The organism is Streptomyces sodiiphilus, assembly GCF_039529215.1.
Lineage (GTDB): Bacteria > Actinomycetota > Actinomycetes > Streptomycetales > Streptomycetaceae > Streptomyces > Streptomyces sodiiphilus.
Genome location: NZ_BAAAMJ010000052.1, coordinates 1 through 56,662, shown reverse-complemented (window position 1 = coordinate 56,662; position 56,662 = coordinate 1). Strand labels below are relative to the sequence as shown.

Genomic DNA, 56,662 nt, shown 5'->3' with positions numbered 1-56,662 from the left:
GTCCCACGTGTGCGGTCGTGCCGGTAGCCGCGAAGGGATGAAGACGGCGGGAAAATTCCGGCGTGTCGGGGGAAGCCTTCCGCACCGCTCCCGGAGGTGTGCTACGGTAGTTTTAGTTGCAGTTTTGGTACCCATGAAACTTTGTGTGCGCCTGACGGTTTGTGACCAGCAGGCGCATTTTTGTTGTTCCGGTCTCTCCGGATCAGGGTCAATGCGGCGACTCGGATTCCGCAAAGTGCGGTTTCCGTCCTGCCCCCTTATGTGGAGGAGATCATTATGGCTACTGGCACCGTGAAGTGGTTCAACGCGGAAAAGGGCTTCGGCTTCATCGAGCAGGACGGCGGCGGCGCCGACGTCTTCGCCCACTACTCGAACATCGCCGCCCAGGGCTTCCGCGAGCTGCACGAGGGTCAGAAGGTGAACTTCGACGTGACCCAGGGCCAGAAGGGCCCGCAGGCCGAGAACATCGTTCCCGCCTGATCACGCAGCAGCACAGCCGGGGCCCGCACCTGTTGGGTGCGGGCCCCGGCCCGTGCCACGGACCGCCACGTCCGTCCAGGCCGCCGGGCCCGACGCCCCCGGCCGGCGCCGCCCCGCGCGGCGCACTCCGTGCAATCGGTTCGTTCTTGCGATTCCTCGCCGCCCGCTGCGCGAGGTCTTCCCGGGCACGTGCCGCCCCGAGGAAGGAAAGCCGGCATGAACCGCCGCACCCGCACACCCGGTAATCGTCACCGCTCCGGCCGTCCGGCCGGATCCGGATCCGCCCGGGGCCGTGCCCCGTCCCGCCCCTCCGGCGAATTCGCACTGCCGGTCTCCACCACCCCCGCGCTTCCCCCGGTCGAGTCGTTCTCCGACCTGGATCTGCCGCCCGTGGTGCTGGAGACCCTCACCCACGAGGGAGTGAGCGTGCCGTTCCCGATCCAGGGAGCCACGCTGCCCAACTCGCTGGCCGGACGGGACGTCCTGGGCCGCGGCCGCACCGGGTCGGGCAAGACCCTCGCCTTCGGCCTGGCCCTGCTGGCCCGCACTGCCGGACAGCGCGCCGAACCGCACCGGCCGCTGGCGCTGGTGCTCGTCCCCACCCGGGAACTCGCCCAGCAGGTCACCGACGCCCTCACCCCCTACGCCCGCGCCCTGCGGCTGCGGACGGCCACCGTGGTCGGCGGCATGTCCATCGGCCGCCAGGCGAGCGCGCTGCGCGGCGGCGCCGAACTGCTGGTGGCCACCCCCGGACGGCTCAAGGACCTCATCCAGCGCGGCGACTGCCGGCTCGACGACGTGCGGATCACCGTCCTGGACGAGGCCGACCAGATGGCCGACATGGGCTTCCTTCCGCAGGTCACCGCGCTCCTGCAGCAGGTGCGCGCGGACGGCCAGCGGATGCTGTTCTCCGCCACCCTGGACCGCAATGTCGACCAGCTGGTGCGCCGCTTCCTGACCGACCCCGTCGTGCACTCCGTGGACCCCTCGGCGGGCGCGGTCACCACGATGGAGCACCATGTGCTGCACATCGGCCAGGACGACAAGCGCCTCACCACCCGGCGCATCGCCGCCCGCGACGAGCGGGTCATCATGTTCCTGGACACCAAGCACGCGGTGGACCGGCTGACCAAGGACCTGCTGGCCAACGGCGTGCGGGCCGCGGCCCTGCACGGCGGGAAGTCGCAGCCCCAGCGCAACCGCACCCTCGGCCACTTCAAGACCGGGCACGTCACCGTCCTGGTCGCCACCAATGTCGCGGCCCGCGGCATCCACATCGACGACCTGGACCTGGTCGTCAACGTGGACCCGCCCACCGACCACAAGGACTACCTGCACCGCAGCGGACGCACCGCGCGCGCCGGGGCGTCCGGCAAGGTCGTCACCCTGGTGCTGCCCGAGCAGCGCCGCGAGATGAGCCGGCTGATGAACCACGCGGGCATCACCGCGCAGACCGTGCGGCTTCAGCCCGGCGACGAGGAACTGCACCGGATCACCGGCGCCAAGGACCCCTCCGGCGTGCCCGTCACGGTGACCGTGCCGGCCGTCCAGGCGTCCGCCAGGAGCGGCTCCACCGGGCGCGGACGGCGCCGCCGTCCGGCCGCGGCCACCTCCGGCCGGGCGGGCACCGCGCGCTCCGGCGGTGGCCGGGCCGCGTTCTCCGAGCGGTCCGGCGGACGCCGCCGGGCGGCCTGAACCGTCCGGCACCACACCTCGCGGCACTCGCCGCACCCCGCCGGCCCCGGAGCGCCTCCGCTCCGGGGCCGGCTCGCGCCGCCGGGGGTTCACGCGCCGTAGGCGCGTTTCCAGCGGGCCCGGTGCCTGCGGTCGCCCTGCCCGGCGCCGCCGAGGGCGATCAGCATCTCCAGCGGCGTGCCGTCGTTCCACAGCTCCAGCAGGTCCCGGTTCACGGCCACGATGCCGTGCGCCGCGGCCAGATCCTGGGCCGGCTTGCCGAACCGGCAGGTCGTCACGAACAGCGCGACGTCCGCCCGGTGGTGGAGCCGTGCGGTACCGACGAGCTTCTGCATGTCGTCGCGGGGCACGCTGCCGCCCGGCGCGTCGTGCGCGCACTGCACGACCAGCAGCCGCCCGTCCGGCAGCCGCCCGGTGACGTCCGCCACCAGGTCTCCCGGCCTGCCGCTGACCTGTACGCGCGTGCAGCCGTCCCGGCGGCACAACCACGCGACGCAGCGCGCGAAGTCCTGCCGGGACATCGCGTCCATCTCGGGCAGCGACCGCTGCCCCGCCGCGAGGTGGTCCTCCTCCCGCCCCTGCCGGTCCGCCCGGCGGCGCCGGCGGCCGGCCCGCCACAGCCACCACCCCGCCGCGCCCGCGGCGGACAGTGCCACCGCCCCCAGCAGGAGCGGCCACCGGCCCGCGCGGTCCACCCAGATCAGCAGGGCGACCAGCACGCCCGCGCCCCCCAGGGTCTCCCGCCGCCCGACCCGACCGGCCATCGTGCCCTCCCCGCTCCCGCCCGGCCCGCCCTGCCCCCGCGCCGCCTGCTGACAAGTGTGGTCATTCACGGGCGGGTTGGGAAGAATGCCCCGGGTGCGCGCTCGGGGTGCGCGGCCCCGGCCGTACGCCCGGGCTCAGGCGCCCCGGCCGGCGGTCTCCGCAGCCGGCAGCGCCAGCAGCCCGGCGGCGGCCACCGGAGCGGCGAGCACCAGCCCCCAGGCGCTCTCGGCCAGCACCGCGTTGAGGGCGCCCGCCAGCGGTCCGGCGGTGAGACTGAAGGGGACGCGGTGCTTGCGCAGCCACCGCCCCACCGGCCTCGCGGCCGCCCGCCGGGCCTGTCTGCGGGCCACCATCAGCACGGCTGTCCACACCAGCACGAGCAGGAAGAGCACGGCATTCTCCGTCCGGCCGCGCGGGGGCGGCCCGCAGGGGGAACGACCCGGGACGGCCCCCCGGGTCCACGGCACGATGCTCCCACGCGGCTCACGCCGGGCGCTGCGGGTACGACGAGGTGACGGCCGCGACGGCGCGGGCCCGCTGGAGCACCTCGTCCTCGGCCCGCACCGGCCGGTAGACGGCCAGCACTCCCTGCCGCTTGTCCAGCACCAGGGAGTCCGGGACCGGTGCCGACTCGCCGTCGTAGGCCAGGGTCCTGATCCCCCGCAGACCGGACAGCCGCAGCCGGGGCAGCCGGGTGGCCGTGTACACCCGGGACCTGCCCAGGGTCCCGGTCAGGGCGGAGAGCACCACCCGGGTGCGGGCCAGCGGCTTGTCGCCGTCGATGGTCCGGATGTCGAGCAGCCCGTCGTCCAGATGGGTGCGGTGCGCCGGGGCGAACCCCTCCGGGGAGTACAGCCCGTTGCCCGCGAAGAGCAGCCACAGCCGGTGCGGACGCCCGTTGATCTCCAGCTCCACCGGCCGGGCCGTGCTCAGCAGCCGGGCCAGGGACACCGCCGCCGAGGGCCACTTGCCCAGTCGGCCCTCCAGCGCCTCCCGCATTCGCACCAGCTCCGGATACAGGCCGATGCTGAAGGTGTTGACGAAGTGCACCGTCTCCCCGGAGGCCCCGCCGGCCGGGCGGGCGCGGGCCAGGTCCGAGGCGATCGCCTCGCCGGCGGTGACGGCCCGGGTGGCGTCCTCGAAGCTCTGCACACCGAGGTCGAGGGCGAAGTGGTTCAGCGTGCCGCAGGGAAAGACGGCCAGCGCCAGACCGTGGGCGGCGGCCCGCTGCGCGGCGGCGTTGACGCTGCCGTCCCCGCCGCAGATGCCCAGGGCCCCGCCGGCCGCGGCGGCCCTCAGCGCGGCCCGGTCGAGCGTCGCGGCCAGGTCCTCGCCGGGGCCGCACTCCATGATCTCGGCGGACGGCAGCAGCATCCGCAGCCGCTCGCCGGCGGTGAGAAGCTGCGCGGTGGTGCCGGAGCCCGACCCGGAGTTGATCACCACGACCAGGCCGGCGCCCTCCGGCAGCGCGGGGGCCGCGGCCCGGTGGTGCACGGACAGGTCGCGCTCGGGGCGCGGGGGCCACCAGCGGCAGGTCAGTACGGCGGCCGTGATGCCCAGCGCGCAGCCGGCCAGCACGTCGCCGGGGTAGTGCACGCCCACGTAGACGCGGGAGGCGGCCACCGCCGCGGCCACCGGGATGACCAGTGCCCCGTACCGCGTGGACTCCAGGGCCACGCCGGTGGCGAACGCCGCCGCGGAGGCGGCGTGCCCGGAGGGAAAGGAACTGGTCGCCGGCTGCCGGGTGAGCTGCCGGACGGCCGGGACGATGTCGAGCAGCGGCCGCTTGCGGCGGGTGGCGTACTTCATGATCGTGTTGGTGGTGAGGGAGGCCACCGCCAGTGCGCCGAGCCCGCGCCGGGCGGCGCGCCGGGCGGTCGGGCCGCCCACCGCGGACAGCGCCGCCGCGGTACCCAGCCACAGGCGTCCCTGATCGGCCGCCCGGCTCAGGCGGGGCAGCGCGGCCTCGACGCCGCGCAGCCGGGAGGTGGCGACCCGCTCGAACAGCCGTCGGTCCAGATGGTGCGTGCGCCCCATGCCGTCGTCTCCCTCGCCTCTCGGCCCGCCGGTGCGTGCGGTCCTGTGTCACGTTCCCGGGCCGGGTGCGCCGGGACGGGAGGCTCCTACCCAGCGCGGCGGAACGGACCCCCGGCAGCCGCATCCGGCGCCGGCGGCCCGCACGAGTGGTGCGCGAGGGGCGCGGGGCACGAAGCGGGGCCGGAGAGGTGGCCGAGTTGCGGGGGACCGCCGAGGCGCCCGGTCGGGCATGATGTTGCTGCCCATCGCCCGCGCACGGAAGGCAGTACCGTGATCCGCTCATCTCGACGTCTGGCAGCCGTCCTGCTCTGTCTCGGGCTGGCGACCGCCGCCTGCGGCAGTGACTCCGAACCGGACGAGTCCGCCCGGGACACCGCCGGACAGGAACAGCAGGACCAGCAGGACCAGGGGGAGGACGAGGCCGCGGAGGGGGCGGAGGCCCCCGAGTTCCCGGACGCCTCGGACGCCACCGGCGCGACCCTGCACACCAGCGAGGGCGACATCGTCCTCACGCTCTTCCCGGAGCAGGCCCCGGACACCGTGGCCAACTTCGTGGGCCTCGCCGAGGGCACCATCGCATGGGAGGGTCAGGAGGACGGCGAGCCGCTGTACGACGGCACGATCTTCCACCGGGTGATCGGCGGTTTCATGATCCAGGGCGGCGACCCGGAGGGCACGGGGCGGGGCGGCCCCGGGTACCGGTTCGGGGACGAGTTCGACGAGGAGCTGACGTTCGACGAGCCCTACCTGCTGGCCATGGCCAACGCCGGCCCGGGGACCAACGGCTCGCAGTTCTTCATCACCGTCGCGCCCACCCCGCACCTGGACCAGCGGCACACCATCTTCGGTGAGGTCGCCGACGAGGAGAGCAAGAAGGTGGTGGACGCCATCGCGACCACCGCCACCGGCCCCGACGACCGGCCCGAGCAGGACGTCGTCATCGAGTCGGTGACGGTGGACCGGGCCTGACCGCCCGGTCCGCACGCCGGACACAGCGGGCCTCCGCGGTGCTCACCGCGGGGGCCCGCTGCCGTGCGAGTTCCTCGCCGGTTCAGCAGGTGTTGCGAGGGCTGTTGTGGAAGGTGAGGTTGCGGTAGGTGATGTTCTGGCCGCAGGGGTTCTCGTTGAGTGCGGAGTTGGTGAGGGTGAGGTTCTGGAGGGTGATGTCGCGGGTGACGGGGAATTCGCTGCGGGCGGCCAGGCGGATGTCGCCGGGGCCGGAGACGGTGCCGCCCTGGGCGGCGAGGTTCACGTTGTAGCAGTTCTCGATGAGGATGGCGTTGCTGCCGGTGTTCGCGATATCGATCCGGTCGATGGTCACCCCGCCGCTCTCGGAGACGCAGAAGATGCCGCGTCCGCCGCCGCGGGCGATGACCTCGCCGACCCGGATGTTGGTGGGGTAGGAGTTGCCGACGCGGCCGTTGCGGTTGGCCATCCGGAACGCGGCGTAGCCGGTGCCGGTGCCCGCGCCCTGGGCGTCGACGCGGGCGACGGTGGCGTTGACGGTGTCGTTGAGCAGCAGTCCGGAGTAGCCGGTGTTGCGGGCGGTGACGGTGCCGATGGTCAGCCCGTCCAGACCGTAGGTCTCCACTCCGTGGTTGTTGGTACCCGACACGTACACCGAGTCGATGCGCACGTTGGTGGTGCGCCGGGAGCGGTCGGCGTGGTTGTCGATGCGCACGCCCAGACCGGTGGACAGCCGCAGGTCGATGGCGCCCAGGTGGATGTCGCTGCCGTTGCGGAAGAACACCCCGAACCAGGGGCTGCCGGTCACCGTCAGGTGCGGCACCGAGACGTCGGTGACGTTCCGGCCGCGGACCACCGCGTGGTCACCGCCGGGGGTCCCGGTCACATGGATCGTGCCGCACACCTCCAGCGAGGTGTGACTGGGCAGATCCAGCGACTGGTTCGCCGGCACCGAACCCGACCCGCGCACCACCACCCGCTCCTGGCTGCCACGGCCCGGCGTCAGCGCACCCACCGCTGCCCGCATCGCCTCCAGCATGCTCGACCCGCTGTAGACCGTGCCACCGCCACGACGCGCGGTCCAGGTGCTCCCGCTCTGCGTCACCTCCGCGTGGAACGACCCCGACCCGCACTGGCCGTTCCCACCGTCCCCGCCGCCGTCGGCGCGGACGAGGCGCCACTGCTGGTTCCAGCCGCCCAGGTCGGTGTACTGGGAGATGCGGGCGCCGTCGGCCCCGGACCACTCCCACACGTCCAGGGCCTTGCCGCTGAGACGGTTGACCAAGCGGTGGTAGCCCTCACCGGAGTCCTCGATGCGGAAGTGCTGGTTGGGGCTGTTCATGTCTGTCCACTGGACGATCCGGGCGCCGTTCTCGGTGCTGTGCTCGAAGACGTCCAGCACCTTGCCCGAGTGCCGGGCCTGGATGCGGTAGTAGCCGCCGCCGGCGTCCAGGAAGCGGAACTGCTGGTTGGTGGCGTCGCTCCGGGCGTACTGGACCAGGTCCGCGCCGTCGTTCTGCGAACGGCCCTGGATGTCCATGACCTTGCCCGAGTGCCGGGACTGAAGGACGTAGTAGGCGCCGGTCTCCACCGGCTGCGCGTGACCGGGGGCGGCCACCAGCAGGCTGAACAGCACAGCGGTGACGGTCGCGGCGGCGACGGTGATCCAGCCGCGTCGTCTGCGCGGGGAAGGGGGCATGCCGGACTTCCTTTCCGGGCGGGGTCGGCGGCCGCCCGGCCGGGCCCGGCCGCCACTGGGAGGACACCAGGCGTCGGGCGGCTCGACCGGGTGGGAAGGAAGGGGAGAGCGTGGGAGCGCTCCCGTGTGCGTGTTGAAACGTAACAATAGGTCATGCTCGCGTCAATCGGGTGAATGGCCGGTCCTGTGTCCCGGGGCCGGCGCGGAAGCTCGGCTCACCCGCCCGGCGGCCCTGCGGTGGTGGCCTCCCGTTCCGGGTGGTGGGGTGGAAACCCAGCACCGGACCCGAAAGGCCCCGACATGAACCGTGTTCCCCGCCCGGCTGCCGCGGCGCTGGCCGCCGGCGTGCTGTGGCTGACCACGGCGTGCGGCGAGGACAGGAGCGACCCGAAGTACGGGAGTCCCGCCGAACCGACGGCCGCGGAACCGACCGGTGCCGACGACCGCGCGGTGACCGAGGCCCAGGCCCGTGCGGCACTGATCACCGACGAGGACCTGCCCGGCCAGTGGTCACCGGCCGACGACGGAGGGACCCCGGCGGGCCGCATGCTGCGGGGCAAGGCCGGAGCGGCGGCCTGCCACGACCTGATCAGCGGCCTGCGGGACAACGACGTCGTCGGTCCCGGCTCGGGGGCGACCGCGGACCGCACCTTCCGCGGCGGCGACAGCACCCTGTCCTACCAGGTGGCCGCCTACCAGGAGGAGGCCGCCGTCCAGGGCCTGGAGCGGATCAAGCGGCTCCCCGCCAAGTGCGACGACTTCACGCTGACCGACGCGCACGGCCACCGGGCGACCGCGCAGGTCACCGGGGTCTCCCTGCCGGACACCGGAGACGATTCGGCAGGGGTGCGGATGGTCCTGGACACCGAGGTGGAAGGGCTGGCGGCCACCCTCACCCTGGAGGTGGCCGCGGTCCGTGTCGGCCCCAACGTCCTCACCGTCGTCAACGGAGGGCTGGACGGCGCCGACGAGGAGGCCACCCGGACCGCCGTGGACACCGGTACCGACCGGTTGCGCGAGGTCATGGACGGCGGCACCCCCAGGAGCACACCGGGCGAGTTCGACTGACGGGCCCGGCCCGCCGTGCCCCTCCGGGCCCCGGGGCGCGGCGGGCCGGGCGGCGCCTCAGCCGGTCTCGGGGACCATCAGCCGGCCCAGCAGATCGTCCAGCGAGATCAGACCCGTCAGACGTCCGTCCGCGTCCCGCACCACCGCCAGCGAGGCCCGGCGGTGCCGCAACTGCTCCACCGCGTGGGCGACGGTGTCCTGAGCCGTCAGCTCCGGCACCGGGCGGGCCAGCCGCCCGGCGCTGACCGTCTGCCGGCCGGCGCTCGCGACCAGAGCGTCCCGCGCGTGCACCGAGCCCAGGACCGTGTCCCCGTCCCGGACCAGCAGCCGGGTGTGGTTGCTCGACGCTGCGGCCGCCAGGATCTCGTCGGGCCCGGCCGCGGCGGACACGTGCGCGATGTCCTCGGCCGGCACCTGTATGTCCCCGACCGGGCTCTGCGGCTCGGTCAGTGACCGGGTGATCAGGCCCGAGTCGGCCTCGCTGATCAGTCCGAGCCGCCGGGACTCGTCCACCAGATGGGTCAGCTGCTCCCGGTTGTGCACCGACGTCAGCTCCTCCCTGGGCGTGACCCGGCACATCTTCACCAGGACATTGCTGATCCGGTTGAGCACCCAGATCAGCGGCCTGACCAGCTTGATGATCGCCCGGAACGGCGGTGCCAGCAGCATCGCCGAACGCTCCGGGTGCGAGATCGCCCACGATTTGGGGGCCATCTCCCCGATCACCATGTGCAGCAGCACCACCAGGGTCATCGCGAACACGAACGCGATCACATAGCTCAGCCCGGCCGGCAGCCCGAGCGCCCGCAGGAGCGGGTCCACCTGGTGGGAGACCGCCGGCTTGGAGATGCTGCCGAGACCCAGGGTGCACACGGTGATGCCGAGCTGGGCCCCCGCGAGCATCAAGGACAGCTCCCGCATGCCGTCCAGCGCGGCGCGGGCGCCACGCCTGCCCTGCTCGGCGGCCTGCTCCATGCGGTGGTGCTTCGCGGCGACCAGCGCGAACTCGGCGGCCACGAAGAATCCGCTGCCGACCAGGAGCAGCACGGTCCACAGCGCGGCCATGCCCGGGCTCATGACAGCTGCTCCGCGTGCTCGGACTCCGCGACCTTGGCCACCCGGATGCGTCCGGGCACGTGCCGGTCCAGGCTCAGCACCTCGACCGAGGCCAGGCCCCCGCCGGGCAGCTCCAGCATCAGCCGGTCACCGACCTGCGGAAACCCTCCGAACCGGTCGACGACCAGGCCGGCCACCGTCTCGACATGGTCTTCCTCCGGCAGCTCGAAGCCCAGCGCCTCGGAGACCTCGTCGACCCGCCGGCCGGCGTCCACCGACCAGCCGCCCCGGCCGTCGGCGACCGCCAGCTCGACCACCCGGTCGCACTCGTCGGCGATCTCGCCCACCAGTTCCTCGGCGATGTCCTCCAGCGTCACGATGCCGGTCATCCCGCCGTACTCGTCCAGGACCACCGCGAATTCCTCCCGGCGGGCCTGCATCTGCTCGACGGCCCCGGGCAGCGGCAGGGTGTCCGGCAGCAGCAGCGCCTCCCGGGCCAGCGCGCGGGCGGTGGTCCGCTCCAGGCGCTCGGCGGGCAGCCGCATCAGTTCACGGACCCCGACGACTCCGGTGACGTCGTCGATGCGGTCCCCGACCACCGGGTAGTGCGAGTGGCCCAGCTCGCCGATGAGACGGACCACGTCCGCGGCCGTCGCGCCCGCCCGCACATGGGCGACGTCCACGCGCGGGACCATCACCTCCCCCAGGGTGCGCTCGGAGAACTCCAGGGCGTGATCCAGCAGGTCCGCGGTGGCGCGCGGGAGCTGGCCGTGCTCGCGCGAGGCCCCGATCAGATGACCCAGCTCTTCCAGGGTCGCGCCGTGGTGCAGCTCCTCGATCGGCTCGATGCCGACCCGCCGCAGCAGCCTGTTGGCGGCCGAGTCGAAGATCCGGATCAGCGGTCCGGTGAGCTTCAGATAGACGAGGGTGGAGGAGGCCAGCGACTTGGCCAGCGTCTCCGGCACGGCCAGCGCGAGGTTCTTCGGGGCGAGCTCCCCCAGCACCATCTGGACGGCGGTGGCCGCGGTGAACGCCAGCAGCAGTGCGATGCCGCCGACCGCCTGACCGGGAACGCCGACGGCGGTGAGCAACGGGCTGATGAGCTGTGCCAGGGCCGGTTCGGCGAGGAAGCCGACGATCAGGCCGGTGACGGTGATGCCCAGCTGGGCCCCGGAGAGCATGAACGACAGACGGCCCAGGACCTTCAGCGCGCGGGCCGCGCGCTTGTCGCCGGCCTTCGCCTCACGGGCGAGGGTGATCCGGTCGGCAGCGACGTAGGCGAACTCCTGCGCGACGAAATAGCCGGTCCCGGCCGTGAGAACGACGACGGCCAGCAGACCGAGTGCGGCACTCATCGGACACCACCCCGCCGTGTGCCGCGGTCAGCCCTGAGAGGGCGGGGTGGTCGGGGACTGTGATCCGGAGGGTCCGACGAAGGGACGGACAAGGGGGCTCCTTTCGGCCACGGAAGGGCACCGGGACGGTGCCGAGTGGGTCAACGTGCCGGTGGCCGAAAATGTTCCTGAGCCACCGACTGCAGACACGCCCGTCCATCATGGCGTATCGGGCGCCGCCGCGGCAGTGCTCTTCGCGTATCGCCCGCCCGGCGGGCGTGTCCCCACCGTGGCGCGCCCGGCGCGCGCCCCGACACTCATGACGGGGTGCGCGTCGGCGGGAACCGGCGCGCACCCGTGTGCGGTGCGGGTCGTGGTCAGCCCTGGAGCTCGGCCATCCAGGCCTCGACCTCCTCGGAGCGGCGGGGGAGGGCGGCCGACAGGTTCCGGTTGCCGTCCTCGGTCACCAGGATGTCGTCCTCGATCCGTACCCCGATGCCGCGGTACTCCTCCGGTACCGTCAGGTCGTCCGCCTGGAAGTACAGGCCCGGCTCGACCGTCAGGCACATGCCCGGCTCCAGGGTGCCGTCCGCGTACGCCTCACGGCGGGCGGTGGCGCAGTCGTGCACGTCCATGCCCAGCATGTGGCCGGTGCCGTGCAGCGTCCAGCGGCGCTGCAGGCCGAGCTCCAGCACCCGCTCGACCGGGCCCTCCAGCAGCCCCCAGGCCACCAGCTTCTCGGTCAGGACACGCTGCGCCGCGTCGTGGAAGTCCCGGTACTTCGCGCCCGGGCGGACGGCCGCGATCCCGGCCTCCTGCGCCTCGTAGACGGCGTCGTAGATCTTCCGCTGCAGATCGGTGAACCGCCCGCTGACCGGCAGGGTGCGGGTGATGTCCGCGGTGTACAGGTTCCTGGTCTCCACCCCGGCGTCCATCAGCAGCAGATCGCCGGCGCGCACCGGGCCGTCGTTGCGGACCCAGTGCAAGGTGGTGGCATGCGGCCCGGCGGCGCAGATCGAGCCGTAGCCCACGTCGTTGCCCTCCACCCGGGCGCGCAGGAAGAAGGTGCCCTCCAGATAGCGCTCGGAGGTGGCCTGCGCCTTGTCCAGAGTGCGCACCACGTCCTCGAAGCCGCGCGCGGTGGCCTCGCAGGCGTGGGTCAGCTCGGCGATCTCGAAGTCGTCCTTGACCAGCCGCATCTCGGACAGGAAGGTCTGCAGTTCGGCGTCCCGCTCGGCGGTCACCTTGTCGGTCAGCGCGGCCTCGATGCCCGCGTCGTGGGAGCGGACCACCCGCACCGGCCCGGTGGCCTCCCTCAGACGGTCGGTGAGTGTGCGGACGTCCTTGCAGGGCAGGCCGTAGAGCTGCTCGGCCTCGGTGAGGCTGTGCCGGCGGCCCACCCACAGCTCGCCCTGGCCGCTCAGCCAGAACTCGCCGTTCTCCCGGTCGGAGCGGGGCAGCCGGTAGAGGGTGGCCTCGTGGCCGGAATCGCCGGTGGGCTCCAGCACCAGCACGCTGTCCTCGGTCTGGTCGCCGGTCAGGTAGGCGTACTCCACGGCCGCGCGGAACGGGTAGTCGGTGTCGTTGGAGCGGGTCTTGAGCTTCCCGGCCGGGATGACGAGCCGTTCACCGGGAAAGCGGCGGGACAGCTCGGCGCGGCGGCGCGCGGTGTGCGCGGCCTGCTCGACGGGCTCCAGGCCGCGCAGCTCGGTGTCCGCCCAGCCGCTCTTCATGTTCTCGGCCAGTTCGTCGGAGACGCCGGGGCTCAGACCGTTCTTGCGCGGCGTGGTCGTCCCTTCGGGCTCCACCTCCGGGATCTCCGGGGTCTGCTCCTCGGACACGTCGGTGCCTCCTCGCATGGTGACTGGATGGGTCCGGTCGGGACCGGCTTCCATCGTAGGCGCCGGGCGGCGGCGCGGGACAGGCCGCGGCGGCGGGCGGCGGCCGGGGTCAGAGCCGGACGGCGAGCAGGATGGCGTCCTCGGTCTCCCCCGGGGCCGGGCGGCCGTCCCGGCGCCCGGGCGGCACCGCTTCCAGTACGTGGTCGGCCAGTGCCCCGGGATCCTCGCGGACGCGGGCCGGCGCGCGCTCCGCGGCGTCCTGCAGCCGGGCGAAGGCCCGGTCCATCGGCTCGCCGGTGCGGTGCAGCAGGCCGTCGGTGTAGAAGAGGGCGGTCCGGCCGTCACTGAGGTCGAGCTCGACGCTGGGGGACTCCCAGCAGGCGAGCATGCCCAGCGGTGCGGAGAGCGTGGTCTCGACGAACTCGGCGCCGCCGGGGCCGACGAGCAGCGGCGGGGGCTGTCCGGCGGTGGCCACCACGATGCTGCGGGCGGCCGGCTCCGCGTAGCCGAACAGCGCGGTCGCGGTGCGGCCCGGCTCGGTCACCCGCAGCAGCAGCTCCAGGTCGGACAGCACCGCCACCGGGTCCTCGCCCTCCATCACGGCATAGGCCCGCAGCCCGGCCAGCAGCCGGCCCATCGACGCGACGGCGGCCGGGCCCTCGCCCGGGACGCCGCCCACCGCCAGCCCGAGCGCGTCCTCCGGCAGTGCCATGGCCTCGTAGAAGGCGTTGCCGCCGGCGCTGCCGGGACAGTGCCGGGCCGCCAGCGAGACACCCGGGAGATCGGGGAGCCGGGCGGGGAGCAGGCCGCGGTGCACGGTGCGCAGGTCCGAGCGGGCCCGGGAGAGTTCGAGCTGGTGGGCGATGTGCCGGCCGGCGTGCCGCAGGTAGAGGGCCAGCAGGTTGCGGCGGCGGGCGTCGGGGCGGGCGGGCTCGTCGTACAGCCACACCGCCGCACCGAGACGGCCGGTGCCGTCGCAGGCCAGGGGCAGGGCGTAGCTGGCGGCGAACCCCAGCCGGGCGGCGACCTCCCGGTGCCGCGGGTCCAGGGCGTGGTCGGCGGCGATGTCGAAGTGGCCGGTCTCGGCGGCTTCGCCGAGCGGGGGCTGCCCCGCGTCGGCCGGCCGGGCGCGGGACGCGGAACAGCACGGCACGGTCTCCAGGTCGCCCAGGTCGGACCGGTCCAGGCCGAGGCCGGTGAGGCGTTCCGGGCCCGGCACATCGGAGGAATGCAGGGAGATGAGGCCGCGCCGGGCGCCCGCGATGTGCGCACCGGCGCGCAGCGTCTCGCGCAGGGCCGCGCCGAGGGTGCGGGTGCGCCCCAGACGCTCCGTCAGTTCGTGCAGGGTCGTCAGGTCGGCGATCCAGGAAGCCAGTCGTTCCTGGGGCTCGCCGGGCCGGAAGTCGGCACCCGGACCGGGCCGGCACGGGCCGCCGGTGATCCCCGAGGGGGGCGAAGTCTGGGGCAGGGCGGAGAGCGGCCGGTCGATTCCGGCCACTTTCGGCACAGGAGAGCTGGTCATGCGAAACGGCTTTCAGCCGGGGCGTCTTCGCGCAGCGGCATCGGAGAACCCCCATGTCTCATGCGTCGCCAGGGCGGCATCCGTACCTGCTCGAGCCGGAGAGATGGTGTCCGGCACGTGTCCCTGGCCCCACCGATGATGCCCCTGACCCCCTCCCGCCGCGGGACGACAGGCCGGTGTGCCGTAAGGTTGGCGGAAAAGGACCTTCCCGTGTGAGGGTGCGCGGTCCACTGGGCACCCTCGACGGATGTTCGTACCGGGTGGACGAAGCACTCGGACACGGTAGGGTCCCAAGCCGGCCGGTCGGTCGCCGGAACGGGAGGCCGGAAACCGGCGTCCTACAGGCAGACCGGTGCGAATCTCCGGTGCCGCACCTCAGGCACCGGGCGAGGGCGGGCGACGGACGTTTCGCCACCCTTCGCCAACTGTCCACCGCGCTCCCCGCACCGCACGCTGGGGGAGCCGGCGCGACCCGCTCGACGCGGCGGTCCACGTACCAGGTGGACCGGCCCGTGTGTTCCAGGTGACGTGATCGGCCGGACGCGTTCGTTCCGGCCCTGCAGGCACGAAGGAAAGGAACGAGCGCTGATGCGCGAGATCCTCGGAAAGCGACGACGCTCCCTTCTGGCCCGCCTCCGGGGAGGTGGGGGACCCCGGCCCGAAGCGCCCCCCGCCGCGCCGGCCCGCGCGGTGGCCTGGGGCTGGCCCGTCCTGCCCGGTGCCGGGACACGGCGGGACGGCAGCTGCGGCTGCCCGCGCGGGGCCGACTGCCCGGTTCCCGGGGCGCACCCCGAGGACCCCGGCCTGCTCGCCGCGACCACCGACCCCCGGATGGTCGGCTGGTGGTGGACGTCCCGTCCCCACGCACCGCTGCTGCTGGCCACCGGAGGCCGGGCGCCGTGCGCCCTCAGCCTGCCCGCGGCGGTCGGACCGGCGGCGGTCGCGGAGCTGGCCCGGCGGCACGTCACACCCGGCCCGGTGGTGGCCGGCCCGACCCGGTGGGCCCTGCTGGTCACCCCCTACGAGCTGCCCGAACTCGGCGAGCTGCTCCACGCCCAGGACGGCGTCCCCAGCTCCCTGCGGTTCCACGGGGCCGGCGGTTACCTGCCGCTGCCGCCCTCGGTCACCGCGGCCGGCGGCGTCCGCTGGGAGCGCGAGCCGGTCATGGAGGACGGACGGGTGCTGCTGCCCGGCGCGGCGGAACTGCTCGACGTCCTGGTGGCCGCCGGGACCCTGGCCCCCGACCCGGGCAGCCGGCTGGCCTACTGACCACCCCGCCCCGCCGCGGTCCTTCACCCGGGCGGGTCACGTCCCGCCCGCCGGAGGAGGGGCGCCGGGGCGTCGCGGGGGGCCGGGGGCGGTGGTCCCGGCTACCGTCGGTTCCGGGCCGGGGCACCCCGCCCCGGCCGCGGCGAACCGGGAGGGGGTCCCGACGTGAACCGGACGCCCGAACCGCCGGCGCAGCGCGCGGCGGGCCTCCGCAGGACCGCGCTGGCAAGCGCCGTCGCCCTGATCCTCGCGCTGCCGCTGGCCCTCATGGCGGGCGGCACGCCCCAGCCCCGGGCTCCCCTCTCCCCGCCGGAAGCCGCCCTCGGCCCGGAGCACGGCCCCTACCCCGAGCCCGGCGGCACACCGGGTCCTGCCCTCGACTGCGGCCCGGAACTCACCGCGGCCGGGGTGGCGGCACAGACCTGCGTGCTGACCAAGGACGGCCGGGCCTGGGCGCGCGTCCACTACCGGAACACCACGGGCGGGTCGCTGGACGGCGTCCTCACCCTGCGGCACACCGACGGGCGCACCGTGCGCACCTTCTGTCCGATCGCGGCCGGCGGCCGGCCGGAGGAGTGCGGCACACCGCCCGGGCAGGCTCTGCGGGACGGTCCGGCCGGGGAGTTCACGGCAGTGGCCACGATCACGCGGCCGGGCGGCGAGCGGCTGCTGCGGGCGGGCAGTACCGCCTGAGACGGCACCGGCACCGGGACAGCAGAAAACCCGGTCGCTGGCGACGGGGGATGCACCAGCGACCGGGCTCACTTCAGACGTTAACAACTCCTGGGGCATTCGCAAATCCCACAAGGCCACTTCCCGGCCGAAGAGCCGGTACGGAAGGGCACTTGTGACTGGAATCACTCCTTTGGCGGAGCAGATTCCCGTTCGGCGCGCGCCCGGCGAACGCGGCCTCAGTTCAGCGTGATCTGACGGTTGGTGAGGCCGCTGCGGGCCCGCCGCTCGTCCGCGGTCAGCGGCGCCCGGGTGTCCAGGGCCTCGGCCAGCCGCTCGGCGAACGCGGCCGCGGGCTTCTCGCAGTCCTCGGCCTCCATCGCCCCGGGCAGGTCCCACACCGGCACGGTCAGGCCGTGCGCCCGGAAGGAGCCCACCAGCCGGGTGTCACCGCCCAGCGAGGAGGCGCCCGCGGCGTGCAGCCGCGCCAGCGCGTCGATCAGCGCGTCCTCCGGGTGCGGCATGACCCAGCGCAGGTGGTTCTTCTCCGGGGTCCGGCACCAGTACGCGGCCTCCACGCCGGTCAGCCGGGCCGTCGGGATGGCGGCCTCGTTGGCCCGCTCCAGGGAGGCTGCGACCGGGCCGCCGGCCTGCTCGGCGTCGTCCAGCCAGAACTCGAAGCCGCTGTGCACCTGGGGGACGAACGGCGCGTCCGGGGCCAGCAGATCTTGGAGCCGCGGGCTGCCGGCGGCGGCGCGGCCGGCCGCGACCGGCCGGCCCGGCTCGCCGGTCAGCGCGGTACGCAGCACGTCGGCCAGGTCACGGCTGAGGTCCCCGGTCGCGGTGTCGTTCTGCACCGCCACCAGCACCGCGCCGTCGTCCCTGCGCAGCGCGGGCCAGGCCATCGGGAGCACGGTCGCCAGCGTCAGGGAGGGCACGTCCTCGGGCAGGCCCTCGCGCATCGTCAGCTCGGCGGTGGCGGCCGGGACCAGTTCGCGCAGCGCGACCCAGTCGCACTCACCGGGCAGCCCTTCGAAGGGCCGGCGCACGAGTTCGGTGGCCGCCTGGGCGGCGGCGCGCCCGTGGCACGCCTTGTACCGGCGGCCGGAGCCGCACGGGCAGGGTTCGCGGGCACCGACGACGGGAACCTCACCGTCGGTGATCTGCGGCGTGGCGGCCTTGGTCTGGGGTCGGCGCTTCTTGGCCATGTGTCGCGGGCTCCTGCTCGGATACGGCTGTGTGCCGCCCGAGCCTAACGGCCCCGCGGGGAGAGCACCGCCCATACCGTCACCGCGCCCGACGGGTCACCGTCGTGCACGCCCCAGTCGCTCGCCAGCGAGGTGATGATCGTCAGCCCGCGGCCGCCGCGGGCGGTCACCGAGGGCCTCGACGCCCGCGGCCGGGTGGGTCCCCCGCCGTCGGTCACCGCGACCGTCACCTCACCGTCCCCGTCCTGGCTCCAGGACGCACGCACCCCCTGTTCGTCGTCGAGCGGACGGGCATGCCGGTACGAATTGCTGAGGAGTTCGGAAAGGACCAGAACGGCATCCTCGACGACCGACTCCGGTGCCCCGTTGTCACGTAGTTCCGCGCGCATCCGCCGTCGAGCCGTGCCCACCCCCAACGGACCGTGGGGTACGGACATGGACGACGACGTCGGCACCTGCTGTGTCACCACCAACGCCACCCCCGAGACCTCCTTTGCCCCACGCCATGAGTTCGATGCCCTTACGGTCGACGCCGGAAACCGGCCACGCACCATCTGTTGACGCACTCGTAATGATCGGATACGAAGCGAATGCGCCGGAGCACTCCCGGTTCACCACCCGCGCCATTTCGTCACACCAGTCGGTCCAATTGCTCACGCACAGTCCGCGGGCGGTTCGTGATCAGGGCGTCGACGCCCAGCCGGGCGCACAGTTCCACGTCAGATGGATCATCAACGGTCCACACATGGACCTCATGACCGGCTCGATGTGCACGGGCAACGTACTCCGGGGTGCGGCGCAGCAGCCGGATGCTCGGACCCGCGACGGGGATGCCCACCGGCAGCCGGCCGCTGCGGTACCGAGGCAGAAGAAAGTGCATGAGATAGACCGTGGGCACATGCGGCGCCGCCGCCCGCACCCGCTGCAGCGAGCGCGCCGAGAAGCTCATCACCCGCACCGGTCCCGGCAGCGGGTACCGCCCCAGCAGCTCCAGCAGCCGCTCCTCGACCTGACCGGCCCAGCGGGTGGGGTGCTTGGTCTCGATGGCCAGATCCACCGGCCGTCCGGCGTCGGACACCAGCCGCAGCAGCCGCTCCAGGGTGAGCACCGTGGTGTGCTCGGGGTCCAGGCTGTCCGGGGACTCCGCCGCCACCCCCGACGGGTCCTTCCACGAGCCGAAGTCCAGCTCCGCCAGTTGCGCGAGCTCCATCGTCGAGACCGCGCCGCGGCCGTTGGACGTACGGTTGACCCGGCGGTCGTGCACACACACCAGGTGCCCGTCCGCCGTGAGCCGGACATCGCACTCCAGACCGTCGGCCCCGTCCTGCAGGGCCTTCCGGTAGGCGGCCAGCGTGTGTTCGGGCGCGTCCTCCGACGCCCCCCGGTGAGCGATCACCCGAATGTCGGCAGTCATCGGCTCATGGTGCCATCGCCCGCCCGGCACACGCTTACGCGTCCCTGACGGCGGGTGCGGAAGACTTGACGACACATCCACGGTTCAGCTGAGGAGCCAGCCGTGAGCACCGAGAACGAAAAGGCCGGTACGCCGGACGAATCGGCCGCCGGTGCACCCCGGTCCGACGAACGGGGCCCCGCACCGGAAGCCGCTCCCCCGCCCCCCGCCACGCCCCCCGGCGCACCGCCGTCCTCCGCTCCGTCCTCACCGCCCGTCCCCCCGCCCCCGGCCGAGTCCCCGGCAGGGCCGACCCCGGCAGGGCCCCCGGCCGGGCCCGCGCAGGGAACCCCCGCCCCGCAGGACGGCCCCAGGGACCTGTGGGCGAGCCCCACCGCACCCACCGCCTCGTCCTCCTCCGGCCCCTGGGCCGCGTTTCCCCCGCCGCCCCCGCCCCCCAGGCGCCGCTCCGGCCTGCTGGCCGCGGTCGTCGCGGCGACCCTGCTCGCCGGCGGCGTCGGCGGCGGGCTCGGCTACCTGATCGCGGACAGCGGCGGCAGCGGCCCGGCCGCGAGCGTCTCGGAACGCGGGCGGGAAGTGACCGAGCGCGCGCCCGAGTCGGTGGCCGGCATAGCGGAAGCAGCCCTCCCCAGTGTGGTGACGATCCAGGCCCGCGGCGACCGTGACGGCGGCACCGGCACCGGCTTCGTCTACGACGAGGAGGGCCACATCATGACCAACAACCACGTGGTGGCCGGCGCCGGGAACGGCGGCGACCTCACCGTCACCTTCTCCGACGGGGAGAGCTACGAGGCGGAACTCGTCGGCGGCGCCCAGGGGTACGACGTGGCCATACTCAAACTGCGGGACGCCGGCGACCGCGACCTGGAGCCGCTGCCGCTGGGCGACTCCGACGCCGTCGCGGTCGGCGACGCCACCGTGGCCATCGGCGCCCCCTACGGGCTCTCCGGCACGGTCACCACCGGCATCATCAGCGCCAAGAACCGGCCCGTGGCCTCCAGCGACGGCCAGGGAGGCAACGCCTCCTACATGAGCGCCCTGCAGACGGACGCCTCGATCAACCCGGGCAACTCCGGCGGGCCGCTGCTGGACGCCGGCGGAGCGGTCATCGGCGTCAACTCCGCCATCCAGTCCACCACCGGAGGGCTGGGCCAGGGCCCGGCCGGCAGCATCGGCCTCGGCTTCGCCATCCCCGTCAACCAGGCCGACAGGGTCGCCAGGGACCTCATCGCCCGCGGTGAGCCGGTCTACGCCGTGATGGGCGTCTCGGTCGACATGGGCAGCGGCGTCAACGGCGCCCAGATCGTCGAGGAGGGCGGCGAGTCGATAACGCCGGGCGGTCCGGCCGACCAGGCCGGCCTGGAACCGGGCGACGTCATCGTCCGGTTCGGCGACCGCGTCATCGACAGCGGCCCCACCCTGATCAGCGAGATCTGGACCCACGAACCGGGCAGCACCGTGGAGCTGACCTACGAGCGCGGAGGCCGGCAGCACACCACGGAGCTCACCCTCGACGAACGCGTCGGAGACCAGTGACCCGCCGCCGGTGACGTCCGCCGCCGCCTTCCCGGCCCCTGCTCGGGAAGGCGGCGGCCCCGCCCCCCCGGCTCAGTGCACCGCGCGCACCACGGTGATCAGCAGGACGCTGGTGCTCACGTAGTACACGATGAGCGCTCCTCCGACGGCGGCCTGCCGGTAGTCGCGCTCCTCACGTATCGCCGTGGAGCCGTTCCCGTACGGCTCCACGGCCAGCGCCCGTATCCCGGCGTCGAACCGCGCCCGGTGACCGGCGGTCATGTCCCGCACCGCCGCCTCGGCGACCGGGGCGAACTGCACCCGGTAGGAGTCCGTCACGCCGCTCCCGGCTCCGAGGCGCCGCGCGGAGCCTCCTCCGCCGGGACACACCCGCTGAAGTCGCCGCGCCGCAGACGCTCCACGATCTCCTCGTCCTCCTCGTGCGCACCGGTGTGCAGCAGCGCCCAGTAGGCCAGGACCCGCGGCAGCTCGGCGGCCGGCGTCCGCTCGATCTCCTCGTTGAAGTGCTCGATCTCCTCGTCGCGCAGCGTGGCCCTGATGCCGGTGATCGTGGCCGGCACCTCGACGGCCTCACCCCGCACGCGCGTCCTGAACCTCGCGTCCTCCATGCCGGTCATCGTCGACAACCTCCTCCACACCCACCACGGTACGCACCCGCCCGGGTACCGTCACCACCCCTGCGGAGCGCTACCCTGTGACGGTGCCGACGCCCCGGCGGCCGGCACGAGGAGGCTTGCCCGAGCGGCCTAAGGGAACGGTCTTGAAAACCGTCGTGGCGGCAACGTCACCGTGGGTTCAAATCCCACAGCCTCCGCCCCCGTACGGCCCCTGACCTGCACATCCGGTCCGGGGCCGTCCCCGTTCCGGCTCTCGTGGTTCCCCGCCCGATGGGGCACATGAGGGGCACGGCAGGCCATCGACACAGCCATCTCCGAGTACGGCAGTCTGTTGGGAAACGACCGGCGAGGGCACCGCAAGAGTCGGTGCGGACAGGTTGCACTGAAGGCCGCAAGTTCTCTGGGGGCAGATAACCCGTCCAGTGTTGCGATCAATTCTGACGCTCCAGGCCAGAGCAGGGAGGTCGTGGTCACCCCCGACTGTGCTCTGTCATAGTCGGCTCCCTCGCACGGCCCAGGTAGGGCTCTGAGGGCTGACCTCGCAGGTCCCAGGTTCAGCAGATTGAGTAGATGATCCACGTGAGCTAGCATCTGCAGGTTATGCGCTATCCATTTGAGCAGATGGTGAAGGACCTCAACCGTAGAGGCATGCGGTTTATAGACATGCAGACCAAGAGCGACGACGCGCGTTCTGCAGCATGGTGGAACCAGGTCGCCAACGGCGCGGTCGTTAACCCACCACCTGCTGACCTGTTTCCGAAGTTTGCGCGCATGATGGGCGTCACAGAGCGGCGAGTGGCCGAAATGGCAGCCCAGGAGTGGTATGGCGTCACGCCCAAGGATGGCATCAGCCCGCGCGTGCTGCGGCTCGCTGATGCCCTCGACTCTCTGTCAGACGATGACGCCGCGATGGTGGAACGCCTAATCCGCCGCATGCGTAAGGGCCCGGTCAAGAAGCCGAAGAACCAGTCATAGACGGGTGGAGCGGCTTTGGGGTGGGAGATCGGGGCCCGTAAGTTTTCGGTGACTCGGGCGGTGAGTGGACCTGCCCGCTAATGCCTGGGCCTCGATCTTCGAGGCTGGCCCCAAGTTGGCTGCCTGAAGCCGTGGAGCCGACCGACCTCAGCCACAGCGGGTTCTCCTCAGTCAGCTCGCGATGCCCCGCCGTGGGCGAGGCGGAAGTGGCTCGATGACGTGGAGAAAGTTGGGACGATAGAGCTTTCTGCAGCTCCGCGTCCACAGATCGAGAGAGCATCCGCGAGATGCCCACGCCGCCTCAGCAGCTCCACTGCGTTCGACGAGCCGAACCTGTTAGCAGACGCCGGGCCGCACCCGGTGCTGCGCCTTGCCGAGAGGGCTCGACTCCCGTAGCTGGCCGACGACTCGATACGCATCGAGGGGGCGGACGACAACGGCGGGGCGAGCCCGGTGGCGAGGTGACGTCGCTGCTCGCGGCGATGTACGCCGGGGCGGACTGCATCGACGGCACCGATCGGATGCGGCACGTAGCGATGCTGATGGCCTTCTGTTGCTCCGTCGACGCTGGAGAGTTCATGCATCTTCACCCACGGCCATGCTGCAACAACAGAAGGTGCACTGCAGCGGCGCCCCGGATGGGGACGTGCCAGGCCGTACTGCCGCCTCTAGCGCTGTGTCATGCGCTGGGCAACTCCGCCTCCAGCAGCTCAGATTGAGCCGTTCTCGCAGGTGAAGATGCGCCTTGCCGATGGCGAGAAGGCACCCTTGGAAACCGTCGTGGCGGCAACGTCACCGTGGGTTCACATCCCACAGCCTCCGCGCGGCTTCGCCATGCAGCAGCCCGGAAGGGGTGCCACCGTATCGCCGGCGCCCCTTCCGGAGCCGTGGTCCGGTCAGATCCAGATGGCGCTGGGGGCGAGGACGACGAATTCGGCGTCGGAGGGGTCGAGGCAGACGGCCAGCCGGCCCACTCCTTCGGCGTCCTCCGGGCCCATCAGGAGGGTGCCGCCCTCCTCGGTGATCCGGGCGACTGTCCCGTCGCAGTCCAGGACGGCGAAGACGGGGTGCCAGTAGGCCCGGCCGCCGGTGCGGGCGAGGTGCTCGGGGGCGAGCTGCGTGATGCCGCCGTGCATGGAGTCCTCGCGGGCGCCCGCGGGGGCGATCAGGGAGTAGACGCCGGCGTCGTCCGGCAGCGGGGTGTCCGAGGTGGTCCAGCCGAACAGGGCGCCGTAGAACTCCTTGGCGGCGGCCGCGTCGGGGGTGTAGAGCTCGGTCCAGTACAGGGAGCCGGGCTGGTTCACCCGCTCCAGGCCCGGTTCGCTTCCCGGCTGCCAGAGGGCGAACTCGGCGCCCTGGGGGTCGGTGACATGGGCCATCCGCCCCATGTCGCCGGTGTCCACGGGGGCGACCCGTACGGTGCCGCCCGCGCGTTCGACCGTCCGGGCGGCGGCCTCCGCGTCGGGGGTGTCGAAGTACAGCGTCCAGGCCGATCGTGCGCCCTCCTCGGTGAGCGGGCCGATCGCGGCGACCTTCCGGCCCTCCTTCAGGAACAGGCCGTAAACGTCCCGGCCCTCGCCCGTCGGCCGGTGCTCCCAGCCGAGCACGGCGCTGTAGAAGGCGGCCGAGGCCGCCACGTCGGGGGCGCCGAGATCCAGCCAGCGCGGAGAGCCGGGGCTGCTGACATTGATCACGACGTGTCCCTTCGCCGGTCCCTGTGTCCTCCAGTGTGGTGCCCGCCGCTGACAGTCGCCTCCCGGCGCACCCATCCGTGGACTGCGCCGATGTGTGCGTTTGCGTGACCGGTGCGCTTCGTTCCGTAAGATTTTCTGCTCGGTCGATGCACGATCCGGTGCTCCGGACCGCTATGAGGGGCAAGAAGGCGCGCCCCGCGCCTTCCGGGGCGGCCGGGGCGGAAGCCGGTCTCCCTTCGACGGCAGAGAGGACCTGGTGGTCCGTGAACGGTCAACTTGTGAGTGAGTTCGTCGTGGTGCTGCTCGCCCTGCGCGTGTTCGGTGCCGACGTGCGCTGTCTGTGCGGCGCCGTCGGCCGGGGGAGGAGGGGGGCCGGTGAGTGACGCCCCGCTCCGACGTCGTTCCGGTGTGATTCCGCTGTCTCTCCTCCCCGCCGACTTCCGGGCCTTCCATCAGCTCTACCGGCCCGCCTACGTGCGCTGGGCGGAGCTGTACATGGGGGCGCGGGCGGACGCCGAGGAGGCCGTCGACCGCACCTTCGAGCAGCTCGCCGCCGACTGGGACCGGATCCTCGGCATGGACAACCCGGCCGGTTACGCCTGGACGATCCTCAAGCACCGCACGATCGACGCCGTGCGGGCGCGCGGCCGCCGGCCGGTCCTGGTGGACACCGCGGCCTTCGAGACGCACGCCCTGCACCACGCCGTCGACCCGATCGGCGAGCTGGAGCAGAGCCTGTCCATCTACCAGGCGATACGCGAGCTGCCGGAGCGCCAGCACGATGTGATCGTGCTGCTGTACTGCATGGGCTACAGCACGGCGGAGACCGCCGACATCCTGGGCATCAGCGTTCCCGGTGTCCGCTCGACCGCGCGCTACGCCCGGCATCGGCTGAAGGACGCGCTGGGACTGGGCAGTGGCCCGGAGGACGAAGGAGAGGCACGGTGATGATCTCCCCGGTCGATCTGGCCCTGGCGAGGATGTCCGTCGCCCGCCGGCCGTACACCGGCCGCGAGCTGGATGCGGCCGAGGCCCGGCTGGCCGCCCGGATCCCCGGCCTGATGCGCGGCGGGCCGGTGGCGCCGCCGGGGGCGGGAGAAGGGCCGGTGCGGCGTGGCGGGGGGACACCGGTGGCGTGGATGCGCCGTGCCGGAAAGGACCTGACGACGCTGTGCCGGACCGTGGTGGAGCAGGACGGCGCGCTGCACCACATGGCGGCCTTCCTCGGCCGGCGGGTCCCGGAACCGGACGGGGCGCGGGTGCTCGGCTGTGTGCTGCAACTGGCGGGACGGGAGGACGGCGCGCGGTTCTGGTGGCAGTTCGCCGCGGGGGCGGGCGACGGACCGGCCGCCTACTGCCTCCATCTGCACCACCTCTCCCTGGGGGAGGTGGGGGAGGCCGCGCTGTGGCACCAGGAGCGGGACCGGGACGGTGGCCCGGGGCTGGTGCTGCGGGTGCTGGCCGGACTGCGGGGGGAGCGCCGCCCGTGTCTGACGGCTGCCGCGGAGGCCGTGGTGCACTACGTGCCGGGGGCGGTGCAGTACGTGGACGAGATCGAACTGCCGCTTCCCGAAGCGGACTTCGCGGAGCGGATCGAGGAGCTGGCGGCCGGTCGCTGAGCCGGGCCGCACGGCTCGGCCGCCCGGAACCCGCAGCGGCCTGCCGCCCGGTTGCCCGGGGCCGGCCGGGCGGCGCGGCGCCTCGCCGGGCCCGTCCGGGTGGCGGGCGGGCGGCCGTCCGGCTGAACCTCGCGAACGGTCCGGGAGTGTCGCCGGGCCCGGCGCGGTCCGGCGTCTTCACTTTCCGCCATGCGGTATGTAGATCGGATCAGTCTTGCGGCGCGGCGGTGGGTGCTGCTGGCCGTCACCCTCGGCACGGTCGTCAGCGGCAGCACCTCGGCCGCCGTGGCGGTGGTGCCCCGGCCGGGCGAACCGGCCCCGGGCACGATGAGCGGTGACCTGACTGCCCTGGGCGCGGAGATCTTTGACGGCGAGGCGTTCGACACCTGCGTCGCCCCGCCGCTGGACGCGATGCGAGACTGGCTCCGGTCCCCGTACCGGGCGGTCGGCGTCTACATCGGCGGCCGCGGCCGGGCCTGCAAGGAGCAGCCGCACCTCACCCCCGGCTGGGTGCGCGAGGTGAACGCCATGGGCTGGCGGCTGCTGCCGCTCTACGTGGGCTCCCAGTCCCCGTGCGTCCGGCTGGAGAACAAGAGGGGCGTCGTCATGGACTCCGCCCGCCCGTGGGACCAGGGCGTGGAGGAGGCCCGGGACGCTGTCGCCTCCGCCCGGGGCCTGGGGATGACGGCCGGCAGCCCCGTCTACCTGGACATGGAGGCGTACGACCACACCGACGAGTCGTGCGCCGCCACGACGCTGGCCTTCACCCGGGCCTTCACCCGCGAGGTCCGCGAGCAGGGCTACATCCCCGGCTACTACAGCAGTTCGACGTCCGGCATCGCCCATCTGGAGAACGCGCGGCTGGCAGGCGTCGACGACCTCCCGGACGTCCTGTGGTACGCCCGCTGGCAGGTGCCGCCCACCCTGCACGACGAGCCGGTCCTGGCCCCGTACGCCTGGCAGCCGCACCGCCGCATCCACCAGCACGCCGGGGATGTGTACGAGACCCACGGGGGGCGCAGGATGCACATCGACCGGAACCTCGTGCACGCCCCCGTGGCGATCATCAGGTGAATCCCTGAGACTCCCTGAGAAGCGGACGGCCGCTCCTCCACCTCTGGGAGGTGCGGGAGCGGTCACCCCTACACCCTGGGGCGGATGCGGCATCGCGACCTGGGGCCGATCCCCCCGGGAGGTGTCCGCTCCTACTGTGGGGCCATGACCTCGCCTGCGACCGCCTCGACGGTGACCCCGCTGACCTTCACGTCATACGTGCAGGCCAGGGGGCCCGTCCTGCTGCGTACGGCCCGCTCGCTGACGCCCAACCCGTGCGACGCGGAGGATCTGCTGCAGACCGCTCTCGCCAAGACCTACCAGGCGTGGGAGCGCATCGAGGACCACCGGGCGCTGGACGGCTACGTGCGGCGCGCGCTGGTGAACACCCGCACCTCCCAGTGGCGCAAGCGCCGCGTGGACGAGTACGCGGTGGCCGCCGTGCCGGAGCCCGAGCCGCAGCACGGTCCCGACCCGGCCGAGGAGCAGGGCATGCGGGACGCGATGTGGCAGGCCGTGCTCCGGCTGCCGCCCCGCCAGCGCGCGATGGTCGTGCTGCGCTACTACGAGGACCTGAGCGAGGTCCGCACCGCCGAACTGCTCGGCGTCTCGGTCGGCACGGTCAAGAGCGCCGTCTCCCGCGCGCTGGCCAAGCTCCGCGACGACCCGGACCTGGCCGCGGTGGCCGGGCAGCCCGCGGCCGGGCGGACCGCCGTCCCCGCGCAGAGCGGCGGCCGGCTCGCCGCCTGAGCAGCGGAACGCCGGGGCCCCCGGGGCGCCCGGCGCCGGGCCGTCCTCCGCCCGGTACGGGTACGCCTGTCCGTCAGGGCCGCCTCGGGGCCGCGCAGCCCTCGCCCCGGCCGGGCCCCGGGTGGGCCACAAGTCGGGAAAGTTTCCCTTGGGGTAGTGACATACCGCTCAGTATGCCAGCACAATGCCGGGACATTACCCTCGCGTAACGACGCGCACATGTGGGAGGCAACCCGGTGCTCAGCACGATGCAGGACGTACCGCTTCTGGTCAGCCGCATACTGCGGCACGGCTCCACCATCCACGGCAGGTCACAGGTCACCACATGGACCGGCGAGGCCGAGCCGCACCGCCGCTCCTTCGCCGAGATCGGCGCCCGCTCCGCCCAGCTCGCCCACGCCCTGCGCGACGAGTTCGGTGTCCGCGAAGGCGAACCCGTGGGCACCCTCATGTGGAACAACGCCGAGCACCTCGAGGCGTACTTCGCCATCCCGTGCATGGGATCCGTCCTGCACACCCTCAACCTCAGGCTCCCCCCGGCACAGCTCGCCTGGGTCGTCAACCACGCCGCCGACCGCGTCATCGTCGCCAACGGCTCACTGCTGCCGCTGCTCGCCCCGCTGCTGCCGCACCTGAAGACCGTCGAGCACGTGGTCGTCTCCGGCCCCGGCGACCTCTCACTCCTGGACGGCTGCGCCCCCACGGTGCACGCCTACGAGGAGCTGATCGCCGGCCGCCCCACCCAGTACGACTGGCCCGAGGTGGACGAGCGCAGCGCCGCCGCCATGTGCTACACCTCCGGCACCACCGGCGACCCCAAGGGCGTCGTCTACTCCCACCGCTCCATCTACCTGCACTCCCTGCAGATCAACCAGGCCGAGTCGATGGCGCTCACCGAGGCCGACAGCACCCTCCCGGTGGTGCCGATGTTCCACGTCAACGCCTGGGGCATCCCGCACGCGGTCTTCATGGCCGGCGTCGGCCTGCTCATGCCCGACCGGTTCCTCCAGCCCGGCCCGCTGGCCGAGATGATCGCCACCGAGCGGCCCACCCACGCCGCCGCCGTCCCCACCATCTGGCAGGGCCTGCTCGCCGAGCTCGCGGCCAACCCCCGCGACATCTCGTGCCTGCGATCCGTCACCATCGGCGGCTCCGCCTGCCCGCCCTCGATGATGAAGGACTTCGAGGAGAAGCACAGCGTCCGCGTCGTCCACGCCTGGGGCATGACCGAGACCTCCCCGCTGGGCACCATCGCCCACCCGCCCGCCGGGCTCACCGACGAGGAGGCCTGGCCCTACCGCCTCACCCAGGGCCGCTTCCCCGCCTCCGTCGAGGCCAGGCTGGTCGGCCCGGACGGCACCTTCATGCCGTGGGACGGCCGGTCCGCCGGTGAACTGGAGGTGCGCGGCCCGTGGATCGCCGGGGCCTACTTCGGCGGCACCGGCGGCGAACCGCTCCGCCCGGAGGACAAGTTCAGCGAGGACGGCTGGCTGCGCACCGGCGACGTCGGCACCATCTCCCCGGACGGCTACCTGACACTGACGGACCGCGCCAAGGACGTCATCAAGTCCGGCGGCGAGTGGATCTCCTCCGTCGAGCTGGAGAACCACCTCATGGCCCACCCGGCCGTCGCCGAGGCCGCCGTGGTGGCCGTCCCCGACGAGCGCTGGGGCGAGCGCCCGCTGGCGACCGTCGTCCTGAAGGAGGACGCCACGGCCGACTACGAGGACCTGCGCGCCTTCCTCGGTGAGCGGCTCGCCCGCTGGCAGCTGCCCGAGCGCTGGGCGAAGATCAGCGCGGTGCCGAAGACCAGCGTCGGCAAGTTCGACAAGAAGGTGCTGCGCGCCCAGTACGCGGAGGGCGAACTGGACGTGACCAACCTGACCTCCTGACCCACGCGCCGCGCCCCCTGCCCGGTTCTCACCGGCAGGGGGCGCGGGCCTGTCACTCGCGGGGCGCGCCGGTCAGCGCGCGCCGATCTTCGCCAGCAGATCCACGATCCGCTCCTGGACCTCCGGGTGCGTGGAGCGCTCCGCGAGGAACAGCACCGTCTCCCCGGAGGCCAGCTGCGGAAGCTGGGCCGGGTCCATGCCGGCCGAGGTGTAGACGACGAACGGTGTCCGGCTCAGCAGCCCGTTCACCCGCAGCCAGTCGATCATCCCGGCCCGCCGGCGGCGCACCTGGTGCAGGTCCATCACCACCAGGTTCGGCCTCACCTGCGAGGCCACCTCCATCGCCTCGGTGTCCGAGACGGCGTGCGCCACCTGCATGCCGCGCCGCTCCAGCGAGACGGTCAGGGCGTCGGCGATCGCCTGCCGCTCCTCCACCAGCAGCACCCGCGGCGGGTGCTGCTCGCTGTCCCGCGGCGCGAGCGCCTTGAGCAGGACGGCCGGATCGGCACCGTAGGCGGCCTCCCTGGTCGCCTGCCCGAGACCGGCCGTCACCAGCACCGGGACCTCGGCGGCCACCGCGGCCGCGCGCAGCGACTGCAGCGCCGTACGGGTGATCGGGCCGGTCAGCGGATCCACGAACAGCGCGGCGGGATAGGCCGCGATCTGCGCGTCGACCTCCTCGCGCGAGTGCACCAGCACCGGGCGGTAGCCGCGGTCGGTCAGCGCCTGCTGGGTGGAGACGTCCGGCTCCGGCCAGACCAGCAGCCGGCGCGGGTTGTCCAGCGGCTCCGGCGGCAGCTCGTCGTCCGCGGGCGGGGGCACCGGCAGCCCGCGCCCCTCGGTGACCTCGACCGCGCCGTTCGGCCCGTCCAGATGCTCCGGTCCCTCGGCCGAACCGGCCGCGGGCGCGCTGATCGCGTACTCCCGGCCGCGGCCGCCCTCCGAGGCGGCTGTCGAAGCCGCGGCCCGCGGGTCGTCCTCCGGGGGTGCCGCCAGCTTCCTGCGCCGGGCGGGCGGTGAGGCCGGAGCCGGAACGGGAGCCGCCGGCGCCGGGTCAGTGGCAGGTGCCGCCGGCTGCGGCGCGTGCTGCTGCGGACCCTGCTGCAGGGCCGGTGGCTGCGGCTGAGGGGGGGACGGCGGCACCTGTCCCGGCGCCGGCTGCGGTGCCGCGGGCCGGGGCTGCGCCGGCTGGGGGGCGTGCGGCTGGGGAGCCTGCGGATGAGCCGCCTGCGGAACGGAGGGCGCGGGCGGCTGCGGCGCGTGCGGCCGGGGAGCCTGCGCCACCGGCGCGGCCGGACGGGGCTGGGGCGCGGGGGCGGGGCCGCGCTGGAACCCCTGGCCCAGCGTCCGCACACTCACCCCGGCCCGCTGCTCCCGGCCGTTCCGCTCGCTGCCGGGCATCGGCAGCGGCTGCGGGCGGCGCGGCAGGGACGGCTGGGGAATGCTGCCGTCCAGGATCGGGCTGGCGGCCACCACCGAGCGATCGGCGGCGGGAGGCGGCTCCTCCGGCGCGGCCGGAGCCTCCTGGTCCGCGGGAGCGGAGGCCGGATCGTCCTGCCGTCCGGTCTCCTCCGGCTGCCCGGCGTGGCCGGTGCGGTCGGGGCCGGGCTGTCCGTGAGCGGCGTGCTCGTGACCCGCCCGGTCGTGATCCGGCTGCCCGTGCGGGGGCTGCTCCGACGCGGCCGGCTCCGGCAGTGCGGGCCCGGCCACCGGCCGCGGGGCCGCAGCGGGCTGCGGGGCGGCATGCGGCTGCGGGACGGGTCCGTGCGGCGGCCGGTCCGGTGACGGGGCCGCGGGCCCGAGGGCCACCGCACCACCCGCCGCAACACCACCCGCCGGCGAACCGGCCGCAGGCGTCTCGTCGGCGGCCGGACCGCGACGCCGCCGGCGCCCGGTCGGCTGCTCGGCCGGTGCCTGGCCCGGCAGGGCGATCTCGTTCCCGGCGGCCGGTGTGTGCTCCTCCTCCACGGGTGCCAGTGCCCGCCGCCGGCGCCCGCCGCCGGTGCTGTTGCTGTCCGTCGCGGACGGGAGGGCGGGAATCGCCTGTGGGCCGGGCTCCGGCGCCGCGGCGGTTCCCGCGGGGGGCGTCCGGGGAACCTGCTCGCCCGGCTGCGACTGCCTGCGGCGACGCCCGGTCGGCGGGCCCTGCGGCGCCTCCTGCCCGTCACGGCCGGTGCCGTCCGCGGATCCGTTCGCCGATCCGTCCGCGACGGCGTTCGCGCGGTTCGGGTGGAGGGCCGCGGAGCCGTTCGCTCCCGCCGGCCCCCCGGCAGCAGTGGCGTTCGGGCCGGTACTCGCGCCGCGGGCGCGCATCGGCTGCGTGGGCACCGGCATCACGGTCGTCTCGCCGCCGGTGTCCCGCAGCGGGGCCACCGCGGGCCCGCCGCCACCGGCCCTGACCGGAACCTCCAGCACGTAGGCGCTGCCGCCCGCGGCCCCCGGCACCTCGTGCGTCTGCAGGACCCCGCCGTGCTGCCGGACGATGCCCCGCACCAGCGGTTCGTGCACCGGATCACCGCCCGCGTAGGGGCCGCGGACCTCGATCCGGATCACGTCGCCGCGCTGCGCGGCCGCCACCACGATCGTCGAGTCGCCCAGCGCGCCGTGGCCGGACGTCGCGCGGCCGGTGGCGTCCACCCCGGCGACATCCGCCACCAGGTGCGCCAGCGCCTGGGCCAGCCGGTCCGGATCGACCTCCGCCTCGACCGGCGGAGCGTGCACCGCGAACTGCGCGCGGCCCGGGCCGATCAGCTCGGTCGCGCCCTCCACACCGGCCGTCACCACGTCGTCCAGGGAGACCTGCCGCACCGACAGCTTGTCGGTGCCCTCGTCCAGCCGCTGATAGCTGAGGACGTTGTCCACCAGCGTCGTCATCCGCGCGTAGCCGGCCGCCAGGTGGTGCAGCACCTGGTTGGCCTCCGGCCACAGCTGCCCGGCCGGGTCGGACGCCAGCGAGGTGAGCTCGGAGCGCAACTGCTCCAGGGGGCCGCGCAGCCCGTCGCCGAGGACGGACAGCAACTGTGCGTGGCGGGCGGCCAGCGCGTCGAAGGACCGGCGGTCGGTGAACGTCAGCACCGCCCCCACCAGCTGCTCGCCGTCCCGCACCGGCGCCGTCGTCAGATCGACGGCGACCGGCCGGCCGTCCTTCGTCCACAGCACCTGGCCGCGCACCCGGTGCTTGCGGCCGGAGGTGAGGGTGTCGTGCAGTGGGGTCTCCTCGTACGGCAGCGGCGAGCCGTCCGGGCGCGAGTGATGCACCAGGGGGTGCAGTTCCTGCCCGCCGAGCGCGCTGGCCCGGTGCCCGAGCATCTGCGCGGCCGCGGGGTTGACCAGGACGACCCGTCCCGCGGTGTCCACCCCGACCACGCCCTCGGAGGCGGCCCGGAGGATCATCTCGGTCTGCCGCTGCTGGCGGACCAGCTCCGCCTCGGTGTCCAGAGCCCCCGACAGGTCGCGGACCACGAGCATCAGCAGCTCCTCGTGATCGTCCGCGAAGGCCGCCTCTATGGCGGAGGCGTAGGGGACGGCCTGGTCCGCCTTGACGCTGGAGCTGGTCACCTCGACCGGGAGCTCGCTGCCGTCGGTGCGGCGGGCGACCATGCGCGTGGGCTTGGTCTGCGCGCCGGTGTCCTCGTCCGGACGGCGCATCGAGCCGGGAATCCGCCGGGGATCGAACTCGGGGATGACGTCCAGGAGCCCCCGGCCGATCAGCGGAGCGCCGGGGGCCTCCAGGGTCTCCATCGCGATGGAGTTCGCGTTGACGACGGTGCCGTTGCCGTTGACGAGCAGCAGCGCGTCGGGCAGGGCGTCGAGTATGGCGGCGAGGCGAGCAGCGCCTCTCGCTGGCCTGCTGCTCACGACGTCGATTCCTCCCTTGACGCTGGTGTTCCCGGCGAACGGTTCCGGCGGCCACGGCGGTGTGCCGGGTGCCGCCTTCGTCTCATCAAGGGGAGTCTACGGCCAGCGGAGACCGGCGCGGTGGTCCGTTCGCAGAAGCATTCTCCCGCACGTCCCGGCCGCACGGCTGTGGCGGAGAACACGTCGCCACCCACGGGCCGGACGCCGGCCGCCGGTCAGCGGGCGGACCAGGGCTCCTCGGCCCCGGGCTGCGGCAGGAGCGGCACCAGGTTGTCCCAGCGTGCGATCTCGCAGCCATTGGCGCGGTTGAACCGGGCGCGGACCGGCTCGCCCTTCCAGGTGCCCTCGACCCGGGCAGCGGCCGGACCGCCGTACAGGTGGGTGCACATCTGGTCCCTGGGCACGGGTGCGAACGGGTCGGAGCCGCTCGCAAGGGCGGAGTCGAGGGCGTCGCAGGCGGCGCGGGAGTCGGGGTGATTTCCCCCGGACGGGTGGCACCGGAGCCGGTAGACGCCGTCGGCGGTACCGCTGTCGGTGACGGTGACGGTCAGGCGCTCCGCGGGGGCGCCGGGCGCTCCGCCGGCAGGCTCGGGGGCGGTCACGGGGGAGGCGACGGGGGCTGCGCCCGCGAGGGCGGCGACAAGGGCCGCGGCGGCGAGACTCGGGTAGGGCATGACAGGTACTCCCTGTGGGGTGAGGAGGGCCGGGAGCCACGGTGTGTGTCTCCTTCCTTACTCCTAACGCTCCCGGGCTCCAGGCGTTGCGCAACTCGACGCCACAGGCCGACCCCCAGTAGGGTGATTCGCGATTCGCCGCAGCCCAGACGGCTGTGGCATCATGTGCACGCACAGTGGGTTCACCCGACTGTGCGGGGAGGCTTCGCCTAGTCTGGTCTATGGCGCCGCACTGCTAATGCGGTTTGGGGTAACCCCCCATCCCGGGTTCAAATCCCGGAGCCTCCGCCGACGCAGAGCCCTGGTGGTCACCGCCAGGGCTTTTTGCCGTTCCCGGGCCCGTTGCCACCGGTCCGTTCCCGCCGCTCCGCCGCCCTCCCGGTGAACCCTCCGGGCGGGGCCGACGGCCTCCCGGACGGCCTGCGGAACCGATTTCGTCACCGGCGCGAGGTCATGTAATGTTGTCCCCGCAACGCCGACCGGCCCACCGAGGCCGGGCAGCCCAGCGCTCGTAGCTTAACGGATAGAGCATCTGACTACGGATCAGAAGGTTGCAGGTTCGAATCCTGCCGAGCGCGCGCATGTGATGTCTCAGGACATCGAGGACGCCCGAACCTGCAGGTTTGTAGGTTCGGGCGTTCGTCATTTTAGGGTGGGGCCTGGTGGGCGGCCGGTGCGCTGGTAGATGACGGTGGGGTCGAGGAGCAGTTCGCGCAGGATTTCACCAGTGGAGGCGTTAATGAGGCGGATGTCGAGGTCCTGGATGAGGGCCAGGACGTAAGTTCCGGCGTAGGTTCGTCCGATGCCGATGCCGATGCCGATGCCGATGCCGATGCGGTAGAGGGTTCCGCAGTGGCGCAGGGTGATGGAGCCGGCTTTGGAGACTCGGTCGGCGCGCACGCGGTCGTGGGTGTCGGTGGTGCGGTCGGTGCCGGGTGCGGTTTCGGGGCGGGCGGTGTCGATGGTCGCCGGGGTCGCACGGTTCCACCGTGCGCTTGGGTTGTACTCGTGGCTTCTCTGTGCAGCCGCCCCTGTCCGGCACCTGCCGGACAGGGGCCGCGCCTTCGTCGTTCGCGGCAGGGCTACGCCGCGGTCACGAGTTCCCGGGCGCGCTCGTTGAAGTCCGCGACGAGGCGGTGGTTGCCGAAGGGGCGCATACGCTGCTGGAGGTCCTGGACGGCTTCGACGCAGCGGGAGCTCTTGACTTGGTGGGAAAGGGAGAGGGTCTTCAGCCCGGCGGCGTAGGCGGCTTCCAAGTCGTCGCGGTGAAGGTGGGAGGCGGCGAGGGCGGCCTGGGACATGGCACCGCGGCGGGCCCGGCGCTGCTGGCGGGCGGCGCCGATGGAGCGGCGGGCGTGTTCTTCGGCGGCGTCGGCCTGGCCCAGATCGCGGAAGGTGTTGGCGTGCTCGCCGTGCAGGTAGGCGGTGTCGATGAAGGCGGCCCACTCCTGCTCTTCGACCGGGCGGACCCGCTCGAATTCCGCCTCGGATCTCGTCACGGCGCGGGCCGCGGCGGTGTCGTCGCCGAGCCTGGCGAGCGCGCGGGCTTCGAGTGCCCAGAGGTCGGCGAGACAGGCGGGGGAGGTGTCCTTGCCGAGCCCGGCGCGGCCAGCCTGGGCGAGGCGTCGGCCCTCCTCCGGGTTGCCCAGCAGCGTGGCCTGATCAGCCATGCCGGCCAGGACATGGGCGCCGAGCGCCTTGTTCCGGGACTCCTCCGCGAGCCGGAGCGACTGGATGAGGTAGCGCTGGGCCGTGCCGTGTTCGCCGTTGTCGTAGGCCATCCAGCCCAGTAGGTAAGTCTGTTCGGCGGCGGCTTCGCACAGGGCGCGGCGCACGTCGTCGGAGTGCGTGCGGCGCAGTAGGGGGTAAACGTGCTGGTTCATGTACTGGGCGAGGATGAGGCGTCCGGAGCCCCCGCCCTGGAGGACATCGACCTTCTGGAACTCGCCGAACATGTTCCGCACGGCGGTCACGTCCTCGAGGCGGACCTTCGGGCCGGGCTCCGGCTGCTGGTCCAGGGTGTTGAGGAGCCAGTCCCGGGACGGCCCGACGGCGGCGACGGCGGCGAAGGGGGCTGCTGCGAGGAAGTTGCGGCGGTCCACGTCTGCTCTCCCGAGGTCGGCGACAGCTTCAACGGTAACGGTGTACGACGCGTTGTAGGTCAGCGCGCGGTCGCTCGTCGCAGACTCGCCGAAGCCAAGGTCGTACGTCGTGACCCGGAACCCGACCTCGGCGGAGATGACATCGGCGAGGATCTCGGGCACCGGCGGGCGCGGCTGGTCGCCCTCCAGCCAGCGCCGAACAGCCGACGCGTCGGGTGTGACATGCGGCTGACCCCAGAGGTGAGCAGCGGCTTTGACCCGGCGGGCGAGCTCCTTGCGGCTCATGCCGGATCGCTCCAGCCAGTGAGCGAGGTCTGCGTTCGGCGTCTTCATGATGACCCCTTACCCCACGGTGGCGGACGGTAGCGGAAGTACCACCCTCTACCACCCCCTCTGACGGTACCCACTGAGTCGGCGTAGCGGTTGTCTGGATATGCCAAGCAGTCACAGATTCCGGGGAGTTGCGCCCATGCGAGAAGCCAGAAACGGCGACCGCAGGGCAGCGTCAGGTACGGCGCCGCTCTGCCCTCTGGTCGCCGAAGGCGCCGGACTACGGGCCGCCCCCTCCCTCGTGGCCCGCGGTTTCGCCGGAGCCGCGCGGTCGGTCCCCGAAGCCAGGGCCTTCGTGCGAGAGCTACTTACCGCCTGGGGCTTCACCGCGGGAGCGGATGACGTACTGGTCTGCGTCTCCGAACTCGTGAGCAACGCCGTGCACCACGCCGTTCCCGACGGCGGTTCCTTCCTCGTCCGGGTCGGCGTCACGAGCACGGGGCTCCGTATCGAGGTGTGCGATCCCTCGCCGCTCCTGCCACGTGTGCGCCGGCCGGACCCCGCAGAAGTCCACGGGCGCGGCCTGCTCCTCGTGGACACGCTCGCGGCCGGCTGGGGTGTGGAACGGCTGAACTGGGGGAAGGTCTTGTGGGCGGAACTTCCCTGCGCCGCCCAGGGACATACGCCGCCAACGGTGGATCTTCTGCGATCGGTTCTCGTCTCGACTTGGATCGACGCCACGCCGCACGGGCACGTCGCCTTCCTTCTTGTCGCCCACCCGCCCTCGTCAGATCCGCAGGGCGGCGGAAGCCTTGACACGGAGCGGAAGATGCGAGGGCTCGCCGCCTGCCTTTCCCTGGCTCCACCCTCCGCCCTGCTTCCGGACATCGAGGGACGCCTCACAATGTCCGGACGGACTGAAGTCCTGGTGTCCATCGTCGGATGCGGCCATGACCTGCGCGTTCCCGTAGGCACCCAGTGGGGTGGCTTCGCCGCCGCGGGAGGCCCGGTCGTCGTCGTTGTAGGACTCGATCCACTGCCGGGGGGAGCGGACCGCCGTGCCGTCAGCGCCTACCTCGCCGAGGGTGCGCGAAGCGGTCGCCTCCTTCTGGGAAGGGCATGCACGGGGACGCTGACCGCCGGTGACTGCCCGGAGCCTTCAGCCTCGGCCGGTCGGGAGCTGCCATGACCGTCACTCGCCATGCCCACCCCGACCATCTGCCGGAGCCCGGTGACGGAATGTCTGGGTGCACGGTGCGTGCTGGTTGTGGTGCGGGCACCGACGGATGGCTGTGCTGTGGATCGGCCCCGTCACTGTCGCCGGTCATGTCCGCGCGCCGATGTACGCCTGCGCGCCGTGCCTCGCGCGGCTGCACGACATGCCCTGGGACTACGTGGAAACCGCAGCCGACACCCTGCCTGTCGCAACGGCTGCGGCCTGCCCCTCTACCTGTTGGCGGGAGTCGAGGAGTCGTCCATCGGTCGGCGTATCACTGGGCGGCACCGCCGTCCGCGTACGCCGCTTGGAGAGCGCCTCCGCGAGGTGTTCGGGGCCGCGACCGTCCCCATGCGTGTCCTCCTCCTTCGGGAGGCGTGCCTCACGCCTCAAACTCGCTGAAGTCCTCACCCGGCCCCCTGAGCGATCCGGGCCCGCTGCCGCGGTTCGGAGAAAGCGCCTCGGCGGCCGTCGCTACCGGCACGCCGAGGCTGAACGTCCCTAGCTGTGCAGGAGCTGACAACGCAATGCGCGACCTTATCGCCTGCTTCGCCATCTGGTTAGTCCCGGGCCTCCGCCGGAGCCTGCGCCGCGCCCATCGGCGCGTGAGCGAACTGTTCGTCCATACCCCCGTAACGCCGTCTGCGCAGGCCGTACTGCCCCGGCCTCCGGCATTTAGCCGTCGCCCGTTCCCCGCGCACGTCCGCGCACGGCTGGCGACCCTCGACGGACACAAGATCGCTCTCGTCCGTCCCTACGTCCTCGCCCAAGAGCGCCGAAGGGCGGAGGAGCGACGGCTGCAACGCGAACGCCGTACCGCCGCAGTCCTCGCCACCGTCGGAATCGACTACCTCCCCGCGCCACCGTCGGCACGGCACCACACGATGACCCCACCAACCACTTACGCGGCGTGATCACCAGCGAGCGTGCGTGCCCTAGTGCCTCTCTGGCTGGTTCCCGCGCCCCGCGACTCCCCGCGAGCCGCCTCCCGTGGCCCACGCGGGTATCGAACTCCTGGCCTGAACAGATCAGCACGGCAAAGGGGCCAGGAACTGCAAGATCCCAACCCATCACCGAGTTCTCGGAGGAACGAGATGCCGACAGTACAGAACAGCCCCGTGGTCGAGGACGAACTCGCCCTGGACATCACGGTGGTCGAGGAGGGCGAGGCGGTAGACGCCCTGCTGTGCAGCACCGACAACGGGTGCGACACCCAGAAGCAGGGCGACTGCTGAGGCCCAGCGCGTGAGTCCGTCCTCAAGCCGTCCCGGCCATCGACCTGGCCGGGACGGCCCCCGGGCGAATCCGTCGGGGCCGACCGTTCAGGGACAAGGAGCTGTTGATGCAGTCGTACCGAGCCGTTGATGCCGCTCTCGTGCGCGCGACCGTGCGCTCCGGCCAGCCTCCTGCTTCGCCCTGGCCCGATGCCAACGATCCCGCGCGGGCTGAGACCGCGCGTGGCTGGCTCGTCCAGGCGTGGGAGCGGGCGGAAGTCGCAGAAGCGGTCGGCTTCGCCAGCCCAGCGCTTGCGTCGCGGGTCGCTGATGTCCTCGCCGGTCGTGATCTACCTCCCGCTCAGCTGCGGCGCGTGATCACGTCAGTGGCGCGGTACCTGGTGCGGATGCGCGGGCGGGCGACCCCGTTCGGCGCGTTCGCCGGCGTCGCGCCCCTCCGATTCGGCGCCGCGTGCGCCGCGCCGCTCGGCCGCGCGGATCAGCTGCGGGCGAAGGCGGACGCTCGGTGGTTAGCCGAGGTGATCGCCCGGCTGGAGTCGTGTGCCGAGGTACGGCGCCGGCTGCCGGTTCAGGTCAACAGCCTGGTGGCGGTACGCGGTGACCGGTTGGTGGTTCCCTGGGCGCCCCACGCCTCACGGGCGGCACGCGGCGCCTCCGCCGTCGTGTCGGTTCGCCGTAGCAGGGCTGTGGAAACTGTGGTGGAGCTGGCCCGTTCGCCGATGCGAGGCGGTGACCTTCTGGGGAAGCTGTCGGCGGAACTGCCCCAGGCGTCCACCGAGCGGCTGGAGAAGATGCTGGCCGAACTGATCGCCTGCGGGCTGCTGATCTCCGGCCTGCGGCCACCGGCCACCAGCCGCGACGGCCTCGCCCATCTCCTGGCGCGGTTGGACGCCATTGACGCGGCCGGGATCGGGGAGGTCTCCGCGCTGGTCGAAGAACTGCGCGGCATCCACGCTGAGCTGGCGCTGATCGGCAAGGCCCGGGAGGAGAAGCCGGTCCGCCGACGCATGCGGGCGCTGTCCGGCGTGGTCGAGCAGCCGATGATGGTTGACCTGCGGATCGACGGCTCGATGACGCTTCCGCAGGCTGTGGCCGACGAGGCCGCAGGCGCCGCCGACGCGCTGGCGCGGGCCACCCCGCACCCGGCGGGCGACCCTCGCCTCCGCGACTTCCACACCCGCTTCGTCGAACGCTACGGAGTCGGCGCACTGGTTCGGATTGATGAACTGATCGACCCCACCCACGGGCTCGGGTTTCCGCCGCACTACGCCGATGACGAGGACCGGACGGGCCTCGATCCGCGACTGTCGCACCGTGATGAACGGCTGCTCGCCCTCGCCCAGCAGGCGGCTCTGGACGGAGCGCGGGAGGTCGAGCTGAGCGAGGGATTCCTTGATCAGCTGACCGTCCATGCCCCGGTCCGGCCGCGCCCGGCACCCCATGTGGAGCTATGCGCCGAGGTCCACGCGTCCACCGTGGCGGACCTGAACCACGGCGCGTTCAGGCTGGCGGTACGGGGAGTCAGCCGCAGCGGCCTGGCGCTGTCGGGGAGATTCGTGGACCTGCTGCCCGCAGGGGACCAGCAGCGCATGGCCGACCAGTACGGCCGGCTGCCGACAACGGTGGACGGCGCCCTCGCCGCCCAGCTGTCCTTCCCGCCCCGATACCCGAAGCTGGAGAACGTAGCGCGGGCCCCACGGCTGCTGCCGACCGTACTGAGCCTGGCCGAGCACCGCGAGCCCGCTGATGACGATCTCGGTCTGGACGATCTGGCCGTCACCACGGACGGCGACCGGCTCTACGTGGTGTCGGTCTCGCGGCAGTGCGTGGTGGAGCCGGTCGTGGTGAACGCGGCGGCGCGCCGCGCCTGGCCGCCGGTGGCCCGGCTGCTGGTGGACATCGCGCGCTCCGGTACCGCGGCGGTCTCGCCGTTCGCCTGGGGCGCCGCCTCGGTCTTGCCATTCCTGCCTCGGGTGCGCTACCGCCGCAGCGTGCTGTGCCCCGCCCGCTGGCGGATCGACGCCCCTGCTCTGCCCGCGCCCGGCGCGCCACGCGAGGAGTGGACCCGGACCGTCGCCCTGCTCCGCGACCGCCTCGGCTTGCCCGCGTGGGTGAGCGTCGGGGACGCGGACCGCCTCCTCCGGCTGAACCTGGACGAAGCCATGGACGTGGACCTCCTGCGCGCCCACCTGGACCAGGCCACGCGGTCCGCCGAGAGCGTCACGATCGCCGAGGCGCCGACCCCCGCCGATCACGGCTGGTCGGATGGCCGCCCTCACGAGATCGTCGTCCCCTTGGCCGCCGCCAGGCCCTCGGCGCCCGCGCCCGCCATAGTGACCCGGGTCGCCACCGCCGCCGCGCCGTTGATCGGTACCGAGCATGGCGTCCTCCCCGGCGGACAGGTGCTGTTCGCCAAGCTCTACGGGGACCCCACCCACATCAACGCGGTCCTGACCGGCCGCCTGTCCCGGCTCCTGACCGAACTGGGGCACCCGACATGGTGGTTCATCCGCTACCGCCACCCGCGCTCCCACCTGCGGCTGCGCTTCCACCTTCACCCCGAGCACTACGGACCAGCCGTCGCGGCACTCGGCGCGTGGGCGGCTGAGCTGCGCCGCCACGGGCTGACCGGGGACCTGGACCTGAGCACGCACCGGCCCGAGATCGCCCGGTACGGCCCCGGGGAGGCGATGGACGCGGCACACGAGCTGTTCACCGCGGACTCTGCGGCGGCCGTCGCCCAGATCAGAGCCCTTGCCGCGGCGCGCGACATCTACCCTCGCGCGCTGACCGCCGCCAGCATGATCAACCTCGCCGCCGCCATGACCGGCGGACGCTCCGTCGGCATGCGCTGGCTCCTGGACCGCCGCCCCAGCCGCACCGTCGGAGCCCTGCCCCGAGAAGCGGTGCGCCAGGCCATCCACCTGGCCGATCCCGCCGACGACTACACCGCCCTCCGCAGCGTCGCAGAAGGCGAGCTGATCGCCGAAGCCTGGCAGAACCGCCACCGAGCAGCCGCCCGCTACGCCGCCAGCCTGGCCCGGACCCCAGACGCGCCGGCACCGGAAACGGTCCTGGTCTCCCTGCTGCACATGCACCACATCCGAGCGGTCGGCATCGACGCCGACGGTGAACGGATCACCGACCGCGTGGCGCGCGCCGTGGCTCTCGCCTGGTCCGCCCGCAGCAACACCCCGCGCGGCGGTGAACGATGACCCGCCCCGCTGCCGTCGCCCTCCCCGAGCACCTGACGAAGCGGGCCGCCGCCACCTCCACCCGCATCGCCGAGGCCCTGCGCCAACCCCCGCATCTGGACCCCAGCGAGGACCGCGGCCCCGCCAGCCCGCGATGGCGCGGACAGTCACTGTCCAAGGGCGCCGCGGGTGTCGCCATCCTGCACGGCCTACGTGCCCGCGCCGGGCTGACCGGCCCCGAGGTCGTGCACGGCTGGCTCGCCGCCGCCACCCGAGAGCCGCTGAGCGCCGGGAACGGCGCCGGCCTGTGGTACGGAGCCACCGCCCTCGCCTTCGCCCTCCGCGAAGCCGCCCCCAGCCACTACCGCCCGGCGGTCCGACAACTTGACGAAGCCGTAACCACCCTCGTCCGCACCCGGCTGGCCGCCGTCCACGCCCGGATCGACGCCGCAGCGCGCCCCGCGCTCAGCGAGTACGACCTGGTACGCGGACTCACTGGCCTGGGCGCCTACCAGCTGAAACACACCCCAGGCAGCCCTCAGCTGCGGCAGATCCTGGAGTACCTCGTACGTCTCACCCAGCCGGTCCCCGCCCGCGATGAGCCCGGCGGCGACGCGCCCGGCTGGTGGACCAGCGACACCCCCTCCGGAACGGCCCCGGACGCCACCGAGAGCGGACACATCGACCTCGGTATGGCCCATGGGATCACCGGCCCGCTCGCCCTGCTCGGCCTGGCCGCCCGCGCGGGCGTCACGGTCTCCGGACACCGAGAGGCCATCGACCGGATTGCCACCTGGCTGGAGACCTGGAGGCAGCACGGGCCCGGCGGAGCGTGGTGGCCCGAACGCGTAGGGCTTGCCGAACTCCGTACTGGCCGCTGCCACCAGGACGAGCCCCGGCGCCCGTCCTGGTGCTACGGGACCCCGGGCATCGCACGAGCACTACAACTCGCCGGCGCTGCCACCGGCGACCGCGCCCGCCAGGAGCGGGCCGAGCAGGCCCTGGCCGACTGCCTGGCCGACCCGCGCCAGCTGGCCTGGCTCACCGACCCGGCCATGTGCCACGGCTGGGCCGGAGTCTTCACCACCACCTGGCACGCCGCCGCCGACGCCCGCACCGACACCCTCGCCGACCACCTGCCACACCTGCTTCACCAACTCCTCGCCCGCGCCCCCGAGATACCCCCAGCGGACGAACCCATCGGACTCATCGAAGGCAGCGCGGGGATCGCGGCGGCCCTGCACCTCGCAACGACCGGAACCGGCGGGTGGGAAACCTGCCTGCTGATCAACTAAGAGGCGGCCACCATGAACGACTCGGACAACTCACCACGCGACGGCCAGCCCTGGCTTCAGGTGACCTTCTGGTGCCAGACCTGGCAGGCAGCCGAAGAGGCCGCCGTGGCCCATCTGGGCCCTCAGCTCGCAGCGGCCGAACGCGCCGGGCTCCTCACCGGCTGGTGGTTCATCCGCAAGGACACCAGCTGGCGTGTGCGCTACCTGCACAGCCCCGGCCGAGAGAAGGAGGCGCGCGCCTGCTTCGAGGAGATCATGCGGGACCTCGTGGCAGACGGCTCCATCCAGCGCTGGGCCGAAACCCTTTACGAACCCGAAGCACACGCCTTCGGCGGCCCAGAGAGCATCGACATCGCCCACACCCTCTTCCACGCCGACAGCCACCACCTCCTGGACCACCTACGCGACCGAGGAGCCCGATACCGCAGCGAACTGGGAATCTTCCTTGCCTGCGCGCTGCTCCGCGGCGCCGGACAGGACTTCTACGAACAGGGCGACATCTGGGCGAAGGTCGCCGCACACCGCCCCACGGACCGGCCTCCCACAACCACCGAGATCGAAAACCTGCACCGGCTGCTGACCACGCACCCGACCAGCACCGTCTGCGCGCCCACATGGCTGGCCGCCTTCGACAGCGCGGGCGCCACGATGGCCGACCTCGCCCAGAAGGGCCGCCTCACCCGTGGACTGCGCGCCGTGCTCAGCCACCTTCTCCTGTTCGCCTTCAACCGGGCCGGGATTCCCGCCGCCCGGCAAGGGCTCCTGGCACAGGCCGCCGCCCACGCCGTCTTCCACCGCGACCCCGCCCCGGCAAGGAGCCGAACTATCCCGTCCGTCACGGAGCGCGCCACTAGGGTGACCGAGGTGAACATCACCGACACCCCCAACCTTGAGCAGCTGCGCACCGGCCTCGTGGAGTACATTCGTAAGCGCGGCACCTTCCACACCCCGGCGGTCGAAGCGGCCTTCCAGCGCGTCCCGCGCCACCTCTTCCTGCCCGGCGTGGACCCGGAAACCGCCTACGCGCCCCAGGTCGTGGTGACCAAACGAGCCGAGGACGGCAGTGCGCTCTCCTCCGCCAGCCACCCGAACATGGTCGCCGCCATGCTCGAACAGCTCGACGTCCGCCCCGGCCACCGCGTGCTGGAGGTCGGCGCGGCCACCGGTATCAACGCCGCCCTCCTCGCCGAACTCGTCGGACCCACCGGCACCGTGGTCACCATCGAGATTGACGACGACCTCGCCGAAGGCGCCCGTACCGCCCTGGCCGCCGCCGGATACGACCAGGTGGAAGTGGTGTGCGCGGACGGCGCCTTCGGCCACCCGGACCGAGCCCCGTACGACAGGATCATCGTCACCGCCGGAGCCTGGGACATCCCCACCGCGTGGTGGCAACAGCTCACCCCCACCGGCCGCATGGCCGTACCCGTACGCCTCCACGAATCCGGCCTGACCCGCTCCATCGCTTTCGACCGCGAAACCGCCAACCGCATGGTCAGCGCCTCCGCCCAGGTCTGCGGCTTCGTCCCCCTCCGCGGCGCCTCCGACACCGCCAGCTACTCCGTACAACTGGCCGACGACATCACCCTCAGCCTCACCCCCGGCGAAGCCGACGCCGCCGACGCACTCCGCCAGGCCCTGACCCACCCCGGGCACGAGGTGTGGACCGGCATCACCATCGACGACCACGATCCCGTCGAACACCTCGACCTCTGGCTCGCCACCAACACGCCCCACTTCGCCCGCCTCTCCGTCGGACGAGCCGCACGCGACAGCGGACAGGCCACCCCCGCCCTGCGGTGGGCGGGCGCCGCGCTGCACGACGGCGCCGGCACCCTCGCCTACCTCACCCTGCGCCCGGTCAATGACCACACCGACGAACTCGGCTTCATCGTCCACGGCCCCGACCACACCGCGATCGCCACCCGTACCACCGCGCTGCTGCACCGCTGGGACAAGGAACGCCCCGCCCAGCCCACCCTCACCGCCCACCCCGCCGACACCCCGGGCGCCGAACTGCCGGACGCGATCCGCATCGACAAACCGCAGACCACGCTCACCCTCACCTGGTGACGCGGCCCACCCGCTGCCGGTGAAACCGCCGGGCGGCCCGAACAGGAGGCAGACCCGTGCACATGCTGGACCCCTGCGAGCTGGCCGCCCGGCGCTTCCCCCTCATCCCACGAGGCAAGCCACCGTGCCCGCCGCTGGACGCACGCCTCGCCCAGATCCGGACCCGCGCCACCGACAGGACTCTGCTCCGTGCCGCGCAGGCCCACAATCTGGCCGCGCTGACCGCCAGCGACACCGGACAACCCGAACTCGCCCACCAGCTCTGCATACGGCAGGTCACGCTCTTCCTCGCGGCCCAGCCCTTCAACGCGGACACCGCCAAGCTCGCACTGCAACCACTGATCAACATCGGCCGGTTACTGACCCGCGACGGCCAAGGCACTGCTGCCTATCATCTCTTCGAGCAACTCCTCGCTGCAGCGAAGTCCCGCACCGAAACCGAGATCAGCGGCACCACCGTCTCCTTCGCCCGACTCACTACCAGCGCGGCCGAGCACCGCGAGATCGTCCGATGGCTCTGGACGGTCCTCCTCACCGACGGAACCCGTGCCCTCGTCCAAGCCGGCCGCTGGACCGAAGCCCTCCACCACGCCCACCAGCACAACGCCATCGGCCAACGACTCCTCGACGGTCGCCAGATCGCCATCCTGGCGCACAGCGCCACCGGAGACCACGAGATCGCCCTGGCCACCCTCGACGCCTCCGACACCGCCGCCCCCTGGGAAACCACCGTCGCCGCCACCCTCCGAACCCTCTGCCTGACCCGCGCCGACCAGGACTCCGGCACCGCCGCCACCCAGATGGCCGATCGCTACCTCGCCCTCGACGACCCCGGCCGCGATCACTCCGCCTTCCGCACTCGCCTCGGCCTCTGCGCCCTCGACCTCACACCAGACCCAGCCACACGCCCACGCATCACCGACGCCCTCACCCGCCAAGCCCTCGAAGCCCAAGACGCCTACACCGCCCGCGACCTCCTCACCCACCGAAGTGGCAACGCCACGGCGGGCACGGACACTCGGAGCGCGCTGCAGGACCTCGTTCACGCCGCAGCACTGGGCCGAGGAACACTGCCCACCGAACAACAGGCAGACCTTCTGGAATCAGCCCGCCTCAGCGAGACGACTCTGGCTGCCACCCTGCACAAGCACAGAAGCCGTCCGGAGAAGGTGCGCTGAGTACCACGTTCAGGGGATGATCCGGAAAGTACCCTGCGGCGTCCTCGTACGGTCGCTAACCTCGAAGCGTGGATTCACGATCTTCTGAACTCTTCGCCGCAGCGGCCCTCCAGTTCTACCGTGGCGAATCTCTGCGGTTCTTCGATCGGTGCCCGACGCACAAGGTTTTCCACATTGATGGCCCTAACGATAGCCGCCTCGATCTACTGGTTGGCAATCGACTTGTCGATGTCGGCATTGTGACCGATCGCAAATTGCAGGAAAGCCGCATCATGGCGGGCAAGAAAATCGGAACTGAAGACTGGAAAGGTTAATACAGCTGGCGGGTTCTTGTTCCGCTTGCTTATAGAGATCGCCATGGGCAGGAGCGGTATGCCCGTGCGGAGAAGCTCCGACAGCAGTGCTTGAGCACGATTGAGGCGCTGGAAGGATGCATGGGACACACGTGCCCCCCGGGTCGCGGCTTTCGGTGTTCCCTCGTACAGATGAACTCTCCTCTGCTCCCTGCGGGATTCCTTTGGAATGATTGGCATTTCTTCGCGTGGGAGGATTGCGGGGAGACAAAGCAAGTTGAGATGGCGACGATGTGGGGATACACCAGCCCGTCGGGTCTGTTCACTGACACCATCACGTCTCTGGTTAACGGGGATGGCACGAGGTCGAGTGACATCAAGAAGAAGATGGAGAGATTTCGGTCCCCGCAGATCCAAGGCCGGGAGGTATTTCTCGTTCCCGAGATGGATTTCCTCAGTGCTGCCCGTCAAGATATTCTCACCTGGCAGCTCACACCCAGGAGGATGAAGAGGTTTATTACGGGGGTGTACGTATCTGCTCCGAGTCTCGGCGGAGTTGCTTATTGGAGTCGTCAGAATATCGGCAGCTGGGACTTCAAGCCTTTTCCCAAGGGATTCGCCTATGACTACTTCTGTCCCGACGGCTGAGTGCGGCCCTCAATTGGCGTCGCTCAACTGGCTGCGACAGTTGATTGCAAGGGGCGACGGTTTCCCCATCGGCGGTGCCAGCTGCGGATCGGGGTGAAGCTGCCGTACTCGACGTACAGGGGTGTGGCCACGATCAGGCGGCTCATCCAGCGCGTGTCGTCGAGATGCATGACCACTCGTGCCAGCCCGGCGAGGCGCTGACGTTGGTGGCGTGGGTGGTGGCGGTCAATTACTCGGTACACCCAGTGCCCCACCTGCTCGGGGTCATTGATCGACCAGTCACGGTGTTCTGGGGCCACTACCTCTCGTAGAAGGTGGCTGTCACCCCGCTCGTCGCAGGTGTTGAGCAAATGGATCATCTCGTACATCCATCGGGTTCCTGACCCCATGCGGCTGTTGCCGGCCCCGCCGCCGGCCGGGGCGCACCGGTCCATCAAGTGACACGCCGAACCGCAGAGCAGGACTTCGACCGGCCGGTCTGAGTCTGTTTGCGGAGCCGCGCCGCCGAAAAGTACGACATCGTCCTTCACGTTCGGGAGAGCGCTGTCTTCGTGGGCAGTCCCGTACCCCATGCGGAGGTCGAAGCGCAGCCAATCGCCCGGTGCAAGGTGCCGGTCGTGGATGTCTCCTGCCTGGCGGTCGATGTGCTTGAGAACTTTGTGGAAGCGTGCCCGGAGGTCGTGTCCGTTGTCATCAGATGTTCCTGCTTCGAGTCGAGCGTTGATGACGGCGACATCGACGCCAAGCTCCGCGGCTTGGAGAGCGATGTTCCCGCCACGTGGCATGAACGCATCGAGCTTGGGCTGGGACAGGTACAGCAGTTCGCGCACAGTAGTCCTCCATGCATTGCTTGTGACGACTGCAAGGGGGCTCCCCACAGGGATGTCGTCTCATGCGCAGCTCTCTCATGCTGCGCTCCGGTCGATTGTTTCCAGCCATCGTCGCTTTCGCTCACCTGATCGGTGACCGAGAGAGCCAGGATCGCCGACTGCACGCGTCGGAGGGAGATGCGATCCGAGCCGCCCCCGCGTGGCTCGGTGCGGGAGACCGGTGGGAGAAAGATGGGTGAACGCGCTCCCGGAGTACCTTCCCCGTACTTGGTCGTAGCTATTGCTAACCATCCGCTGAGCTGCGAAGAGAGCATGAATCCCTAGGTCAGAGGTCTGGGGGTCATGGTCTATGAACCAGAAGGTTGCAGGTTCGAATCCTGCCGAGCGCGCGCATCCCGATTCGCGGGCCCCTTGATCGTCGAGGGGCCCGTTTGTCGTGTGCGGAGGCTTCGTCGTGTGCGAAGGCCCGCGCTCGTGGTGCTGGTGCGCGCCCCTTTGTGCGGCTGTCCGCTGTCTTGTCGCCGCAAGGGTGACGAACCGCCCACTTGGCTACCCCCGGCTGTCTACTCTGTGTGTACGCCGCGTCGCTCGTGGCATTCATGGAGGAGGAGTCCTGTGTCATCGCTCTACGACCCGCAGCATTCTCCCGTCGGTGACGTGGGAGCGGCGCTGATGATGGTCGACTCCCGGCTCAAGGGCATCCGCGACGGCGGCACCGGGAACGACGCCGAACAGCAGGCGCTGGTCGACCAGTTCATCGCGTCACTGGGCCCCGACGGAGCCGAGGACGTGCTGGAGGGCACGTGCACGCTCATCTTCACGTTCATGACCTGGCTCAGGAAGGCCCACGAGGATCATGGCAAGGACGTCATCGAGTACGTCGTGCCCAACCTCGTGGCCACGATGCGCATGATGCCCAAGAGCGTCAGCCCCGAGGCCATCCCCACCATGGCCGGCCTGGTCATCGCGGCGGCCAACGACCTGAGCCCCAACCTGTGGCGCAAGCAGTACGGGTACTGGACGGAGGCGGAGATGACCCCCCTGGAGGTCACCGCCTTCCTGCTCGCGGAGCACATCAACCGCATGACCGACGACCCGGACTTCGCCGTCCGCCTGATCAGCGAGGCTCTGTACGGCGCGGAGGAGCACTGACCGGGCCCTGAAGCGCCGGGCTCCTCGCGGTTCGAGGGCCCGGTCGCCGTCGGGTGAACGGCGCGGCGCGACGCGGCCCGCCCGGTGGTGAGGGGCGGGCCGCGTCCTGCGGACGGTGATGCTCCTGCCGGCGTCAGCCGAAGTTCTTCTGCCGGACGTCCCAGTCGGTGCCGCACAGCCCGCAGTCGGGGCCGGTGAACTGCGCACCGCTCGCCGGGTCGCCGCGCAGCTGCCACTGCAGCCAGTGCACGCCGACCCGGCCGAACTCGCCGCCGTTCGGCTCGGGGAAGGTGCCGTAGTGACCGACGTCGAGGTTGCCCATGAAGGCGGGCAGGCCGGCCGGCAGCCGGCTCCCAGTCGTCCATCGCGTTGCGGTAGGCGATGTCGGAGGGGCCGCCGATGAAGTAGGCGATCGGTGCGTGCAGCCGCCGCAGGAGAGGCTTCTGGGTCTGGCGGAGCAGGCCGCTGTTCCAGATGACGGTGGTGGTGATCCGCGGGTCGTCGGCCACCTCTATGGTTTCGATTCCGCCGCAGGACTGGCCCATGACGGCGATCTTCGTGGTGTCGATTTTCCCGCGGTATTCGCTCAGCGGCCGGGAGTTCTCCGCAATGGCCCAGTCCATGGCCTCGATCAGCATGTCGGAGGACGTGGACCCGGAACCGCCGGGCCGGCCGTTGGCGATCACCAGATAGCCGTGCGAGGCGAATTCGGTGAGGATGTTCCGGAACCAGGTGCCGTCCGCGCGGCAGGCCCCGTTGCCCCAGACCACGATGGGCAGCCGGACGTCCGTGGGCAGGGTGTCGGGGCGGTAGACGGTGTGGTTCCGGAGCCTCACAGTGGTCTCGTAGCCGGCCGGGTAGGGGCCGGTTCCGCCCGTGGCCGAGACGGAACCGGCTGCCGGTGCGGAATGGTCTGCGGCCGGTGAACCGGCCGCGACAGCGGTCGTCGCGGTGAGCACGCCGACGGCCACCAGAACGCCGAGAATCGTACTGCGCAATCGCATGGGACACTCCATGGATTCGAGGGGGGAATGCAGTGCGTCGTGGTCGAGAACCCTGACACACGCTCTCTCCCTCTTGCCAGCAATTCTCCCGGAAACCGGCGATATTGCCGATATCCGGGAGCTCTTCACCGGGCGCGGGCGCGGGCGCCCGGGGCGAGTGGTGATGCCGACCGCCGGGGCAACCCCCCTCTCAGCTGCCCCGGCGGTGGTTCTGTGCCGGCGCGCGCTCCGAACGCGCGCCGCGGCGGGCGGGGTCAGCCGGCAGGGGACGCGGCGGGCCCGGGGTGCAGGTACTTCTCCAGCTCCCGGATGCGGACTTCCGGCTCGGGATGGCTCATCAGCAGGCGCTCGCCCCGCCCGGTGCGCTGCTGCTCGGCCTCCGGCCCGGCCCCGGACGCCTGCCGCTCCTCCATCTCGAACTGCCGGAACACCGCGACCAGCGTCGGGGCGAAGCCCAGTTCGGCGGCCTTGCGGTCCGCGCGCAGCTCACCCTTGCGGCCCAGCCACGCCATCAGATACGGCCCTGCCACGACCGGCAGGAACAGCCACCAGGCCATCATCACCACGAACAGGGCGACGAACAGCAGAGGCACCCCGAACAGTCCCCGGGTGACGATCACGACCCGGGCGATGCCCCGAAGGATCGCCCGCATGACGGCGTACGTGATCCGGGCCGGCTGCATGTACCAGGTGGTCATCAGGCCGATCCAGGTGTGGCCGCCGATGTGATGGCCGAGTTCGTGGGCCAGGATCCCGGCGAGCTGACCGGGTGGCAACTGCCGCATCGAGTACTCGGTGACGGCCACGATGTGCCCGGCCGCGGCGTAGGCGTTGAGCCCGTCCCCCTTCTCGATCCACAGCTCGTAGTTCGCCTGGTCCACTGCCGCGCGCTTGGTCACCTCCCGCCAGATGGGGGCCAGGTAGGCCATCTCGTCCCGGTCGGGGACCCGGAGGCCGAGTATCCGGCGGGCGAACCACCGCTCGGTGGGCCGGTGGAACACCAGGAGCACCGGCACCGCGAGCCAGAGGACGACCGGCACCCACCAGGCGTCCCGGAAGAAGACGGCGGTCAGCGGTACCAGGACGAACAGGCTGCACAGCAGGCCGGGCAGCAGCACCAGCCCGAGCTGGCCGATGGCGGTGGCGTCGGCGCCCCGCTGGCGGGCCGCGATGTAGTCGCGGTCGCGGTCGTGCAGCAGCAGGTCGCGGGAGGGGTCGAACTGCCGTGGCGGGGACGGCGGTGAGGGCTGGGCCGGTGCCTGCGGCCCGGGGTGCGGGTCGTGCGGCTGCGGCCCGGGGGGTTCCGGGACAGGGCTGCCGCCGGTGCCCGGGTACGCCGGGGGCGCCGCCTGGCCGGTGGCGGGCAGCCCCGGCCCGGCCGTCCCGGGATACGCAGGGGGTGCCTGCGGTGCCGGGGACATGGCGGGCGCGGCGGGTGTGGCGCTGCCGGGATACGGCGGGGCGCCATCAGCCGTGCCGTCGTGCGGGGCGACCGCCCCGGGGAGCGCCCCCGCGGGCGCGCCGGTGCCCGGGTACGGCGGGGGGCCGCCGGCCGGGGAGGGCGGGGCCGATGCCCCGGGGCCCGGGTACTGCCGGGGGACTTCCGCCCCGGGGTACGGCGGGGCGCCGGGGCCGGAGTGGGACGGGGTGCCCGCCCCGGGATACGGCGGAGGCGGCGGCACGGGGGAGGACGAAGGCGAGGACGCCGGGATCCGGGGGTCGGGAAGAGCGGGCGCGGCGGAAGGCGTGAGCAGGTCGCTCGGGTGCACCGGAGGCGTCCCCGGTGCCGGTGCCGGTGCCGGTGCCGGCGGCCGTGTGGCGGGTTGCGGCTGTTCGGCGGGCCGTGGTTCCCGGCCCGCCGTCTGCTCCCGCGTCCGGTCCCGCGTCTGCTCCGGTGGTGTGTCCGGTGAAGGCGGAGGAGTGTTGTCCATGATCTCTCCTGTCGGAAGCGGAACCGTACGGCTCCGCCGGTCGGTGCGGTGGTGCCTCGTGTGCGGGGCGCGGGGCCGGGTGGAGGAGCGTGGAGCCTGGGCGGGCGGCGGGGGTCAGGCCGTGAGCAGGGCGCCGGGGAGCAGCACCACCCCCGCGGCGAAGGCGCTCAGACCGACGCGCACCCAGCGGAGCTTGAGGGCGACGATGCGGCTGTTGGCGTCGAGAGCGGCCACCAGGCCGTGCTGCGGGGCCTGTTCGGTGCGCGCGAGCGACTCGGCGAGCAGCCCCTGGCCGGCGGCCCGGCGGATGTCGCCGAAGTACGTCAGCGGCATGCCCGGTTCCCAGTCCCCGAGCCGGTAGCGGGGGAGGATGGCGAGCAGCAGCGCGGCCAGGGAGACCACGAGGGAGAGGGCTCCCGCCCACAGGAGGACCCGTCCGCCGGCAGGCAGCGCGGACGCGGACCGGCCGAGGTCCGCGACCAGCTTGCCGAAGAGTCCGCTGATCAGGCCGAGGGCGGCGATCAGGACGGCCGCCTTGTTGTCGGCGCGACCGATCTCCGCCCGCAGCTCGGCGAGCAGCCGGTCGCCCGTGGGGGGTGCGGGGCGCTGCCCGGCCCGTAGGGCGGGGGCGTCGTCGGGTGTCCCGGGCGCGGCGGGGGCGGCGGCCGGTCCGGTGTCCGCGGTCATGGCGTTCTGCTCCTCACGTCGGTCGTCGCCCGGTGCCGGGGCGGGGGCTCACTCGGGTTCGGGGCCGCCCGCGGGGGGCGGGGGCGGATAGGCGGCCGTCCGTGGATCGACGGTCCGCGGATCGGGGGCCCCCGGCGGCGCCTGGGGTGCGGGCGGTGCGGGCGGGACCGGGGGGACACCGGGTGCGGGGGGTGCGGCGGCCGGGTACGGCGGCGGCGCGGTGTCCGGTCCGGCGGCCGGGAGCTGTGCGGGCGGCTGTGCCGGTCCGGCGAAGTGGTCGTGGATCCGGCGCAGCGTCTGCCGGGTGGCGTCCTCCAGCTGGTAGTCCTCGAAGCGGCCGGTGTCGGCGACCTGCCGCAGCAGGTCGAGCTGTCCGGTGATGGCCGCCTTCTGGTCCTCGCGCAGCCCGTGCGAGGCGTTCGGCAGGTCCTCCGGGCGCTGGGCCAGCTGCAGCGCCCACTGCAGCACCCCTCCGTGCTCCAGGTAGTAGCGGTAGAACTCGGCCTTCTGGGCCAGCAGTTGCTGTTCCTGCTGCGCCTGGAGGGCGTCCAGCTGGTACTGGTAGCCGGCCCGGGCCTGTTCCAGTTCGTACTGGGGCCGCAGCAGGTCGTGCCGGTAGCCGATGTCCCGGAGCTGGGTGCGCTGGTCGCGGGCCGCGTCGTCCAGTTCGAGCCGCACCGCGCAGGTCACGTGCAGCCCGTACTCGCCGGCCGGCTGCAGTGCGTTGATGTCGTCCTGCACCGCCTCCTCGGCCTGCCGGCTGTGCTCGATGGAGAACCCGCGGCTGACCCGCCGCATGCGCTGCTCCAGCTTCGGGCGCAGGATGGCCGGGACGTCGCGCAGCCCGCTGTCCACCACCCGGTCGGGCGCCGTGACCTGCCAGGTGAGCTCCGCTTGGGTGCCGAAGGTGAAGGCCTCGTCGTCCGAGGGAAGCCGGAAGTCCAGCGTGAGGTGGTGGATACCGGTGTCGACCTCGTGGACCGAGACGTAGCGTCCGGCGGCGAGCTCGGCGCGGGTCGGGCGGTGCGGGGGGACGTACACGGCGTACTTGCCGCGGCCGTCGGAGAAGACCAGCGCGTGATCGATCTGGCTGGTCGGCCTGCGCATGGTGAACTCGAAGCGTGACAGCTGGCGGACGATCAGCACCGGGTCGACGATGTCGCTGCCGCGCCGGGCGTGCTGATTCCATTCGGCCGCGTAGCGGAAATCGGCCATGGGGGTGGCTCCTTGTCGTGCGGGTGGGTGTGCGGCCGGGGGGCCGGTGGTCAGGGATGGGTGGCCGCCGCAGTCGCGGCGCCGGGCTCCGGCCGCCCGCCGGGCGGATCCCCGCCGCCGTGGAGCAGGACCCGCAGCAGCCGCCCGGCCACCTCGGGCGGCGGGCCGCCGTCCTCGCCGGGCATGGTGCGCAGCAGGTAGCCGAGGCGGTCCCGGTCCGGCTGCGTCACGGTCAGGGCGGCGAGCATCCGGGCCAGCGCCGCCTCGGTGAGCGGGTCGCGGCCGGCGGCCGGGATCCATTCGCGCAGCCGGTCCTGCAGGTACCGGGTGGCGGTCCTGTCCGACAGGGTGTGCCGCCACAGCCGGATCAGTTCCCGGCGGACGGGGGAGCCGTGCGGCTCCTCGTCGTACCGGGCCAGCAGCAGCGGCCGGCTGGCCGGGTCCTCCTCCGGCCGCTCGCGCCGCCGGGCGGCGCTGAGCAGGGCGCAGTACGCCAGGACCCGCAGCTTGTCCGAGTCGTGCCGGCACCACTCGTTGAGGCGCGCCGGCACCTGCTCACCGGTGGCGGACAGCAGCAGCAGTTCGGCCGCCTCCACCAGGCTGCGGAACTCCTCGCGCGTGGAGGAGCCGCCCTCCAGGTCGTCCAGAGCGGTGATGTCGGGCAGGTCGCCGGCCCGGGCGCGGGCCTCCAGGGCGTCCAGGGTCTCCTCGGGGAAGTGGGTCCCGACCAGCGCGTAGGCCCGCACGGCGGTCCACCGGCGGCGCGGGTGCTCGTCGAGGATCCACTGGCGCAGGATGCGGCGGACGCCGGGGGTGCCGGCGGAGGCGGTCAGGGCCAGCGCGTTGGCCGCCTGGAGGGACAGCCGGTAGTCGCTGCCGGAGGCCCAGTCGGCCAGCAGCCCGTGCATGGCCGAGGACAGGTCCTGGTCGGCGAGGACGGCGGCGGCGACCCCGGCCCGGGTGCGGACGAACGGGTTGCCGTGGCGCGCCAGATCGGTCAGCCAGGCGGACATCGGCGCACGGACGGCGGGGTGCCCGTCCCACGCCTCGCGGATCAGCAGGCCGGCGGCCCGGGTGTCCCGAAAGCGGATCATGGTCTGCAGCACGGGACCCCAGGGGGTCTCCTCGCTCTCGGCGTAGCTGGTGGCGCGGGCCAGGTCGAGCCGCTGCCCCAGGGAGGTGCTGAAGATCTCCAGCCCGGGGTCCTTCTCCGGGCTCTCCACGGACTGCATGCGCCGGCACAGCAGGTCGCCGAGTTCGGCCGTCAGCGGGTAGGGCCCCTTGTCGCAGACGGACAGCGCGATCAGGAAGCCCTTCTCCCGCAAAGACAGGTTGGTGCCCTCGTCCCGGGCGGAGGCGCTGAGCCACTCGCGGACCTGTTCGCGGACGGTCTCCTCGCCGAAGCTGCGCAGTTCCCCGGCGCCGATGTCCCCGTGGTGGTAGCGGTCCACCTGCACGGCGAAGGCGGCGATCTCTCCCACCGGGCGGCCGGTGGAGACGAACTCCCGGACCGGCTCCTCGTCCAGCAGGCCGGTCACGGTGTCCTCCCGGGCGTTCTCGCCGGCCTCCGGGTCCGGGGTCAGTCGGTCCCGGAGGTGTGCGGCGAACACCTCGGCGGGGGTGGGCGGCTCCCACGTCACCGGGCGCACGCCGCGCAGTTCCGCCGACGACTCGACGGTGACGACCAGGAACGCCTCCTGCTTGCGCATCCTTTCCCCGCAGCGCAGCAGGTGGTACTGGCGCAGTGGGTCGCTGCGCCGGGTGGGCAGGTCGCGCAGCACGTAGCCGTCGGCGTCCTCGGCGTCCTTCAGGAGCGTGGCGGGGCCGGACTCGGGGTCCAGGGCCCGGATGCGTCCGGACACCGCCCGGCGCAGCAGCATCAGTGCGGCGGTGTACCGGCCGGTGCCGTGGCCGCCGCGCAGTACGACCACCCGGTCGGCCAGCAGCTGCCGCAGGGCCTCCTCGAAGGCGGGCCCCGCGTGGAAGACGCGCGCCAGGCGGTCCAGGTCCCCGGCGGGTATCTCGCCGGACTCCTGGAGCTGGGGGGTGGCCATGGTTCCGTACTGGTGGATCGTGTTGCCCGTGAAGTAGCCGCCCTCGACCGTGCCGCCGGCGAGGACGTTGCGGTCGCCGAGAACGGTGTGGTCGCCGAAGTCCGGGGAGCCGCCGGTGAAGTAGGTTCCGCCGCGCTGGAAGGCCCCGCCGAGGTGGTCCCGTAGTTCCTGGGCCGCCGCCCAGGCGTCCCGGGGGCGTTCGGACTCGTCGGCCGGGGCGGACGGCGGGTGCGGTGCCGCCTCCTGTACGGGGTCCGGGGTGTCGTGGCGGTCCGCGGCGGGCGGCTCGGCGGTGGGCGGTGTCCGCGGGGCGCGGGCCTCGGGGCCGGCTGCCTGCGGTCCGGGTCCGCCGCGCAGCCTGGGGCCCTGGAACTCGGGGCTCCTGGGTCCGGGGTTACCGGGTCCGGGGGTGCGCGGCCCGGGGGCCGGGGGGCGGGCAGCTCTGGGGTCGTCGCTCACCGGTCGTTCTCCTCGTCCGGCCCAACGTGCTTGCCGCCCATGAAGAAGCCGCCCTCGACCTTCCCGCCGGCGAGGATGTTCTGGTCGCCGAGGACGGTGTGGTCGCCGAAGTCCGGGGAGCCGCCGGTGAAG

General features: G+C 72.5%; 44 protein-coding genes, 3 tRNA genes and 4 pseudogenes. 25 read left to right on the top strand and 26 right to left on the bottom strand.

Features of this window, described 5'->3' with window-relative positions; translation table 11 throughout:
• Nucleotides 1-276: 276 nt before the first annotated feature.
• Together ABD299_RS20250 and ABD299_RS20245 are read left to right on the top strand one after the other, a co-directional pair.
• Nucleotides 277-480, top strand: coding sequence for a cold-shock protein (locus ABD299_RS20250; RefSeq protein WP_329315148.1), 204 nt, complete (start codon nucleotides 277-279; stop codon nucleotides 478-480).
• Between the two features lie 216 nt (nucleotides 481-696).
• Nucleotides 697-2,175, top strand: a complete 1,479-nt coding sequence (locus ABD299_RS20245) for a DEAD/DEAH box helicase (protein ID WP_344264562.1) — start codon at nucleotides 697-699, stop codon at nucleotides 2,173-2,175.
• 89 nt (nucleotides 2,176-2,264) lie between these two features.
• On the opposite strand, the gene ABD299_RS20240 is transcribed toward ABD299_RS20245, so the two are convergent.
• The 3 genes from ABD299_RS20240 to ABD299_RS20230 all read right to left on the bottom strand — a co-directional run bounded on the left by ABD299_RS20240 (nucleotide 2,265) and on the right by ABD299_RS20230 (nucleotide 4,977).
• Nucleotides 2,265-2,939: a restriction endonuclease gene (locus ABD299_RS20240; protein WP_344264560.1), complete on the bottom strand. Its 675-nt coding sequence runs from the start codon at nucleotides 2,937-2,939 to the stop codon at nucleotides 2,265-2,267.
• A gap of 135 nt (nucleotides 2,940-3,074) precedes the next feature.
• Nucleotides 3,075-3,332, bottom strand: a complete 258-nt coding sequence (locus ABD299_RS20235) for a hypothetical protein (protein ID WP_344264557.1) — start codon at nucleotides 3,330-3,332, stop codon at nucleotides 3,075-3,077.
• 91 nt (nucleotides 3,333-3,423) lie between these two features.
• The gene (locus ABD299_RS20230) at nucleotides 3,424-4,977 is read right to left on the bottom strand and encodes a bifunctional phosphatase PAP2/diacylglycerol kinase family protein (protein WP_344264554.1); all 1,554 of its coding nucleotides are present in this window, start codon (nucleotides 4,975-4,977) and stop codon (nucleotides 3,424-3,426) included.
• A gap of 480 nt (nucleotides 4,978-5,457) precedes the next feature.
• Here ABD299_RS20230 and ABD299_RS20225 point away from each other — a divergent pair, with 480 nt between their 5' ends.
• Nucleotides 5,458-5,946, top strand: a complete 489-nt coding sequence (locus ABD299_RS20225) for a peptidylprolyl isomerase (RefSeq protein WP_344264668.1) — start codon at nucleotides 5,458-5,460, stop codon at nucleotides 5,944-5,946.
• Between the two features lie 82 nt (nucleotides 5,947-6,028).
• On the opposite strand, the pseudogene ABD299_RS20220 reads toward ABD299_RS20225, so the two are convergent.
• A pseudogene (locus ABD299_RS20220) lies at nucleotides 6,029-7,245 on the bottom strand (right-handed parallel beta-helix repeat-containing protein).
• Nucleotides 7,157-7,642, bottom strand: a pseudogene (locus ABD299_RS20215) (RICIN domain-containing protein); the annotation flags it as partial. The pseudogenes ABD299_RS20220 and ABD299_RS20215, both read right to left, overlap by 89 nt.
• 300 nt (nucleotides 7,643-7,942) lie before the next feature.
• Between ABD299_RS20215 and ABD299_RS20210 the strand changes: the two are divergent.
• Nucleotides 7,943-8,710: a hypothetical protein gene (locus ABD299_RS20210; protein WP_344264551.1), complete on the top strand. Its 768-nt coding sequence runs from the start codon at nucleotides 7,943-7,945 to the stop codon at nucleotides 8,708-8,710.
• A 57-nt stretch (nucleotides 8,711-8,767) separates the two neighbouring features.
• Here ABD299_RS20210 and ABD299_RS20205 read toward each other — a convergent pair whose 3' ends face one another.
• The 4 genes from ABD299_RS20205 to ABD299_RS20190 all read right to left on the bottom strand — a co-directional run bounded on the left by ABD299_RS20205 (nucleotide 8,768) and on the right by ABD299_RS20190 (nucleotide 14,463).
• Complete coding sequence (locus ABD299_RS20205; RefSeq protein ID WP_344264548.1) at nucleotides 8,768-9,787, bottom strand: hemolysin family protein; 1,020 nt, start codon at nucleotides 9,785-9,787, stop codon at nucleotides 8,768-8,770.
• Complete coding sequence (locus ABD299_RS20200; RefSeq protein WP_344264546.1) at nucleotides 9,784-11,121, bottom strand: hemolysin family protein; 1,338 nt, start codon at nucleotides 11,119-11,121, stop codon at nucleotides 9,784-9,786. Before ABD299_RS20200 ends, ABD299_RS20205 begins: the two co-directional genes overlap by 4 nt.
• Nucleotides 11,122-11,477: 356 nt before the next feature.
• The gene (locus tag ABD299_RS20195; RefSeq protein ID WP_425581379.1) at nucleotides 11,478-12,959 is read right to left on the bottom strand and encodes an aminopeptidase P family protein; all 1,482 of its coding nucleotides are present in this window, start codon (nucleotides 12,957-12,959) and stop codon (nucleotides 11,478-11,480) included.
• Nucleotides 12,960-13,050: 91 nt separating this feature from the next.
• The gene (locus tag ABD299_RS20190; protein ID WP_344264540.1) at nucleotides 13,051-14,463 is read right to left on the bottom strand and encodes a PP2C family protein-serine/threonine phosphatase; all 1,413 of its coding nucleotides are present in this window, start codon (nucleotides 14,461-14,463) and stop codon (nucleotides 13,051-13,053) included.
• A gap of 588 nt (nucleotides 14,464-15,051) precedes the next feature.
• Here ABD299_RS20190 and ABD299_RS20185 point away from each other — a divergent pair.
• Both ABD299_RS20185 and ABD299_RS20180 read left to right on the top strand, forming a co-directional pair.
• The gene (locus ABD299_RS20185) at nucleotides 15,052-15,732 is read left to right on the top strand and encodes a bifunctional DNA primase/polymerase (protein ID WP_344264537.1); all 681 of its coding nucleotides are present in this window, start codon (nucleotides 15,052-15,054) and stop codon (nucleotides 15,730-15,732) included.
• Nucleotides 15,733-15,897: 165 nt separating this feature from the next.
• Nucleotides 15,898-16,425 (top strand): hypothetical protein, encoded by a 528-nt coding sequence (locus ABD299_RS20180; protein ID WP_344264535.1) that lies wholly within the window; start codon nucleotides 15,898-15,900, stop codon nucleotides 16,423-16,425.
• 218 nt (nucleotides 16,426-16,643) lie between these two features.
• On the opposite strand, the gene ABD299_RS20175 is transcribed toward ABD299_RS20180, so the two are convergent.
• The 3 genes and pseudogenes from ABD299_RS20175 to ABD299_RS20165 form a co-directional block, all read right to left on the bottom strand.
• Nucleotides 16,644-17,612: a DUF5926 family protein gene (locus tag ABD299_RS20175; RefSeq protein ID WP_344264533.1), complete on the bottom strand. Its 969-nt coding sequence runs from the start codon at nucleotides 17,610-17,612 to the stop codon at nucleotides 16,644-16,646.
• Between the two features lie 62 nt (nucleotides 17,613-17,674).
• Nucleotides 17,675-18,178 (bottom strand): annotated as a pseudogene (locus ABD299_RS20170) (ATP-binding protein); the annotation flags it as partial.
• 65 nt (nucleotides 18,179-18,243) lie between these two features.
• On the bottom strand, nucleotides 18,244-19,026 hold the full coding sequence (locus ABD299_RS20165) for a glycerophosphodiester phosphodiesterase (RefSeq protein ID WP_344264530.1): 783 nt from the start codon (nucleotides 19,024-19,026) through the stop codon (nucleotides 18,244-18,246).
• Between the two features lie 102 nt (nucleotides 19,027-19,128).
• Between ABD299_RS20165 and ABD299_RS20160 the strand changes: the two genes are divergently transcribed.
• Nucleotides 19,129-20,562, top strand: coding sequence for a S1C family serine protease (locus tag ABD299_RS20160; RefSeq protein ID WP_344264527.1), 1,434 nt, complete (start codon nucleotides 19,129-19,131; stop codon nucleotides 20,560-20,562).
• Between the two features lie 72 nt (nucleotides 20,563-20,634).
• On the opposite strand, the gene ABD299_RS20155 is transcribed toward ABD299_RS20160, so the two are convergent.
• Nucleotides 20,635-20,880: a type II toxin-antitoxin system RelE family toxin gene (locus ABD299_RS20155; RefSeq protein ID WP_344264524.1), complete on the bottom strand. Its 246-nt coding sequence runs from the start codon at nucleotides 20,878-20,880 to the stop codon at nucleotides 20,635-20,637.
• The gene (locus ABD299_RS20150; RefSeq protein ID WP_344264521.1) at nucleotides 20,877-21,179 is read right to left on the bottom strand and encodes a hypothetical protein; all 303 of its coding nucleotides are present in this window, start codon (nucleotides 21,177-21,179) and stop codon (nucleotides 20,877-20,879) included. Before ABD299_RS20150 ends, ABD299_RS20155 begins: the two co-directional genes overlap by 4 nt.
• A 110-nt stretch (nucleotides 21,180-21,289) precedes the next feature.
• Here ABD299_RS20150 and ABD299_RS20145 point away from each other — a divergent pair.
• Both ABD299_RS20145 and ABD299_RS20140 read left to right on the top strand, forming a co-directional pair.
• Nucleotides 21,290-21,376: transfer RNA gene (locus ABD299_RS20145), tRNA-Ser, on the top strand.
• A gap of 424 nt (nucleotides 21,377-21,800) precedes the next feature.
• The gene (locus tag ABD299_RS20140; protein WP_344264518.1) at nucleotides 21,801-22,154 is read left to right on the top strand and encodes a hypothetical protein; all 354 of its coding nucleotides are present in this window, start codon (nucleotides 21,801-21,803) and stop codon (nucleotides 22,152-22,154) included.
• 896 nt (nucleotides 22,155-23,050) lie between these two features.
• Here the strand turns inward: ABD299_RS20140 and ABD299_RS20135 are convergent.
• On the bottom strand, nucleotides 23,051-23,848 hold the full coding sequence (locus ABD299_RS20135; RefSeq protein ID WP_344264515.1) for a VOC family protein: 798 nt from the start codon (nucleotides 23,846-23,848) through the stop codon (nucleotides 23,051-23,053).
• A gap of 375 nt (nucleotides 23,849-24,223) precedes the next feature.
• Here ABD299_RS20135 and ABD299_RS20130 point away from each other — a divergent pair, with 375 nt between their 5' ends.
• From ABD299_RS20130 to ABD299_RS20110, 5 genes are all read left to right on the top strand, one after another.
• Nucleotides 24,224-24,796, top strand: a complete 573-nt coding sequence (locus ABD299_RS20130) for a sigma-70 family RNA polymerase sigma factor (protein WP_344264512.1) — start codon at nucleotides 24,224-24,226, stop codon at nucleotides 24,794-24,796.
• A complete protein-coding gene (locus ABD299_RS20125; RefSeq protein ID WP_344264665.1) occupies nucleotides 24,796-25,467 on the top strand; it encodes a hypothetical protein in 672 nt (223 codons plus the stop codon). Before ABD299_RS20130 ends, ABD299_RS20125 begins: the two co-directional genes overlap by 1 nt.
• A gap of 189 nt (nucleotides 25,468-25,656) precedes the next feature.
• Nucleotides 25,657-26,541: a DUF1906 domain-containing protein gene (locus ABD299_RS20120; protein ID WP_344264509.1), complete on the top strand. Its 885-nt coding sequence runs from the start codon at nucleotides 25,657-25,659 to the stop codon at nucleotides 26,539-26,541.
• A gap of 144 nt (nucleotides 26,542-26,685) precedes the next feature.
• Nucleotides 26,686-27,270 carry a SigE family RNA polymerase sigma factor gene (locus ABD299_RS20115; RefSeq protein WP_344264506.1) on the top strand — a complete coding sequence of 195 codons (585 nt, stop codon included), beginning with the start codon at nucleotides 26,686-26,688 and terminating at the stop codon, nucleotides 27,268-27,270.
• A 236-nt stretch (nucleotides 27,271-27,506) separates the two neighbouring features.
• A complete protein-coding gene (locus tag ABD299_RS20110; RefSeq protein WP_344264503.1) occupies nucleotides 27,507-29,162 on the top strand; it encodes a long-chain fatty acid--CoA ligase in 1,656 nt (551 codons plus the stop codon).
• Between the two features lie 72 nt (nucleotides 29,163-29,234).
• Here the strand turns inward: ABD299_RS20110 and ABD299_RS20105 are convergent, their stop codons facing one another.
• Together ABD299_RS20105 and ABD299_RS20100 are read right to left on the bottom strand one after the other, a co-directional pair.
• The gene (locus ABD299_RS20105; protein ID WP_344264500.1) at nucleotides 29,235-33,020 is read right to left on the bottom strand and encodes a PAS domain-containing protein; all 3,786 of its coding nucleotides are present in this window, start codon (nucleotides 33,018-33,020) and stop codon (nucleotides 29,235-29,237) included.
• Between the two features lie 215 nt (nucleotides 33,021-33,235).
• Nucleotides 33,236-33,694 carry an SSI family serine proteinase inhibitor gene (locus tag ABD299_RS20100; RefSeq protein ID WP_344264497.1) on the bottom strand — a complete coding sequence of 153 codons (459 nt, stop codon included), beginning with the start codon at nucleotides 33,692-33,694 and terminating at the stop codon, nucleotides 33,236-33,238.
• Between the two features lie 198 nt (nucleotides 33,695-33,892).
• Here ABD299_RS20100 and ABD299_RS20095 point away from each other — a divergent pair.
• Nucleotides 33,893-33,982: transfer RNA gene (locus tag ABD299_RS20095), tRNA-Ser, on the top strand.
• A gap of 217 nt (nucleotides 33,983-34,199) precedes the next feature.
• Nucleotides 34,200-34,272, top strand: a tRNA-Arg gene (locus ABD299_RS20090).
• A 64-nt stretch (nucleotides 34,273-34,336) separates the two neighbouring features.
• Here ABD299_RS20090 and ABD299_RS20085 read toward each other — a convergent pair.
• Nucleotides 34,337-34,594, bottom strand: a complete 258-nt coding sequence (locus tag ABD299_RS20085) for a hypothetical protein (protein ID WP_344264494.1) — start codon at nucleotides 34,592-34,594, stop codon at nucleotides 34,337-34,339.
• 182 nt (nucleotides 34,595-34,776) lie between these two features.
• On the bottom strand, nucleotides 34,777-36,129 hold the full coding sequence (locus ABD299_RS20080) for an NsdA family TPR-like regulatory protein (protein ID WP_344264491.1): 1,353 nt from the start codon (nucleotides 36,127-36,129) through the stop codon (nucleotides 34,777-34,779).
• Between the two features lie 136 nt (nucleotides 36,130-36,265).
• Between ABD299_RS20080 and ABD299_RS20075 the strand changes: the two genes are divergently transcribed.
• The 8 genes from ABD299_RS20075 (at nucleotide 36,266) to ABD299_RS20040 (ending at nucleotide 47,198) form a co-directional block, all read left to right on the top strand.
• Nucleotides 36,266-37,255: an ATP-binding protein gene (locus ABD299_RS20075; protein ID WP_344264488.1), complete on the top strand. Its 990-nt coding sequence runs from the start codon at nucleotides 36,266-36,268 to the stop codon at nucleotides 37,253-37,255.
• Nucleotides 37,256-38,376: 1,121 nt separating this feature from the next.
• Nucleotides 38,377-38,517: a hypothetical protein gene (locus ABD299_RS20070; RefSeq protein ID WP_344264485.1), complete on the top strand. Its 141-nt coding sequence runs from the start codon at nucleotides 38,377-38,379 to the stop codon at nucleotides 38,515-38,517.
• 107 nt (nucleotides 38,518-38,624) lie between these two features.
• Entirely contained in the window at nucleotides 38,625-41,732 is a 3,108-nt protein-coding gene (locus tag ABD299_RS20065; protein ID WP_344264482.1) for a lantibiotic dehydratase, read from the top strand.
• Nucleotides 41,729-43,006, top strand: a complete 1,278-nt coding sequence (locus ABD299_RS20060) for a lanthionine synthetase C family protein (protein WP_344264479.1) — start codon at nucleotides 41,729-41,731, stop codon at nucleotides 43,004-43,006. Before ABD299_RS20065 ends, ABD299_RS20060 begins: the two co-directional genes overlap by 4 nt.
• A 12-nt stretch (nucleotides 43,007-43,018) precedes the next feature.
• The gene (gene fxlM / locus ABD299_RS20055; protein WP_344264476.1) at nucleotides 43,019-45,079 is read left to right on the top strand and encodes a methyltransferase, FxLD system; all 2,061 of its coding nucleotides are present in this window, start codon (nucleotides 43,019-43,021) and stop codon (nucleotides 45,077-45,079) included.
• A gap of 56 nt (nucleotides 45,080-45,135) precedes the next feature.
• Nucleotides 45,136-46,257, top strand: coding sequence for a hypothetical protein (locus ABD299_RS20050; RefSeq protein WP_344264473.1), 1,122 nt, complete (start codon nucleotides 45,136-45,138; stop codon nucleotides 46,255-46,257).
• 68 nt (nucleotides 46,258-46,325) lie between these two features.
• The gene (locus ABD299_RS20045) at nucleotides 46,326-46,571 is read left to right on the top strand and encodes a hypothetical protein (RefSeq protein WP_344264470.1); all 246 of its coding nucleotides are present in this window, start codon (nucleotides 46,326-46,328) and stop codon (nucleotides 46,569-46,571) included.
• A gap of 171 nt (nucleotides 46,572-46,742) precedes the next feature.
• Entirely contained in the window at nucleotides 46,743-47,198 is a 456-nt protein-coding gene (locus ABD299_RS20040; RefSeq protein ID WP_344264468.1) for a hypothetical protein, read from the top strand.
• 23 nt (nucleotides 47,199-47,221) lie between these two features.
• Here ABD299_RS20040 and ABD299_RS20035 read toward each other — a convergent pair whose 3' ends face one another.
• Nucleotides 47,222-48,028, bottom strand: a complete 807-nt coding sequence (locus tag ABD299_RS20035; RefSeq protein WP_344264465.1) for an SAVMC3_10250 family protein — start codon at nucleotides 48,026-48,028, stop codon at nucleotides 47,222-47,224.
• Between the two features lie 615 nt (nucleotides 48,029-48,643).
• Here ABD299_RS20035 and ABD299_RS20030 point away from each other — a divergent pair.
• The gene (locus ABD299_RS20030) at nucleotides 48,644-49,180 is read left to right on the top strand and encodes a hypothetical protein (protein ID WP_344264462.1); all 537 of its coding nucleotides are present in this window, start codon (nucleotides 48,644-48,646) and stop codon (nucleotides 49,178-49,180) included.
• Between the two features lie 133 nt (nucleotides 49,181-49,313).
• Here the strand turns inward: ABD299_RS20030 and ABD299_RS20025 are convergent, their stop codons facing one another.
• From ABD299_RS20025 to ABD299_RS20000, 6 genes and pseudogenes are all read right to left on the bottom strand, one after another.
• The gene (locus tag ABD299_RS20025; RefSeq protein ID WP_344264459.1) at nucleotides 49,314-49,502 is read right to left on the bottom strand and encodes a hypothetical protein; all 189 of its coding nucleotides are present in this window, start codon (nucleotides 49,500-49,502) and stop codon (nucleotides 49,314-49,316) included.
• Nucleotides 49,503-49,722: 220 nt separating this feature from the next.
• Nucleotides 49,723-50,184, bottom strand: a pseudogene (locus ABD299_RS25245) (alpha/beta hydrolase); the annotation flags it as partial.
• A gap of 254 nt (nucleotides 50,185-50,438) precedes the next feature.
• Nucleotides 50,439-51,605 (bottom strand): M48 family metalloprotease, encoded by a 1,167-nt coding sequence (locus tag ABD299_RS20015; protein ID WP_344264454.1) that lies wholly within the window; start codon nucleotides 51,603-51,605, stop codon nucleotides 50,439-50,441.
• Between the two features lie 624 nt (nucleotides 51,606-52,229).
• On the bottom strand, nucleotides 52,230-52,802 hold the full coding sequence (locus ABD299_RS20010; RefSeq protein ID WP_344264451.1) for a Pycsar system effector family protein: 573 nt from the start codon (nucleotides 52,800-52,802) through the stop codon (nucleotides 52,230-52,232).
• Nucleotides 52,803-52,850: 48 nt separating this feature from the next.
• Nucleotides 52,851-54,017: a PE-PGRS family protein gene (locus tag ABD299_RS20005; RefSeq protein WP_344264448.1), complete on the bottom strand. Its 1,167-nt coding sequence runs from the start codon at nucleotides 54,015-54,017 to the stop codon at nucleotides 52,851-52,853.
• Between the two features lie 50 nt (nucleotides 54,018-54,067).
• The gene (locus ABD299_RS20000; protein ID WP_344264445.1) at nucleotides 54,068-56,530 is read right to left on the bottom strand and encodes a hypothetical protein; all 2,463 of its coding nucleotides are present in this window, start codon (nucleotides 56,528-56,530) and stop codon (nucleotides 54,068-54,070) included.
• Between the last annotated feature and the right edge of the window lie 132 nt (nucleotides 56,531-56,662).

Excerpts from the sequence above, each read along its gene's own strand:
- ABD299_RS20250 (WP_329315148.1), top strand. The coding sequence starts at position 277 with ATGGCTACTGGCACCGTGAAGTGGTTCAACGCGGAAAAGGGCTTCGGC.
- ABD299_RS20245 (WP_344264562.1), top strand. The coding sequence starts at position 697 with ATGAACCGCCGCACCCGCACACCCGGTAATCGTCACCGCTCCGGCCGT.
- ABD299_RS20240 (WP_344264560.1), bottom strand. The coding sequence starts at position 2,939 with ATGGCCGGTCGGGTCGGGCGGCGGGAGACCCTGGGGGGCGCGGGCGTG.
- ABD299_RS20230 (WP_344264554.1), bottom strand. The coding sequence starts at position 4,977 with ATGGGGCGCACGCACCATCTGGACCGACGGCTGTTCGAGCGGGTCGCC.
- ABD299_RS20210 (WP_344264551.1), top strand. The coding sequence starts at position 7,943 with ATGAACCGTGTTCCCCGCCCGGCTGCCGCGGCGCTGGCCGCCGGCGTG.
- ABD299_RS20205 (WP_344264548.1), bottom strand. The coding sequence starts at position 9,787 with ATGAGCCCGGGCATGGCCGCGCTGTGGACCGTGCTGCTCCTGGTCGGC.
- ABD299_RS20200 (WP_344264546.1), bottom strand. The coding sequence starts at position 11,121 with ATGAGTGCCGCACTCGGTCTGCTGGCCGTCGTCGTTCTCACGGCCGGG.
- ABD299_RS20195 (WP_425581379.1), bottom strand. The coding sequence starts at position 12,959 with ATGCGAGGAGGCACCGACGTGTCCGAGGAGCAGACCCCGGAGATCCCG.
- ABD299_RS20190 (WP_344264540.1), bottom strand. The coding sequence starts at position 14,463 with ATGACCAGCTCTCCTGTGCCGAAAGTGGCCGGAATCGACCGGCCGCTC.
- ABD299_RS20185 (WP_344264537.1), top strand. The coding sequence starts at position 15,052 with ATGCGCGAGATCCTCGGAAAGCGACGACGCTCCCTTCTGGCCCGCCTC.
- ABD299_RS20175 (WP_344264533.1), bottom strand. The coding sequence starts at position 17,612 with ATGGCCAAGAAGCGCCGACCCCAGACCAAGGCCGCCACGCCGCAGATC.
- ABD299_RS20165 (WP_344264530.1), bottom strand. The coding sequence starts at position 19,026 with ATGACTGCCGACATTCGGGTGATCGCTCACCGGGGGGCGTCGGAGGAC.
- ABD299_RS20150 (WP_344264521.1), bottom strand. The coding sequence starts at position 21,179 with ATGACCGGCATGGAGGACGCGAGGTTCAGGACGCGCGTGCGGGGTGAG.
- ABD299_RS20140 (WP_344264518.1), top strand. The coding sequence starts at position 21,801 with ATGGTGAAGGACCTCAACCGTAGAGGCATGCGGTTTATAGACATGCAG.
- ABD299_RS20125 (WP_344264665.1), top strand. The coding sequence starts at position 24,796 with ATGATCTCCCCGGTCGATCTGGCCCTGGCGAGGATGTCCGTCGCCCGC.
- ABD299_RS20120 (WP_344264509.1), top strand. The coding sequence starts at position 25,657 with ATGCGGTATGTAGATCGGATCAGTCTTGCGGCGCGGCGGTGGGTGCTG.
- ABD299_RS20115 (WP_344264506.1), top strand. The coding sequence starts at position 26,686 with ATGACCTCGCCTGCGACCGCCTCGACGGTGACCCCGCTGACCTTCACG.
- ABD299_RS20100 (WP_344264497.1), bottom strand. The coding sequence starts at position 33,694 with ATGCCCTACCCGAGTCTCGCCGCCGCGGCCCTTGTCGCCGCCCTCGCG.
- ABD299_RS20080 (WP_344264491.1), bottom strand. The coding sequence starts at position 36,129 with ATGAAGACGCCGAACGCAGACCTCGCTCACTGGCTGGAGCGATCCGGC.
- ABD299_RS20075 (WP_344264488.1), top strand. The coding sequence starts at position 36,266 with ATGCGAGAAGCCAGAAACGGCGACCGCAGGGCAGCGTCAGGTACGGCG.
- ABD299_RS20070 (WP_344264485.1), top strand. The coding sequence starts at position 38,377 with ATGCCGACAGTACAGAACAGCCCCGTGGTCGAGGACGAACTCGCCCTG.
- ABD299_RS20065 (WP_344264482.1), top strand. The coding sequence starts at position 38,625 with ATGCAGTCGTACCGAGCCGTTGATGCCGCTCTCGTGCGCGCGACCGTG.
- ABD299_RS20060 (WP_344264479.1), top strand. The coding sequence starts at position 41,729 with ATGACCCGCCCCGCTGCCGTCGCCCTCCCCGAGCACCTGACGAAGCGG.
- fxlM (WP_344264476.1), top strand. The coding sequence starts at position 43,019 with ATGAACGACTCGGACAACTCACCACGCGACGGCCAGCCCTGGCTTCAG.
- ABD299_RS20040 (WP_344264468.1), top strand. The coding sequence starts at position 46,743 with ATGAACTCTCCTCTGCTCCCTGCGGGATTCCTTTGGAATGATTGGCAT.
- ABD299_RS20025 (WP_344264459.1), bottom strand. The coding sequence starts at position 49,502 with ATGGGCAACCTCGACGTCGGTCACTACGGCACCTTCCCCGAGCCGAAC.
- ABD299_RS20015 (WP_344264454.1), bottom strand. The coding sequence starts at position 51,605 with ATGTCCCCGGCACCGCAGGCACCCCCTGCGTATCCCGGGACGGCCGGG.
- ABD299_RS20010 (WP_344264451.1), bottom strand. The coding sequence starts at position 52,802 with ATGACCGCGGACACCGGACCGGCCGCCGCCCCCGCCGCGCCCGGGACA.
- ABD299_RS20005 (WP_344264448.1), bottom strand. The coding sequence starts at position 54,017 with ATGGCCGATTTCCGCTACGCGGCCGAATGGAATCAGCACGCCCGGCGC.